Annotated in this window: 49 protein-coding genes (1 of these 49 cut by a window edge); 45 read left to right on the top strand and 4 right to left on the bottom strand. The window is 60.8% G+C overall.

Translation table 11 applies throughout. The annotated features are described in order from the left end of the window. Positions 1 to 131: 131 nt before the first annotated feature. Positions 132 to 455: a ferredoxin FdxA gene (fdxA, locus tag CAF63_RS03030; protein ID WP_007908827.1), complete on the bottom strand. Its 324-nt coding sequence runs from the start codon at positions 453 to 455 to the stop codon at positions 132 to 134. Between the two features lie 163 nt (positions 456 to 618). After that, positions 619 to 3201, bottom strand: coding sequence for a DNA mismatch repair protein MutS (mutS, locus tag CAF63_RS03025; RefSeq protein WP_085605231.1), 2583 nt, complete (start codon positions 3199 to 3201; stop codon positions 619 to 621). 210 nt (positions 3202 to 3411) lie between these two features. On the opposite strand from mutS, the gene CAF63_RS03020 reads away from it, so the two are divergent. The 42 genes from CAF63_RS03020 (at position 3412) to recX (ending at position 37745) form a co-directional block, all read left to right on the top strand. Beyond that, complete coding sequence (locus CAF63_RS03020; protein WP_085683345.1) at positions 3412 to 4146, top strand: XRE family transcriptional regulator; 735 nt, start codon at positions 3412 to 3414, stop codon at positions 4144 to 4146. A gap of 522 nt (positions 4147 to 4668) precedes the next feature. After that, complete coding sequence (locus CAF63_RS03015; protein ID WP_085683344.1) at positions 4669 to 5007, top strand: phage holin family protein; 339 nt, start codon at positions 4669 to 4671, stop codon at positions 5005 to 5007. A 72-nt stretch (positions 5008 to 5079) separates the two neighbouring features. Then, positions 5080 to 5601, top strand: coding sequence for a hypothetical protein (locus CAF63_RS03010; RefSeq protein WP_085683343.1), 522 nt, complete (start codon positions 5080 to 5082; stop codon positions 5599 to 5601). A gap of 3 nt (positions 5602 to 5604) precedes the next feature. Beyond that, complete coding sequence (locus CAF63_RS03005; RefSeq protein ID WP_085683342.1) at positions 5605 to 6213, top strand: phage baseplate assembly protein V; 609 nt, start codon at positions 5605 to 5607, stop codon at positions 6211 to 6213. Between the two features lie 14 nt (positions 6214 to 6227). Continuing rightward, a complete protein-coding gene (locus tag CAF63_RS03000; RefSeq protein WP_085683341.1) occupies positions 6228 to 6560 on the top strand; it encodes a phage baseplate protein in 333 nt (110 codons plus the stop codon). Beyond that, positions 6557 to 7552 carry a baseplate J/gp47 family protein gene (locus CAF63_RS02995; RefSeq protein ID WP_085683340.1) on the top strand — a complete coding sequence of 332 codons (996 nt, stop codon included), beginning with the start codon at positions 6557 to 6559 and terminating at the stop codon, positions 7550 to 7552. Before CAF63_RS03000 ends, CAF63_RS02995 begins: the two co-directional genes overlap by 4 nt. After that, positions 7549 to 8184 carry a phage tail protein I gene (locus CAF63_RS02990; RefSeq protein ID WP_085683339.1) on the top strand — a complete coding sequence of 212 codons (636 nt, stop codon included), beginning with the start codon at positions 7549 to 7551 and terminating at the stop codon, positions 8182 to 8184. Before CAF63_RS02995 ends, CAF63_RS02990 begins: the two co-directional genes overlap by 4 nt. Further along, positions 8185 to 10896, top strand: coding sequence for a phage tail protein (locus tag CAF63_RS02985; RefSeq protein ID WP_256574480.1), 2712 nt, complete (start codon positions 8185 to 8187; stop codon positions 10894 to 10896). It abuts the gene before it with no gap. After that, positions 10896 to 11432: a DUF4376 domain-containing protein gene (locus CAF63_RS02980; protein ID WP_085683338.1), complete on the top strand. Its 537-nt coding sequence runs from the start codon at positions 10896 to 10898 to the stop codon at positions 11430 to 11432. The genes CAF63_RS02985 and CAF63_RS02980 overlap by 1 nt, the downstream gene beginning before the upstream one ends. A 101-nt stretch (positions 11433 to 11533) precedes the next feature. Continuing rightward, positions 11534 to 11719, top strand: a complete 186-nt coding sequence (locus CAF63_RS02975; RefSeq protein WP_039771239.1) for a hypothetical protein — start codon at positions 11534 to 11536, stop codon at positions 11717 to 11719. Between the two features lie 2 nt (positions 11720 to 11721). After that, positions 11722 to 12888, top strand: coding sequence for a phage tail protein (locus CAF63_RS02970; protein ID WP_085683337.1), 1167 nt, complete (start codon positions 11722 to 11724; stop codon positions 12886 to 12888). Next, complete coding sequence (locus CAF63_RS02965) at positions 12888 to 13394, top strand: phage major tail tube protein (RefSeq protein WP_085683336.1); 507 nt, start codon at positions 12888 to 12890, stop codon at positions 13392 to 13394. Before CAF63_RS02970 ends, CAF63_RS02965 begins: the two co-directional genes overlap by 1 nt. Positions 13395 to 13547: 153 nt before the next feature. Continuing rightward, positions 13548 to 14129 carry a phage tail assembly protein gene (locus tag CAF63_RS02960; RefSeq protein WP_085683335.1) on the top strand — a complete coding sequence of 194 codons (582 nt, stop codon included), beginning with the start codon at positions 13548 to 13550 and terminating at the stop codon, positions 14127 to 14129. 128 nt (positions 14130 to 14257) lie between these two features. Beyond that, the gene (locus CAF63_RS02955; protein WP_085683334.1) at positions 14258 to 16456 is read left to right on the top strand and encodes a phage tail tape measure protein; all 2199 of its coding nucleotides are present in this window, start codon (positions 14258 to 14260) and stop codon (positions 16454 to 16456) included. After that, positions 16453 to 16836 (top strand): phage tail protein, encoded by a 384-nt coding sequence (locus CAF63_RS02950; RefSeq protein ID WP_085683333.1) that lies wholly within the window; start codon positions 16453 to 16455, stop codon positions 16834 to 16836. Before CAF63_RS02955 ends, CAF63_RS02950 begins: the two co-directional genes overlap by 4 nt. Then, positions 16829 to 17041 (top strand): tail protein X, encoded by a 213-nt coding sequence (locus tag CAF63_RS02945; RefSeq protein ID WP_085683332.1) that lies wholly within the window; start codon positions 16829 to 16831, stop codon positions 17039 to 17041. The genes CAF63_RS02950 and CAF63_RS02945 overlap by 8 nt, the downstream gene beginning before the upstream one ends. A 9-nt stretch (positions 17042 to 17050) precedes the next feature. After that, entirely contained in the window at positions 17051 to 18079 is a 1029-nt protein-coding gene (locus CAF63_RS02940; RefSeq protein WP_085683331.1) for a phage tail protein, read from the top strand. A gap of 62 nt (positions 18080 to 18141) precedes the next feature. Beyond that, complete coding sequence (locus CAF63_RS02935) at positions 18142 to 18726, top strand: hypothetical protein (RefSeq protein ID WP_085683330.1); 585 nt, start codon at positions 18142 to 18144, stop codon at positions 18724 to 18726. Continuing rightward, a complete protein-coding gene (locus CAF63_RS02930) occupies positions 18723 to 18902 on the top strand; it encodes a DUF2635 domain-containing protein (RefSeq protein WP_007954893.1) in 180 nt (59 codons plus the stop codon). The genes CAF63_RS02935 and CAF63_RS02930 overlap by 4 nt, the downstream gene beginning before the upstream one ends. Beyond that, positions 18902 to 20398, top strand: a complete 1497-nt coding sequence (locus CAF63_RS02925; protein WP_085683329.1) for a phage tail sheath subtilisin-like domain-containing protein — start codon at positions 18902 to 18904, stop codon at positions 20396 to 20398. The genes CAF63_RS02930 and CAF63_RS02925 overlap by 1 nt, the downstream gene beginning before the upstream one ends. A 66-nt stretch (positions 20399 to 20464) precedes the next feature. Beyond that, positions 20465 to 20812: a phage tail tube protein gene (locus tag CAF63_RS02920; protein WP_007908779.1), complete on the top strand. Its 348-nt coding sequence runs from the start codon at positions 20465 to 20467 to the stop codon at positions 20810 to 20812. Further along, a complete protein-coding gene (locus tag CAF63_RS02915) occupies positions 20809 to 21105 on the top strand; it encodes a phage tail assembly protein (protein WP_003222226.1) in 297 nt (98 codons plus the stop codon). The genes CAF63_RS02920 and CAF63_RS02915 overlap by 4 nt, the downstream gene beginning before the upstream one ends. Positions 21106 to 21235: 130 nt before the next feature. Further along, positions 21236 to 23134, top strand: a complete 1899-nt coding sequence (locus CAF63_RS02910) for a phage tail protein (protein ID WP_143492420.1) — start codon at positions 21236 to 21238, stop codon at positions 23132 to 23134. Beyond that, positions 23121 to 24356, top strand: a complete 1236-nt coding sequence (locus CAF63_RS02905; protein WP_085683328.1) for a DNA circularization protein — start codon at positions 23121 to 23123, stop codon at positions 24354 to 24356. Before CAF63_RS02910 ends, CAF63_RS02905 begins: the two co-directional genes overlap by 14 nt. A 3-nt stretch (positions 24357 to 24359) precedes the next feature. Then, on the top strand, positions 24360 to 25403 hold the full coding sequence (locus CAF63_RS02900) for a phage baseplate assembly protein (RefSeq protein WP_085683327.1): 1044 nt from the start codon (positions 24360 to 24362) through the stop codon (positions 25401 to 25403). A gap of 172 nt (positions 25404 to 25575) precedes the next feature. Next, the gene (locus tag CAF63_RS02895) at positions 25576 to 26085 is read left to right on the top strand and encodes a phage baseplate assembly protein V (RefSeq protein WP_085683326.1); all 510 of its coding nucleotides are present in this window, start codon (positions 25576 to 25578) and stop codon (positions 26083 to 26085) included. Continuing rightward, positions 26085 to 26483 (top strand): phage GP46 family protein, encoded by a 399-nt coding sequence (locus tag CAF63_RS02890; protein WP_007954906.1) that lies wholly within the window; start codon positions 26085 to 26087, stop codon positions 26481 to 26483. Before CAF63_RS02895 ends, CAF63_RS02890 begins: the two co-directional genes overlap by 1 nt. Next, complete coding sequence (locus tag CAF63_RS02885) at positions 26473 to 27516, top strand: baseplate J/gp47 family protein (RefSeq protein WP_085683325.1); 1044 nt, start codon at positions 26473 to 26475, stop codon at positions 27514 to 27516. Before CAF63_RS02890 ends, CAF63_RS02885 begins: the two co-directional genes overlap by 11 nt. Then, the gene (locus tag CAF63_RS02880; protein WP_039771270.1) at positions 27504 to 28103 is read left to right on the top strand and encodes a YmfQ family protein; all 600 of its coding nucleotides are present in this window, start codon (positions 27504 to 27506) and stop codon (positions 28101 to 28103) included. Before CAF63_RS02885 ends, CAF63_RS02880 begins: the two co-directional genes overlap by 13 nt. Positions 28104 to 28114: 11 nt before the next feature. Beyond that, positions 28115 to 29266, top strand: coding sequence for a phage tail protein (locus CAF63_RS02875; protein ID WP_085683324.1), 1152 nt, complete (start codon positions 28115 to 28117; stop codon positions 29264 to 29266). Beyond that, the gene (locus CAF63_RS02870) at positions 29263 to 29778 is read left to right on the top strand and encodes a phage tail protein (protein WP_085683323.1); all 516 of its coding nucleotides are present in this window, start codon (positions 29263 to 29265) and stop codon (positions 29776 to 29778) included. Before CAF63_RS02875 ends, CAF63_RS02870 begins: the two co-directional genes overlap by 4 nt. 127 nt (positions 29779 to 29905) lie before the next feature. Beyond that, complete coding sequence (locus CAF63_RS02865; RefSeq protein ID WP_085683322.1) at positions 29906 to 30985, top strand: phage tail protein; 1080 nt, start codon at positions 29906 to 29908, stop codon at positions 30983 to 30985. Further along, positions 30927 to 31559, top strand: coding sequence for a tail fiber assembly protein (locus CAF63_RS02860; protein WP_371807386.1), 633 nt, complete (start codon positions 30927 to 30929; stop codon positions 31557 to 31559). Before CAF63_RS02865 ends, CAF63_RS02860 begins: the two co-directional genes overlap by 59 nt. Before the next feature lie 14 nt (positions 31560 to 31573). After that, a complete protein-coding gene (locus CAF63_RS02855) occupies positions 31574 to 32494 on the top strand; it encodes a phage tail protein (protein WP_085683320.1) in 921 nt (306 codons plus the stop codon). Positions 32495 to 32496: 2 nt separating this feature from the next. Continuing rightward, positions 32497 to 32937 (top strand): phage tail assembly chaperone, encoded by a 441-nt coding sequence (locus tag CAF63_RS02850; protein ID WP_085683319.1) that lies wholly within the window; start codon positions 32497 to 32499, stop codon positions 32935 to 32937. Positions 32938 to 32966: 29 nt separating this feature from the next. Then, on the top strand, positions 32967 to 34169 hold the full coding sequence (locus CAF63_RS02845) for a carbohydrate binding domain-containing protein (protein ID WP_085683318.1): 1203 nt from the start codon (positions 32967 to 32969) through the stop codon (positions 34167 to 34169). 11 nt (positions 34170 to 34180) lie between these two features. Continuing rightward, on the top strand, positions 34181 to 34423 hold the full coding sequence (locus tag CAF63_RS02840) for a hypothetical protein (RefSeq protein WP_085683317.1): 243 nt from the start codon (positions 34181 to 34183) through the stop codon (positions 34421 to 34423). Positions 34424 to 34479: 56 nt separating this feature from the next. Next, the gene (locus tag CAF63_RS02835) at positions 34480 to 35043 is read left to right on the top strand and encodes a glycoside hydrolase family 19 protein (protein WP_011332739.1); all 564 of its coding nucleotides are present in this window, start codon (positions 34480 to 34482) and stop codon (positions 35041 to 35043) included. Further along, complete coding sequence (locus CAF63_RS02830) at positions 35025 to 35555, top strand: lysis system i-spanin subunit Rz (RefSeq protein ID WP_085683316.1); 531 nt, start codon at positions 35025 to 35027, stop codon at positions 35553 to 35555. Before CAF63_RS02835 ends, CAF63_RS02830 begins: the two co-directional genes overlap by 19 nt. 68 nt (positions 35556 to 35623) lie before the next feature. Further along, complete coding sequence (locus CAF63_RS02825; protein ID WP_085683315.1) at positions 35624 to 36124, top strand: CinA family protein; 501 nt, start codon at positions 35624 to 35626, stop codon at positions 36122 to 36124. Positions 36125 to 36207: 83 nt separating this feature from the next. Further along, positions 36208 to 37266, top strand: a complete 1059-nt coding sequence (gene recA, locus CAF63_RS02820; RefSeq protein ID WP_085683314.1) for a recombinase RecA — start codon at positions 36208 to 36210, stop codon at positions 37264 to 37266. Positions 37267 to 37274: 8 nt separating this feature from the next. Continuing rightward, the gene (recX, locus tag CAF63_RS02815; protein ID WP_039771298.1) at positions 37275 to 37745 is read left to right on the top strand and encodes a recombination regulator RecX; all 471 of its coding nucleotides are present in this window, start codon (positions 37275 to 37277) and stop codon (positions 37743 to 37745) included. Positions 37746 to 37812: 67 nt separating this feature from the next. Here the strand turns inward: recX and CAF63_RS02810 are convergent, their stop codons facing one another. Next, entirely contained in the window at positions 37813 to 38931 is a 1119-nt protein-coding gene (locus CAF63_RS02810) for a TIGR00730 family Rossman fold protein (protein ID WP_085683313.1), read from the bottom strand. A 353-nt stretch (positions 38932 to 39284) separates the two neighbouring features. Here CAF63_RS02810 and CAF63_RS02805 point away from each other — a divergent pair, with 353 nt between their 5' ends. Next, the gene (locus tag CAF63_RS02805) at positions 39285 to 39479 is read left to right on the top strand and encodes a hypothetical protein (RefSeq protein WP_007954932.1); all 195 of its coding nucleotides are present in this window, start codon (positions 39285 to 39287) and stop codon (positions 39477 to 39479) included. On the opposite strand, the gene CAF63_RS02800 is transcribed toward CAF63_RS02805, so the two are convergent. Next, positions 39480 to 39905, bottom strand: a complete 426-nt coding sequence (locus tag CAF63_RS02800) for a PA3611 family quorum-sensing-regulated virulence factor (protein ID WP_064593873.1) — start codon at positions 39903 to 39905, stop codon at positions 39480 to 39482. 189 nt (positions 39906 to 40094) lie between these two features. Here CAF63_RS02800 and CAF63_RS02795 point away from each other — a divergent pair, with 189 nt between their 5' ends. Further along, a complete protein-coding gene (locus CAF63_RS02795; RefSeq protein ID WP_039771302.1) occupies positions 40095 to 40838 on the top strand; it encodes a tRNA-uridine aminocarboxypropyltransferase in 744 nt (247 codons plus the stop codon). 224 nt (positions 40839 to 41062) lie between these two features. Next, on the top strand, positions 41063 to 41113 hold the 5' portion of the coding sequence (erdR, locus tag CAF63_RS02790; RefSeq protein WP_085647827.1) for a response regulator transcription factor ErdR. Its footprint extends 600 nt past the window's final position; 51 of the gene's 651 nt are visible here — the first part of the coding sequence; its start codon is at positions 41063 to 41065; the stop codon falls past the right edge of the window.

Raw genomic sequence — 41113 nt, 5'->3', positions numbered from 1 at the left:
ACTGATGGGCTGAAGAGCCTTTTTCAGCACAAAAACAAACGCCCCGAATAAGTCGGGGCGTTTGGTCTAAGGCCTGTCAGTGTGTTTTCACACAGTCTGGCGAGGGGCCTTTTCTTCAAACGCGGGACAGATCAGCGTTCGAGGTCTTTGATCTTGCCTTTGACGCCATCCCACTCTTCGGCATCCGGCAGCGATTCTTTCTTCTCGGTGATGTTCGGCCAGATCTCGGCCAGCTCGACGTTCAGCTGAATGAACTCCTGCATCTCTTCCGGAACTTCGTCCTCGGAGAAAATGGCTACGGCCGGGCATTCCGGTTCGCACAGGGCACAGTCAATGCACTCGTCCGGGTGAATGACCAGGAAGTTCGGGCCTTCGTAGAAGCAGTCCACCGGACAGACTTCTACGCAGTCGGTGTACTTGCACTTGATGCAGTTGTCGGTGACGACGAAGGTCATTTCTAATTTTCTCCTCAGGCGGCGGCAGCGTTGCCCCTTCACGGTTGGGGTCGCCAGATTCGGGAGCGATGTCTGCCAGCCAGGCTATTAGCCAGCAGCATCCCGAACCGCGCGAGATTCTAACAGCTTGAAGGCGTTTGCGTTATATCCGGTTCGTCGGTGCTTAGATCCGGTTCTTCAGTGCATATAACATTTCGAGTGCGCGGCGTGGCGTGACGTCATCGAGATCCAGTTTCGCCAACTCATCCAGCACCGGATGCGGCAGGCTGGCAAACATATCGCTCTGCTGCGGCGTCGCCGGTTTGCCCTTGGCGGCCGGCTTCGGCGCTTCATGCGGCAGTGCGGTGTCTTCCAGTCGGCTCAAGTGCTCACGAGCACGCACGATCACCTCGCTCGGCACACCGGCCAGTTGTGCAACCGCGAGACCATAACTTTGGCTCGCCGGCCCCGGCAACACATGGTGCAGGAACACGATGCGTTCGTTGTGCTCGGTGGCGTTGAGGTGCACGTTGGCCACCAGCGGTTCGGCTTCCGGCAACACGGTCAGTTCGAAATAGTGCGTCGCAAACAGAGTATAGGCACGCAGTTGCGCCAGTCGCTCAGCCGCCGCCCATGCCAGCGACAAACCGTCGAAAGTGCTGGTGCCGCGACCGACTTCGTCCATCAGCACCAGGCTGCGCTCGGTTGCGTTGTGCAGGATGTTCGCGGTTTCGCTCATTTCCACCATGAAGGTCGAGCGACCACCGGCGAGGTCATCGCTGGAACCGATCCGGGTGAAGATCCGGTCCACCAGTGACAGTTCGCAACTGGCCGCCGGCACGAAGCTGCCGATGTGTGCCAGCAGCACGATCAGTGCAGTCTGGCGCATATAGGTGGATTTACCGCCCATGTTCGGACCGGTGATCACCAGCATGCGGGTGTTGTCGTCCAGGCTCAGGTCGTTGGCCACGAACGGTGTGGTCAGTACTTGCTCGACTACCGGGTGACGGCCCTGGGAGATGCGCATGCACGGTTCGCTGACGAATGTCGGGCAATTCAGGTCGAGATTCAGCGCACGTTCGGCGAGGTTGCTCAGTACGTCCAGTTCGGCCAGCGCGCCAGCGGTATCTTGCAGCGGCGGCAACTGGCTGATCAGGTCTTCCAGCAACGCCTCGTAGAGCATTTTCTCGCGAGCCAGGGCGCGGCTCTTGGCCGACAGCGCCTTGTCCTCGAACTCTTTCAGTTCTGGCGTGATGAAGCGCTCTGCACCCTTGAGGGTCTGGCGGCGGATGTAGTCTGCCGGCGCCGACTCGGCCTGCTTGCTCGGCAACTCGATGAAGTAGCCGTGGATGCGGTTGTAGCCGACTTTCAGGTTGGCGAGGCCGGTACGGGCCTTTTCCCGGGCTTCCAGGTCGATCAGGAACTGGCCGGCGTTCTCGCTCAGCGATTGCAGCTCGTCGAGTTCGCTGTCGTAACCGGTTTTCAGCACGCCGCCGTCGCGGATCACCGCCGGCGGGTTGTCGATGATGGCTTTTTCCAGCAGCGCCGCCAGTTCCGGGTAAGTGCTGGTGGTGGTCGCCAAGCGTTGCAGATGCGGCGCCTCCAGATCGGTCATCGCCACTTGCAGTTCAGGCAGCGCACCCAGGGCATCGCGCAGGCGGGCGAGGTCGCGAGGGCGGGCGTTGCGCAGGCCGATCCGCGCCAGAATCCGTTCGATGTCTCCGATTTCCTTGAGCTGCGGTTGCAGGTTTTCAAAGCGATAGCGGTCGAGCAGGCAAGTGATCGAGGTCTGGCGAGCCAGCAGCACGGTCAAATCGCGCAGCGGGCGGTTGAGCCAACGGGTCAGCAAGCGGCTGCCCATGGCGGTCTGGCAACGGTCGACCACCGATTGCAGAGTGTTGTCGCGGCCACCGGCCAGGTTGGTGTCGAGTTCGAGGTTACGACGGCTGGCGCCGTCCAGCACCACGGTGTCGTCCAGCCGCTCATGGCGCAGGCTGCGCAGATGGGGCAGGGCGGTGCGTTGGGTTTCCTTGGCATACGCCAGCAGGCAACCAGCGGCACCGATCGCCAGGGTCAGGGTTTCGCAACCGAAGCCTTTCAGATCCTGGGTGGAAAATTGCTGGCAGAGACTTTTCAGCGCCGAGTCGCGCTCGAAATCCCACGGCGCACGGCGACGAACCCCACGGCGTTTTTCCGCCGGCAGATCCTTCGGCCAGTCATCCGGGATCAACAGCTCGACCGGGTTGACTCGCTCCAGCTCCGCCAGCAGATTTTCCCAGCCCTTGATCTCCAGCACCGTGAAGTTACCGCTGGTGATGTCCAGCACGGCCAGGCCGAACAGGCGCTCGTCGCCCAGCACCGCCGCGATCAAGTTGTCGCGACGCTCATCCAGCAACGCCTCGTCGCTGACCGTGCCTGGGGTGATGATACGCACCACCTGACGTTCTACCGGGCCTTTACTGGTAGCCGGGTCGCCAACCTGTTCGCAGATCACCACCGACTCGCCGAGCTTGACCAGCTTCGCCAGGTAGCCTTCCGCCGCGTGATAGGGAATCCCGCACATCGGAATCGCCTGACCCGCCGACTGCCCGCGCGCGGTCAGGGTGATGTCGAGCAACTTGGCCGCCTTCTTCGCGTCTTCGTAGAAGATCTCGTAGAAGTCGCCCATGCGGTAGAACATCAGCTGGTCCGGGTGCTGATTCTTCAGGCGCCAGTACTGCTGCATCATCGGGGTGTGGGAGGACAGGTCGGAGACGGCTTTATTCATCGGATTGTCAGGCAACTCGTTCAAAGGTGTGGGGCAAAAGCGCGGCAGTGGCCGGGCTTTTCCGCGATGGGCGCAAGGTTACCATGGGCTGTCTGTCGGACGCAGGCATCGCGGCCGGGTGACACGCATCGGGTGAAAAAAGGTCGACTATGCACGATTTATGCAAATCAGCATTTGTCTTCCCGAAAAACTTCAAGCACTATGCGCGTTATGCAAAAACGCAACGTATCTACCGTCTTAAGAGCACTGCTCGACCAGCACGGGATCTCCCCCACGGAGCTTCACCGTCGCACCGGCGTGCCCCAATCCACGCTCTCGCGGATTCTCAGCGGGAAGATCGTCGATCCTTCGGATAAGCACATCTCGAAGATCGCCGAGTACTTTGCCGTGAGCACCGATCAGTTGCGCGGGCGCGCGGATGTTGCGCCCGCCGGCAACGGCGGACGCGACGAGTTGCATTCCGAACTCAAGGACATAAGCCTGTGGGACGACGACACGCCAGTCGATGACGACGAGGTGTCAGTGCCCTTTCTTCGCGAGGTTGAATTGGCTGCTGGATCAGGAAGATTCGTCATCGAAGAGAGCGAACGCTCCAGCCTGCGCTTCGGCAAGCGCAGTCTGCGCCATAACGGTGTGCAGTTCGACCAGGCCAAATGCGTGACGGTACGGGGCAACAGCATGTTGCCGGTATTGCGCGACGGCGCCACGGTCGGGGTCAACGCGGGCAAATGCGGTATTGGCGACATCATTGATGGCGACCTTTATGCGATCAACCACAATGGCCAATTGCGAGTGAAGCAACTCTATCGCCTGCCTACCGGTATCCGTCTGCGCAGCTTCAATCGCGATGAACACCCGGACGAGGACTACAGCTTCCAGGACATGCAGGAAGAGCAGATCGTCATCCTCGGTCACGTTTTCTGGTGGGGCATGTACGCCCGGTAAACTGATTCCCTTCTGACAAAACCCGTCTCGGCGGGTTTTTTTTCGCCTGTAGAAAACCGGCCAACCCTTGAACGGCGGGGCTTTCATGCATTAACGCATTTCCTGCGCATAAATAAATGCATTTACGCATTGACTGTATATGCATCCATGCATATTCTTGCCACCAAGCCGCTCGACAAAGCGGCTGGCAACAACAGCTCTTTAGTTCCACAAGAACAGGCAGCGATGAACCGGCCTCAACGGTTCAGAGGGTTGGCAACTGACCCGGGTGTGCAGCGTAAAGCACCAGAAGCAGTTATCCGGCGGGCAGGGACCGCGGTCGGAAAAACAATTTGAATGGACTCGTACCGCGCCAGTAGCGCCGAAAAGTCAGCTTCCTTCACGTACACAGGATGGAAGGAAGGCAAAGGAGTGCATTACTGAAAAGCCCGGCGAAATGCCGGGCTTTTTGGAATGCCTGCCTCAAGAGAAAACGATTGAACCCAACACACAACACTCATCCATCACACCAGGAGGCGTGACATGACAAACGAGCAACAAGCGTTGGCGGACATGCCAATCTGGCTGGTCATCCTCCTTGCCGTCGTGGGCGGGGTGTCCGGCGAAATGTGGCGCGCCGACAAGGAAGGTGCTCGCGGCTGGCCGCTGATTCGCCGGCTGGCCCTGCGTTCCGGCGCCTGCATGATCTGCGGGGTGTCGGCGATCATGCTGCTGTACGCCGCCGGTATGTCGATCTGGGCTGCCGGGGCATTTGGTTGCCTCACCGCAATGGCCGGTGCCGACGTGGCCATCGGTCTGTATGAACGCTGGGCCGCCAAGCGCATCGGCGTCTGCGAAGTACCCCCGCGCGATCCGCAATAACCCTTCACTTTCCTGTCTCGCTGCACGCCGTGCGGCGGGACTTCGCGTGGACATCAGAAAAGGAGGTCAAGCATGCCCACACCGATCCAGCAGCCTTCGCAGCTGTTCACGGCAATCGCCACAGCCTTGCGCAACAGCGCCGAGCTGAACGTGCAGGTCGGCAATCACGATGACTTCACAGCCCCCGGCGACAAGGCATGGGTGCTGATCGACATTGAGCGAAATGCACCGGGAGAACGCGCCGCCAACGGTCGCATCGCCCATGTACTGACGCTGTCGCTGCAGGTCATCCCGGCGTTGTCCGCCACGGCGTTTGCCGCCTGTGACCTGATCGCCGCCCTGAAAAACCTGGTCACCGACAACCGCTGGGGCTTGCCCGGCGATCAATGCGATCTGCCGATGAACATCGATGGAATGCCGTCATTGCTCATCCGCGCCGATCAGCCGAACAAAGCCTGGACCCTGTCGTTCAACCAGACCCTCTACCTGGGCCCGACCCTGCTGGACGACCCGCTCGGTACACCGAAATTCGCCCGCACCTGGGAAGTCAGCGACATCGACGATCCCGACCAATACACCTCGCTGGAGGCCTGACCGATGTTCGACGCGTTACTGCGAATGCAGCTGGGCCCGATCATCGAGCGCCTGGCGGAAATGGAAGCCGAGATCGAAGACCTGCACCGGCGCGCCGAGAGTTATTGCCGCATCGGCATCTGTCAGGAAGTCGATGCCGCGAGCAACACCTGCCGGGTCAGCCACGGTGGTTTGCTGACACCCGCCATCAAGTTCTTCAACCCCAGCGCCGGCGCACAGAGCGAATCGCGGATCCCGACGGTGGGTGAGCAGTGTCTGCTGTTCAACTACGGCAGCGGTGAAAGCGGCGCGCAGAGCGTGGCGCTGTTCGGCCTGAACAGCGACCGCTTTCCGCCGACCTCGACGGTGCCGACGTTGACTCGTCGTGTTCATCAGGACGGCAGCGAAAGTGGCTACGACGACGCCACGCACACGCTGCATTGGCAAAACGGTCCGGCCGCCTTCAACGGCTCCCGCGAATCGCTTGAGCTGAGCATCGGGCCGGCACGGCTGGCGATGACCCCGCAAGCGATCTCCCTGCAACTGGGCGCGGTCGGCCTGACCATCGACGCCTCGGGCGTGCATTTCAGCGGCCCGCTGGTGGATCACCAAGGCCGCGTCATCAGCCCCTGAATCAAGAGCTTCCCATGATCGGAATCGATAGAGACAGCGGGGCCACGGTCGACGACTGGCTGCAGTTTGTGCAGCGCGCGACCCGGGCCCTGACCACGCCGCTGGGCACCCGGCAAAAAAGGCCCCTTTATGGTTCGTTGATCCCCACGTTGCTGGGGCAAAACCTGGGCGACGACATCCTGTTGCTCGCCCAGAGCCACGCAGCCCAGGCGTTCTACAACCCGCAAAACGGCATCAGCGATTTCCAGCCCGGTGTGATCGTCGCCACCCGACAGGGCGCTGGTTTGCTGCTGCGGTTTGCCGGTACCTGGAAAAACCGCCAACAGACTTTCGAGGTCGTGACATGAGCATGTTGATCCCCGGCCAGAATCAATTGGCCGAACCCTCCTTGATCAAGGTCGATGCCTTCGAGGATCTGCTCGCCGAGTTCAAGACATTCGTCATCGAGTACGTCGGCGCACGTTCGCCGCAGAGCGCGGAAAAACTCAAGACCAGCCTGGAAAACGAAAGCGAACTGCTGACCCTGGCGCTTGAAGCTTTCTGCGTTCGCCTGCAAACCCACGAACGCAAATACAACGCCCGGATCAAGCAGATGCTGGCTTGGTGGGCTACCGGCAGCAACCTCGACGCACGACTGGCGGACATGGGCCTGGAGCGACAGTTGCTCGATCCGGGTGATCCGGCGGCATTCCCGCCAGTGCCGGCGATCTACGAGAGCGACGACGACGCCCGGCTGCGCTATTACCTTGCACCCCATGCACCGGCGGCGGGGTCGCGGATGCAGTATCGCCGCGAGGTGTTCACCCTCGGCGAGCGGCCGGCGGTGAAAGTCGAATCCACCGATGCGGGCGTGGTAAACGTCACTTATACCTTCGACCCGGATGGCCTCGCCGCGCAGGTCAAGGACGGTAATGGCCGTCGTACCGCGCCGGGTGAAGTGCGAGTCACCGTGCTTGCCCGCGAAGGCGACGGTACGCCATCCGCGACGTTGCTCGAAGGTGTACGCCAACACTTTGCCCGGCCCGATGTTTGTCCGGAAACCGACAAGGTCACGGTCAAAGGTGCCGAGATTCAGCGCTACACAATCCGCGTCGTGGCAAAGATCAATTCCGGCCCGGATTCCGGCCTGACCAAGGTCGCCGCCGAGCAGCATCTGCAAGCCTACGCCGACAGTTGCCATCGCCTGGAAGGCCGGGTCGATCCGAGCTGGATCGACTACACGCTGCACAGCGCCGGCGCCGTGCAATTGCAGATCCTTGAACCGCTGGCGCCCATTGTGTGCTCGGCGTTTCAAGCGCCGTACTGCACGGCAGTCGAAGTCGAGGTGCAGACGCTATGACGGACCAGACACCGCGTCCGACTCTGCTGCCGGCCAACAGCTCGGCGCTGGAACGGGCGCTCGATATCGGCTTCGGCGCTTTGCTCGACCGCATCGCGCCGCCGTTTCCCGAACTGATGAATCCGGCCTCTACGCCCGTCGCGTTTCTGCCGTATCTCGCCGCAGATCGTGGAGTGGCCGAATGGAGCACTGACGCACCGGAAGCGGAAAAACGCCTGACCGTCGAACTGGCCTGGCCCACCGCGCGCCAGGCCGGCACTCGCAAGGCGCTGGAAAACGCCGCCAAGGGTTTGCAACTGAGGCCGGAAGTCCGCGCCTGGTACGAGCAGACACCGCCGGGCGCGCCTTACAGCTTCTCCGTGCGAGCCTTCACCGAACAACCCTACAGCGAAGCAATCGACGCCCGTCTCGACCGACGCCTGGCTGATGCCAAGAGCGAACGGGACGTGCTGTCGGTATCGGTCGGCCTCAGCGCCTTCGGCAATCACGTCATCGGCGCCGCGACCTTTTGCGGTGAGCTGACCACTGTTTATCCGGTGTTCCTCGAAGGACTCGAGACATCCGGCGAGGCCTTCATGGCGGCCGCTCTGTACACCGTCGAAACATCCACTATTTATCCTCAGGGGGCCTGAATGGCTGACTATTACACCCTGCTCACCAACGCAGGGATTGCCTACGAAACCGCCTGCAAGGCAGCGGGCGTACCGATCAAGTTGACGCAGATTTCCGTCGGCGATGGCGGCGGCGCGGTCTACAACCCGGCCGCGACGGCCACCGCGCTGAAACGCGAAGTCTGGCGCGGACCGCTCAACGCCCTGTTCCAGGACGAGAAGAATCCGAGCTGGCTGCTCGCCGAAGTCACCATTCCGCCGGACGTCGGTGGCTGGTATGTGCGTGAAGCCGGGCTTTGGACCGACACCGGCATTCTCTATGCCATCGTCAAATATCCGGAATCGTTCAAACCGGTATTGGCCACATCCGGCTCGGGCAAAGAGTTCTACATCCGCTCGATTTTCGAGACCAGCAATGCCTCGCTGGTGACGCTGCTGATCGACGACACGGTGGTCAAGGCCACCCGCGCCTGGGTCATGAGCTACCTCGCCGAAGAACTCGGCAAACTCGACGGCAAACAATCGGTACGTGTCGCCGCCACCGCCAACGTGGTGTTGAACGGTGCGCAGCAAATCGACGGTGTTGCAGTGATCGCCGGTGATCGCGTGCTGCTGCCGAATCAGACCCTGGCCAAGGACAACGGGCTGTGGATCGTCGCCAACGGCGATTGGGTTCGGGCCAACGATGCCAACGTCAGCGCCAAGGTCACGCCAGGCCTGACGGTGATGGTGGAAGAGGGCACGCTCAACGGCGATTCGCTGTGGCACCTGACTACCAACGCGCCGATCACCCTCGGCACCACCGCGCTGACATTCAAGATGCTGGCAGGGCGCACGGGCATTACCGCTGGGACTTACAAGAGTCTGAGCGTCGACGAATACGGCCGCGCGACGGCCGGCTCGAATCCGGACACGCTGGCCGGTTTTGGTATCAAGGATTCGTACACCAAGGCTGAAGTCGAGGCGCTGATTGCCAAGGCATCGGCGTTGCCGGTGGGCTCGATTGTTGCCTTCCCCGTTGATACACCGCCACCGGGTTTTCTGGAGCTGGACAACAGCGTCAAGAGCAGCGCGACCTACCCTGACTTGAGCGCCTATCTGGGCGGCAAGTTCAACAAGGGTGATGAGGGTGTCGGGAATTTCCGGTTGCCTGAGGCACGTGGGGAATTCTTGCGCGGTTGGGATCATGGGCGGGGTGTGGATGCCGGGCGTGCATCTGGCAGTACTCAGTCAGACAGTCTCAAGGCTCACTACCATTTTCTTCCGACAGGCTCGGGAGGTGGACAGGCCGTTGACCCGAATGGAGAGATTCCGACAGTAGTGTTGAAGGATACTGCGGCCGACTGGGTATTGCGTACGGAAGGTGACAATGCGGAGCTGAGTATCGGTCGTGTAAGAACCTATAACTTCGGTGCTGCTACAGAAACCCGCCCCCGCAACATCGCCGTCATGTGGTGCATCAAGGCCTGGAACGCTCCGGTCAATCAGGGAAACATCGACGTCGCCGCCCTGACCGCCGAGCTGGAAAAAATGAAATCGGCGGTACCGGTGGGCGCCTTGATGCCGTTCCCCGCTGGTGTAGTGCCTCCTGGCTATCTGGAAGCGAACGGCAGTCTGTTTCAGGACGCGCTCTATCCGCATCTTGCGACGTACCTGAACAAGAAATTCAACATCGTCGGTGACGACGCGAGCTATACGCGGCTACCGGATACGCGTGGTGAGTTCCTGCGTGGTTGGGATCATGGGCGTGGCGTAGATGCGGGGCGGGCGGTTGGAAGTGTTCAGCTGGACGCCTTGCAGAATATTACCGGTGGGTTTGATGGGAACTTGGATGTCAAGACGGCAACGGGTGCCTTCGTCGCCCTTAACTCCGCCTTGGTAACTGCTAATACCAATGCCGTTACAGGCTTTCATGGTGCCAATTTTGATGCCTCCCGCGTAGCACGTACCTCGACCGAAACCCGCCCGCGCAACTTGGCGGTGATGTGGTGCATCAAGGCCTGGAACACACCGGTTAATCAGGGAACGATTGATATCGCCGCGCTTGAGCAGCGGGTGATTAAAAACGAGTTTGGGCGCCTTCTAAATATTCAGAAATTCACGGACAACGGCACCTACATTCCGACGCCGGGGATGAAGAAGGTGTGGATTCGAATTGTGGGCGCTGGTGCAGGATCTGGCGGTGCGTCTGCTACGGCAGCAGGCCAAGTCGCAGCGTCTGGTGGTGGCGCGGCTGGTGGCTATGCGGAGGCGTTACTGACGGCAGCGGATATCGGCGCGAGTCAGTCGGTAATCGTAGGGCTCGGGGGGATCGCAGGAACCGCTTCAGGCACAACAGGAACCGGTGGTGGTACAGGCGGTGCCTCATCGGTGGGGGCTCTGTTATCTACCCCCGGTGGGCTGGGATCAATCTTTGCCATTGCTGTTTCGACATCAGGTTATGCCTTGTACGTAGGTGGTTATCCGGGGGCGCCAGCCTCGGGGGGCAACTTGCTCAACATGCCCGGGGCACCTGGACATCCAGGTGTATCCGTCAATGGTTCGACGCTGGCTGGCCATGGTGGTAGCGGGCCGCTTGGGGCAGGTGGAAGTGGCTACGGTATCGGCGCATCGATTCAGACCGGTACGGGATACGGGGGCGGTGCTGGTGGTGTGGCCAACGGCCAGTCCAGTGCTGCTCGTAATGGCGCGCCGGGAGCTGGCGGTGTTGTTATTTTCGAGGAATACGCCTGATGAAGAAGTACGCACTCCTGTACATGGGCAAGGCTGCCCAATTGTTCGAAACCGACGGCGACATCAAGACAATGTTTCACCCGGACATGATCTGGATCGAATGCCCCGGCGAGGTCGAGGAAGGCTGGCTGTACGACGGCAAGCAGTTTGCACCGCCGGGAGTTCCGGTCGTGTCGCTGGATGAACTCAAGGCGTCCGTGGCGGCTGAGCGATTCGTGCGTGAGGGGGTTGGCATTGTCGTCGACGGTCTGCAAATCGAGACAACACGCGACAGCCAGGCGCTGATCGCCAGTACCGGCCTATCGGCTGTCCTCGATCCGGAATACCGCTGCAATTTCAAAACATTGAAGGGTTTCGTCGAGATCGGCGCTGCGCAGATCATCGATATTGCAAAGGCAGTACGGGCGCACGTACAGGCCTGTTTTGACCGCGAACTGACGTTGTTACGCGCAATCGAGGCAGGCGAGTACTACGACGAAATGCTGGCCGAGGGCTGGCCGGATTCATCGTCGACCGATACCGCAGATCTCGACTAAACGCCCCGTACATTGGGGCTTTTTCTTGTCCCCAAACAAACATTCAACACCCATCAAGCCCCTCCCAACGAGGGGCTTTCCCGTTTATGGAGAAACGAAAAATGGCAACCCGCCAAACCTACACCGTGCTCGTTCCATTCCCCACCGGCGGTGGGCACTGGTCGAGTGTCGGCCAGGAACTCGATCTGCTCGATGTCGAGGCCAGTGCCCTGCACAGCGCCGGTCGACTGGAGCTGAAAACACCTACCACCAAGGCCGTTAAGGCCGCTGCCAAGAAGGCTGACTGACTATGGCTGAGGTTCTGAACTTCGAGCACAACGGCATTACCGTCAATGCCACCGAATCCCCCGAGGCCATGGGTGGCCTGGGCGACAACGTCATCGGTCTGGTCGGCACCGCGCCGAAAGCCGATCTGCTGATTCCGCGTAACGCACCGTTTCGCATCAACAGCTTCACCACCCACGCACTGCTCGATCCGACCGGCTCGGAAGAGGGCACCCTGTACCACGCGGTTTACCAGATCCTCAAAGTGGTCAAGGTGCCGGTCTACGTGGTGATCGTCGAGGCGGGCGCGACCCCGGCCGATACCGTCAACGCGGTAATCGGCGGTGTTGAGCCAGCCACCGGCCGCAAGCTCGGTCTGGCGGCACTGGGCAGCGTCCCGGAAGACCTGACCATCATCGGCGCACCGGGCTTCACTGGCACTAAAGCGGTGGCCAGCGAGTTCGCCTCGTTCGGCAAGCGCATCAAGGCCCGTGTGGTGCTGGACGGCAAGGACGTCTCGGTCGCCGATCAGGTGCTGTACAGCCAGGAACTGGGCGGCGCAGACCTCGGTTTCGACCGTTGCCTGGTGGTGCACAACATGCCCGCCGTGTACTCGAAAGCGGCGAAGAAAAACGTGTTCCTCGCGCCATCGAGCCTGGCAATTGCCGCGCTGGCCAAGGTCAAGCAATGGGAAAGCCCGGGCAACCAGGTGACCTACGCCGAAGACGTGTCGCGGGTCGTTGAGTACAACATCCTCGACACCTCCACCGAAGGCGATCTGCTCAACCGCTACGGCGTCAGCTACTACGCCCGTACCATCCTTGGCGGCTTCTCGCTGCTGGGCAACCGCTCGATCACTGGCAAGTTCATCAGCTACGTCGGTCTGGAAGACGCCATCAGCCGCAAGCTTGTGAAGGCCGGCCAGAAAGCCATGGCGAAGAACCTGACCAAGTCGTTCATGGATCAGGAAGTCAAGCGCATCAACGACTGGCTGCAGACCCTGGTCGCCGACGAAACCATTCCCGGCGGCAGCGTGTATCTGCACCCGGAACTCAACAGCGTCGAGAAGTACAAGAACGGCACCTGGTACGTGGTCATCGACTACGGCCGCTACGCGCCGAACGAACACATGGTTTATCAACTCAACGCCCGCGATGAAATCATCGAGCAGTTCCTGGAGGACGTTCTCTAATGTTTACCAACCGCGTAAGACAGGCCATCGCGGCCACCCTGCAAGGTCTGCCGTTGTCGGCGACCGTTGAGGAATTCACTCCGCCGAAGATCGAATTCGATGTGGAAGAGATGCGTGGCGGCCGTTACATCGTCGAAGAAATGGCCAAGGGTGGCAAAGCGCTCAATGCCAAGTTGACCCTGCAAGGCATGGGCACCGAAGTCATGCTCGCACTGGGTGTGAAGCTGGGCGACGACATCCTGCTGAACGTGCGTGAAGGCGGTCAGGATCAGGACGGCAACACCTGGTTCACCTACCACACCGTCGGCGGCAAGCTGAAATCCCTGGAGGAAACCGCGGTGAAGATGGGTGAAAAACCCAAGACCAACCTGGAACTCTCCTGCCGTACCTACAACCGCCTGGAAAACGGCGTGCCGGTGATCGACATCGACGTGCGCACCCAGAAGTTCGTCCTCAACGGCGTCGACATCCTCGGTGATGCCCGTCGCGCGGTGCTGATGCCGTAAGCCTCGACTAAAGGCAATCACCAAACTCCTGTGGGAGCGAGCTCGCTCGCGAAAGCGATCTAATGTTCAACATTGATGTTGACGGACCCGACGCCTTCGCGAGCAAGCTCGCTCCCACAGAGGATCTAAACGAATCACCAAGGAATTCCTTTCATGTCGTGGATGCCACCCAAGCATGACCTGTTGTCGCCGATCACCGGTGACGACGGCTCGCAGATCGAATCGATCCAGCTCAAGCCACTGTTCTACGCCGCCCAGAAAGAAGCGCTGGAACGCGCCGGCGACGATGAGGACGACCAGTTCTTCGAACTGGCGCTGCTGGCCACCGGCTTGTCGGTCAAGGAACTCGACCAGCTCAAGCGTCCGGACTACGTGACCATCGCGCAATACGTGCACGAGTTCTCGACCCGTCCGGCGTCGTACTTTCTCGACCAGATCGAAGACGCGGAAAAATCCGACGATCCCGATCAGGTGCAACTGCTGTTGCCGCTCGCCGTCACCGGCCGCACCGTGACTTCGCTGAGCCTGGAAATGCCGGCGCTGCGGGCCACCAAAGTGATGAAGAAACTGAAAACGGCCAAGGAACGCGCCGAGTTCATCACCGCTCATTGCACCGGCCTGATGATCCCCGATCTTGCACTTATGAGCGTCCCTGACTGGACGCAATTGCAGGTGCGCATCGACGATTTTTTAAACCAGCCGGCGGCCTTCTTTCAGAACGCGACATCGAAGTAATCCTCGATATCGTGCCGCTCATTTACCCGGTAAGTGAGGCGGAGATTCTGGAGTGGGACGCCGAAAAGGCGTTGCGCCGCTACGACATAGCGATCACTCGCCTTGGCGTGAAACAGGAGTAGAGCGGCATGGCAGAGAGCAAGTTTGTGCTCATGAATGTCGGTGAAAGCGCCGGCGCAGGATTTGGCAGTGTCTCCCTGAGCACTGCCGCGCTGAACGCAGGTGTCGGGCAACTTGCGGTGGAGCAGACCAACAGCTTGCGCCAGGTCCTGCTGACAGTCAGTGGAAAAATCGTGCTGCTGACGACGGCAATCGATGCATTGAGCGTGACCCTGACCGCCTTGCGTGCGTTGCCGCAGGCAGCCAGTGCCGGAGCGAAGAGTGAGTCTGGCGGAGGGCAGAAAACGCCGGAAAAATCCTCCGCGGGGGCTGAGCCTCCCGAGACGCGTAAGGCCGCGATGGCCATGGATTCGGCGGCGGCCACGCTTGCGAATGTGGCGCAGCTCTCCCGCGATGACGGGAAAGACATGGCCCTCACTAGCCTGAAAATGGCCAGTGCCACCCTGGTGGCTGCCGGAGGCACTACCGGGGTCGAGCTGGTCAGGATTGAAACGCTGGCGGCCAAGGCGGGAATCGGCAGCGAAGCGGTAAACGCCGAGGGCAAGAAACGCGAATTGCTCACTTTTGCCAGCGATGCGGCCATTACTGCATCGGCATTCAAAGTTACCGGGCTGGAAGCCGGTGAAATGTTGAAGGTCTGGCGCACTTCGATGAAGCTCTCGCGCAATCAAGCCCTTGATCTGGCGGATGCGGCCAATCATCTCGGCAAAATGCCCGGAGATGTCCAGGCGGCTGATATTGGTTCTGTTCTGCAGCAATCGGGCGAGGCGGCAATCAGCGCAGGCTTGCAGCCTGAGCAGGCCGCGGCATTGACGGCAGCGCTGCTGAACAGCGGCGCGAAAAAAGACGATGCCGGCAATGCGTTGAAGAACATTTCCGATGCACTGGGCAAGGGCGATCAAGCCTCCATGGCCGAGAAAGGTGCCTGGAAGCAACTGGGCCTGGATCCCAAGACATTGGCTGAAGCCACGCGTGATCCTGACAAACAGAATGCCCAAGGCGCTGTTCTGTCGGTGCTTGCGGCCTTGAATACCAGACCGGTGGAGCAGCGCTCGACATTGGCCCGGACATTGTTCGCGGACAGTGGAGACACCGCGTTGTCGCTGTCTCAGGACCTCGGCAAGGTGAACGAAGCCTTTTACCTGGTCAGCGACAAAAGCCGATACGCGACATCGAAGCTGGGTGATAAAAGCTCGGTGAGGCAGTCCGCACTGGCACTTGCCGAAACTCAGCAGGGGCAGTGGAACATCAAGAATGCTCGTGAGGAACGTTTGTCGGTCGCCAAAGGTAATGCACTGGCGCCGGATATCGAAAAAACCGGTGAGAGCCATTCGTTAGACACGCTGAGCGATCTGGCCGAAACCTACCCGAAAACCACGGGTGCCGTTCTGACGGCGACGGCCTGGATCAAACCGGTGTTCGACGCCGTGACCGATGCGGTGGTCGGTGAGCTGAAAGACCGGGGAGGCAAATGGATCGTTGATAAAGCTGCCAGTTACCTTCCCGGTCGTTCAAAGCTCGGCTTATCTGCAGCAACCTCTGCGACGGCCGTGGCTGAAACTCAGGGCCTGGCTCTGGCCAGTCGTAGTGCCAGCGCTGGCAACGGTCTGAAAATACTCGAACAGACTGCAAGGGTTGCTGTTCCGCGGCTGGAGCCTGCACTCGCATCGGTGCAGCCGGCCTCGCGCTGGATGCCTTGGCAGGCGAAGGCGGCGATGGGTGCTTCGGCTGTCGCCGCAGGTATTGCCAGCGGTGACAAACAGCAGATCAGCAAGGGGCTCGGTGAAGCCGGTGGTGCCTGGGCCGGCGCAGTCGCCGGTAGCTCGATCGGCGCCTCCATTGGAAGTGTGGGGTTGGCGCCAGGTATTGCACTTGGCGGTCTGATCGGTGGACTGGTCGGGGGATGGCTGGGCGCTGAAGGAGGAGGCTTTTTAGGTGAGAGGCTCATGTCCACCGCGCCGGACAAACTCGCCCCTCCTGCCGAAGTCGCCAAAGACCTCTCTGGTGCACAGACGCAGAACCAGCAGGTTTCCTTCGCTCCGACCATCCAGGTCTCTTGTCCTGCACCCGACACTGCCCAACAGATTCAATCGATTATCGAGCAACAGCTGTCCGGCCAGTTCCACGGCCAATTCATACCGCTGCTGACGGGTAACCCACTCGGGACGCGCCGCGACGCCGCCCTGACTGACGGAGCCGGTACATGAAACAACAAATGGCACTGGGCAGTTTCATCTTCGGACTGTCCCGGGATTTTGCGTACAGCACGCTGTCGCGAAAATCCGAGGGTGGCTGGACTGATCTGCAGATCCTCAACAGCAAACCCAGATCCCACCAGACAGGGCAGAAGCCTGAAACCCTGACCATCTCCGGCACCTCGATGTACGCCGTGGCGATGGAGCGGCTCGATGAGCTGCGTGCGCTGCAAGCGTTGAGAGTGCCGCTGCCGTTGATTGACGGCATTGGCCGCAACTGGGGTTTGTGGCGGATCAACAGCATCGACGAAAACCAGAGCGAGGTCATCGATGACGGCACCGCGATGGTGATCAAGTGGGTCATCGGATTGTCGGAGTTCAACAATGCGTAAGGTACGAAGCGTGGCCGGTGATTCGGTAAATCTTTTGCTGTATCGCGAAACTGGTCGCAGCGATGACAGCGCCGAAGAAGCCCTGTGGACGCTCAACCCGAGCCTGGCCGAGCTCGGCCCGATCCTGCCGGCGGGTGTCTGGGTGACGTTGCCCGAGCTCGACTCGAAACCGGCCGCAATCAAACCGGTTCTGGCCTGGGATTAAGGAGGCTGCATGGCACAGGGATTTACGCCGGCGATCGAAATCTACGGCGCCAACAAGGACCTGCTGAACCAGCGACTGATCAGTTGGGAACACATCGATGCCGCCGGGATGGAGTCCGATCAACTGACATTGGTGCTCGACCTGGAAGGCCTTGAAGGCTTACCAACCCTGGGCGGAACCATCGGTCTGCGGGTGGGCTATCTGGAATCCGGGCTGGTCGAAAAGGGCCAGTTCAAGGTCACTCGACTGACACCGACGCTGTTTCCGCTGCGCCTGACGCTGGTCGCGACCGCCGCGCCTTTCAGCGGCAAGGACGAAACCGGATTCAAGGAACGGCGCACGGCCAGTCATGGCCCCACGACGCTTGGCGGATTGTTTCGCGAACTGGTCTCGAGACACGGATTTTCGCCGCGCGTGGATCCCGAGCTGGCGCTGATCAGGATCGCTCATGTCGACCAGTCGAACGAAACCGACATGGGTTTCATCACGCGACTGGCGAAAAAGTACGACGCGGTGGCCAAACCGTTCAACGACCTCTATGTACTGGCGAAACCGGCGCAGCTCAAAAATCTGTCGGGCCAGGTGATACCGGACGTCAGGCTGTCGGTGACCCACAACAACCGGCCGGGCGATCACGCCTTCATCAGCGCCACGCTGGAAGAGACCGCCCGCACCCAGAATCAGGGTTGCAAAACCTCCTTTTGGGACAGTGCTCTCGGCAAGCTGCGGGAGGTGATCACCGGTTCCGAACCCTACAAGGTCATACGCCAGAAACTGGCCAGCGAAGAAGAAGCCAAAGCCATCGGCGAGGCCGAAGTGCGCAAGATGCTGCGCGAGAAATACAAGCTGAAGGTCACCTGCCCGGGCGATCCCCTGCTGGCAGCCGAAGGTCTGCTGGTACTCGACGATACCTGGCCGGACTTCATGCGCGGTCGCTGGTCGATCGAGAAAGTCACTGCCAGCGGCAAGCGCGAGGAAAGCTATCGCTGCCTGATCGAAGCGACCGGCCGGGATCCCGAGGCAAAAGCCAAGGACTGATCCCCCCGGTCTCACCGCCACACCCATTCCTGTGGCCACTCACACATCCTGGAACGCTCCCCATGAAGATCTCCCCGATCCTCACGCAGCTGCGTGCGCAATGCCCAAGCCTTGCCGGCCATATCGCGACAGGTGTCGACCTGGCGCTGTTGCAAGGCGACCCGAATCTGCCAATGCCCTCGGCCCATGTTTTACCGCTGTCGGACGTAGCCAGCGCCAGCTCTTCACAGAACTCCCTCAGCCAACCGATCCGCGACCGCTTCGAAATCATCCTGGCACTCGATGCCACGGACGCCACAAAAGCGCTGGATCTGTTGCACGACCTGCGCGCCGAACTGTGGCGTGCGCTGGTGGGTTTCAAACCCGATTCCAACTACAGCGCCATCGTTTATGACGGCGGCGAAACGGTCTCGATCAACACCAGCCGCGCGTTCTACCGGCTGCGCTTTTTTGCCGAGTTCCAGCTGGGCCGCAATCTGCCAAGTCAGCCTGCGGAGAGCTGGCACGAACGTGAACTGGACGGTTTGTCGTCCTTTACCGGGGCCACCGTTCGGGTCGATGCGATCGATCCGGCCGATCCCAACCTGAAACGCCCGGGCCCTGACGGGCGCGTGGAAATGACTTTCTCTGGAGACGTAACCCCATGAGCAACCGCATCACCGTAGTGCCGGCCGCCGGCCGTGCCGTGCCGGACCCGGAAGCCGGCGACCTGCTGCCACTGGAAGGCCGTGAAGTGCTGGACAGCGCCTGGTGGCGCCGGCGTCTGGCCGACGGCGATATCACCCTCAAAACCGCAACAGCCAAACAAAAGGGAGCCAAATAATGGCGATCGGATTCAGCAACATCCCTGCGGACATTCGTGTACCGCTGTTCTATGCCGAAATGGACAACTCGGCCGCCAATAGCGCGTCCTCGTCCATGCGCCGCCTGATCGTGGCGCAGGTCAACGACAACATCGCCCCGAGCGAAGTCGGCAAACTGGTGCTGGTCTCCAGCGTGGCGCTGGCCAAGAGCATTGGCGGCCAGGGCTCGATGCTCGCCTCGATGTACGAGACCTTCCGCAAGGCCGACCCGATCGGTGAGATCTGGTGCCTGCCGCTGCACAACGCCACCGGCGCCATCGCCAAAGGCGTGCTGACCCTGACCGGCACTGCGACTCAGGCTGGCGTGCTCAACCTGTATGTCGGCGGCGTCCGCGTCCAGGCCACCGTGGTCAACGGTGCTACCGCTGCTCAGGCGGCTACCGCCCTGGCACAGAAAATCAACGCCACCGCCGATCTGCCGGTGAGCGCTGCGGCCGCTGAAGGCGTCGTCACTCTGAACGCCAAATGGACCGGCGAGAGCGGCAACGACATCAGCCTGCAATTCAATCGCCTGGGCAAGAGCAACGGCGAAGAAACCCCGGCCGGTCTGACCACCGCGATCACCGCCATGACCGGCGGCGTCGGTGTGCCTGACCAGGTTGAAGCGGTTGCCGCACTGGGCGACGAGCCGTTCGAATTCATCGCGCTGCCATGGTCCGACCTGGCCACCCTCAACACCTGGCAAGCGGTGATGGACGACAGCACCGGTCGCTGGTCGTGGGCCAAGCAACTGTTCGGTCACGTCTACAGCGCCAAGCGCGGCACCGTCGGCACTCTGGTGGCAGCCGGTCAGGCACGCAACGACCAGCACATGACCATTCAGGCGCTGGAACCGGGCGTTCCACAACCGGTGTGGGTACAAGCCGCTGCACTGGCTGCCCGCACTTCGGTGTTTATCTCCGCCGACGCCAGCCGTCCGACCCAGAGCGGCAGCCTGCCAGGCGTCGATCCGGCCCCGGCGAGCGAGCGCTTCACCCTGACCGAGCGTCAGTCGCTGCTCAACTACGGCATCGCCACCGCGTACTACGAAGGCGGCTACGTGCGCATCCAGCGCTCGATCACCACCTACCAGAAGAACGCTTACGGCCAGGCTGACAACTCGTACCTGGACAGCGAAACCATGCACCAGTCGGCGTTCATCGTGCGTCGTCTGCAAAGCGTGATCACCAGCAAATACGGTCGCCACAAGCTGGCTTCCGACGGCACCCGTTTCGGCGCCGGCCAGCCGATCGTCACCCCGGCGACCATTCGCGGTGAACTGATCGCCCAGTACGCCAAGCTCGAACTCGAAGGCCACGTGGAAAACGCCGAGCTGTTCGCCGAGCACCTGATCGTCGAGCGCGACGTGCAGGACCCGAGCCGCGTGAACGTGCTGTTCCCGCCGGATTACATCAACGGTCTGCGCGTGTTCGCACTGCTCAACCAGTTCCGTCTGCAGTACGACGACGTCGCCTGATCGGCCCGTTTGACACTGTGATTCGGCCCACCTCGCGTGGGCTTTTTATTTGAAGGGAGTAACACCATGGGTCAACTGATTGCAGGTACCTGCTACGTCAAGGTCGACGGCGCACAACTGACCATCAATGGCGGCTGCGAAGCCCCGCTGATGGCCGTCAAACGCGAAACCGTCGTGCCGGGTTTCTACAAGGAAACCGACATCGCGCCGTCGTTCAAAGTGACCGCGCTGCACACCGCCGACTTCCCGCTGAAGAAGCTGATCGAAGGCACCGACATCACCGTCACCTGCGAATTCAGCAACGGCAAAGTCTACGTACTGGCCGGTGCCTACCTGGTCGAAGAACCAGTTTCCAAAGGCGATGACGCCACCATCGAACTGAAATTCGAAGGCATCAAGGGGACCTGGCAATGAGCGGCGCCGTGAAGCTTCAGGTTGCGATCGAAGCTCACGGCGAGCCCCTGACCGAACTCGTCCTGCGCCGTCCGACGGTGCAGGAGGTGCGAGCGATCAAGGCGCTGCCGTACAAGATCGACAAAAGCGAAGAGGTCAGCCTCGACATGGACGTGGCGGCCAAGTACATCGCCGTGTGCGCCGGCATACCGCCGTCGTCGGTCAACCAGCTGGATCTGGCTGACCTCAACGCGCTGAGCTGGGCCGTTGCGAGTTTTTTCATGAGTGCGGCGTCGGAGCCATCACCGACCTGATTTCGGTCGCCTATGACCTGGCCTGGTTCTGGAAGGTTGACCCCGAACAGATGATGGCCAGGCCACTGGATGTGCTTCGCGAATCGCTGGAGCACGCGCAACGGATCAATGCGATGCAGCAGGTGCAGTGATGGCAGACGAAGAAAAGAAAGAGAAAACCCCGGTGCTGCTGACGGGCATCGATGAACTGTCGCCCAAACTCGGCGCCCTGCGAGTAAAGGTCGAGAGCTTCAAGAAAAACCTCGAACAGACCGGCCTCGGCAAACTGGACATCAGCGGTCTGTTCAAGGGGGGCAGCGTGATTACGCCGTTCGCGGACGGCATTAAATCGGCTGCAGCCTTTCAGGGAAAATTGACCGAGGTCAGCGAGACCGCGAAAACCGTCGACCTGCCGGACACGCCGAAAACTGCCGCACAGAACATGAACGTATTCAGTGCGTCCATGGAGAAAGTTTCCGTTGCGGTGGACGCCGCACTGGTGCCAGCGGTGGGCGCATTGGTGGTCGGGCTGGAGCCGGTGCTGACCCAGGTCGGCAGCCTGCTGGCCGACAACCCGAAACTGGTCGAAGGCCTGGCGGCGGGGGCGATTGCATTTTCCGCCATGCAGACCGCCGTCACTGGTACGACTCAGGTGATGGACGTGATGAGCATGGTGCTCAAGACCAATCCGATCATGCTGATCGCCATGGGCATTGCGGTGGCGGCCGGTCTGATCGTGGCCAACTGGACACCGATTTCCGCGTTCTTCACTGGATTGTGGGAGGGCGTGAAAAATGCCGGGGCCAGTGCAATGGCGATGTTGCGCTCGGTGCTCGACTGGCGGCCGCTGGAGGCACTGGCGGCGTTGTGGGAACCGGTCACCGGTTTCTTCTCGGGAATCTGGGACAAGGTCAAGGCCGTGACCGCGCCGGTGATCGACTTCTTCAAGTCGGTTTTCTCGTGGTCGCCTGCAGGCCTGATCCTGGAAAACTGGGGGCCGTTGACCGGTCTGTTTTCGGCAATCTGGGAATTGCTCAAGGCCTTGAGTGTGCCGGTGATGGCGTTCCTCAGAAACCTGTTCGACTTCTCGCCGATGCAGATGATCGACAGTGCATGGGGCGGTGTTGTCCGGTTCTTCGAACCGATGTTCAGCGGCCTGCGAAAAGCCGCGCAAACGGCGAAAGTGTTCCTGGTGTCGTTGTTCGACTTCTCACCGATGCAGATGATCAACAGTGCGTGGGGCGGTGTTGTTGCGTACTTTCAGCCGGTGTGGACGACGCTGCAATCGGCCGTGCAAATCACCCGGGATATGCTGCGGGCACTGTTCGATTTTTTCCCGATGGAAATGATCACCAGCGCCTGGGGTGGTGTCGTCGGATTCTTCGAACCGATCTGGACGGCACTGCAAACGTCAGTGCAACAGGTCAAAGGCTTTTTCACCGGTCTGTTCGAGTGGTCGCCGCTGGAGCAGATTGCGCAGTACTGGCAGCCTATCGGTGAGGTTTTCTCGGCGCTGTGGGGTGTTGTGCTGGCGCTGTCCGCGCCGGTCGTGGATTTTTTGCACGGCCTGTTTGAATGGAACCCCCTGGATCAGATCATTGAGAGCTGGGGGCCGATTGTCGGGTGGTTCGGCGAGCTGTGGCAAAAGCTGCAAACCGTCATTGCACCGATCAAGGAACTGTTCGACGGTGGTTTCGCCGGACTGATCGCCAAGGTCACCGGCAAGGTCGAAACCCTGGCCGAAGCGCAACGCCAGACCAATGCCGAAGGCAAGGGCGAACTGGCCCCGGCATTCTTCGGTGCCAGCCCGAAAGCCGAGGGTGGCAGTGCGTTGCAGGGCGGTTCGTTGCCGCAATCCTCCAGCGCCCTGATCCAGCAAAGCGCCGCCAACAACCGCACGCAACTCGAAGGCGGCCTGACGGTGCGCTTCGAAAATGCGCCGGCGGGGCTGCGCACCGATCAACCGCAAACCAATCAACCGGGGCTGGCGCTCAGTTCGCGCATCGGCTATCGCTCGCTTTCCATGGGAGGTTCCAATGAACTGGCGTGACCGTTTGTTGCCGGCATCCTTTCGCGGTGTCGGTTTCTGGATCGACCAGGCGAAAACCCCGGTCGGTCGCAAGGGGCAGTTGCATGAATACCCGCAACGCGACCTGCCGTTTTTCGAGGACCTCGGCCAGCAGGCCAAGACCCACGACCTGACGGCGTTCATCATCGGTGCCGATTGCCTGGAGCAGCGCGACAAGCTGCTCCAGGCCCTGGAACAGGGCAGCGGGGAACTGGTGCATCCGTGGCTGGGGCGCTTGCAGGTCAAGGTCGGCGAGTGCGACATGACCCACACCCGCCAGGACGGCGGGATGGTGACGTTCAGCCTGAAGTTCTACCCCGACCGATCGCTGCCGTTTCCGACGGCGACCGTCAGCACGCAGAAAGTGTTGCTGGCCAAGGCTGACGGCTTGCTCGGTTCGGCGGTGGCGCGCTTCGAACAGGCGATGACCCTGATCAAGGCGGCGCGGATCGGCATCGCCAATCTGCGCAACAGCCTCACCGGCGTGTACGACGTGATCAAGGAGCAGCTCAAGCCGCTGATCGCGCAGTACAAGCAGATCACCGAACTGGTCAGGGCCGTCAAGGAACTGCCCAAGGACGTGGCGGCGGAGTTCAAGGGATTACTCGGCGATATCAAGGAGCTCAAGGAGTTCGCGAAGGAAGGCTACCGTGGCGTGATTGCCGACGTGTCCCAACAGATCGAAGCCATCCGCAAGGCCGATGCGCCGAAAATCACCACCGGCAAGGACACCAACGCCGCCGCGCAAGCGATGGCCAATCTGGTGCAGGACACCCTGATCGTCAAAGTGGCGCAATGGGTGGCGTCGATGCCGGTGGCGTCGACGCCGGTGAAGCTCAGCTCGACGCCCTCGCTGGATCAGCAATCGAAGCAGCCGATCAGCCGTCAGGAAGTCCCGGTCACCGACGATCTGCAAGCCCTGCAAAAAGAGTTGAGCGAAGCGCTGCAAAAGGCCCAGGACAAGGCCGACCCCTCGCACTATCAAGCCATCGCCGATGTGAAGGAGGCGCTGATCGCGCACCTCAAGGCCGTGGCTTCGTCCGGTGTGCGACTGGTCAGCAAAACCTTCCAGGAAACCTTTCCGGCATTGGTCGTCGCCTACCAGCAGTTCGGCGATGCCACCCGTGTGACCGAGGTCATTCAGCGCAACGGTCTGTCTCATCCGGGGTACTCACCCAACGAAGTCAAGGTTTCCAGGGAGTGAGCCATGAACGAGACTGACAACCGCGTCACGCTGACCGTCAACAACATGGAGTACGGAGGCTGGAAAAGCGTGCAGATCACCGCGGACCTGGAGCGTCAGTTCCGCACCTTCAAACTCGACATCACCTGGCAATGGCCGGGGCAGACCGTGGATCAGCGGATCAAGGCCGGCGACCCGTGCGAAGTGCGGATCGGCCAGGATCTGGTGCTCACCGGTTATGTGTTCAAGGCCCCGATCAGCTATGACGGGCGGCAGATCAGCCTGAGCATCGAAGGCAGCTCCAAGACCCAGGATCTGGTCGATTGTGCGGCGCGAAACATCCCGGGCCAATGGCAGGAGCAGCCGCTGTTGAACATCGTCCAGGCCCTGGCCGGGGAGTACACGCAGTTTGTGGTCAACGAGATTCCCGAGACCGCACGCCTGAGCAAACACACCATCGTTCCGGGTGAAACGGTGTTTCAGTCGATCGACCGTTTGCTCTCGCTGTACCGGGTGTTTTCCACCGATGACGCCGAGGGTCGGCTGGTGCTGGCCAAACCGGGCAGCGGCGGCCGTGCCAGCGATGCGCTGGAGCTGGGCAAGAATATTCTCTCGGCCAATGCGCCGATGGATCACAGCCAGGTGTTCTCCGAATACCGGGTGATCGGCCAGCAAAAGGGCAACGACAAGAAGAGCGGGGCGGCGGTCAGCGAGGTTGAATCCAGCGCCACCGACCTGAGCTTCAAGCGTCGGCGCACCACGATCATCAACGAAGGCTCGCAACTGACGTTCGAACTGGCCCAGCAGCGGGCCCAGTGGGAAAGCGCCACGCGCATGGGCCGGGCGCTGACCACCACGTATCAGGTGCAGGGCTGGCGCCAGTCCAACGGCGATCTGTGGCGCCACAACACGCTGGTGAAGGTCAAGGATCCGGTGCTCGGTTTCGATGGCGACATGCTGATCTCCAAGGTGACGTATTCGCTGTCGGCGCAAGGCTCGGTGACCACGTTGCAAGTGGCGCCGCCGCATACCTTCGACGCCAATCCGACCCCCCCGAAAAAGACCTGAGCCCAAGTTCTGCAAACACCACCGGACACTGTGGGAGCGGGCTTGCCCGCGAAAGCTGTGGTGGCTGCAACACATCTTTGCCTGAACGACCGCCATCGCGGGCAAGTCGACCCGTCGCACCGCCGCCCCCACAGGGTTTGTCTGTGGCTGGCCGACTTCTAGAGGAAAACCTATGAGCCTACTGACACGCCTGCTGGCGCGCGGCACTGTCGTGCTCGCCAATTCGGCATCCAAGCTGCAATCGCTGCAAATGCGCCTCACCGCCGGTGAAGTGAACGACGACATGGAGCACTTCGAACCCTACGGTTTCACCAGCCATCCGTTGGCCGGTGCCGAAGGCGTCGTCACGTTTCTCGGCGGTGACCGTTCTCACGCCATCGCCCTGGTGGTCGCCGATCGCCGTTACCGCCTGCAATCGCTGGCGGCCGGCGAGGTGGCGATCTACACCGACGAGGGCGACAAAATTCACTTCAAGCGCGGGCGGATCATCGACATCGAAACCGCCACGCTCAACATCCGCGCCAGCACCGCCGTGAACTTCGAGACGCCGGTGATCAACCAGACCGGCAAGATCGTTTCCAAAGACGATCAGGTAGCCGGCGGCATCAGCCAGATCAAGCACGTACACGTTGGCGTGCAGGCGGGCAGTGGCCAGACCGGCGCGCCGGCGGGAGGTCAATGATGCTTTTCAGTCAGAACCTCCACGCCGCGCTGACCCGTGCGGTGCTGATCAGCCTGTTCACCTGGCGCCGCGCTGCCGACGACGATGCCCTCGACGACGAGGAGCGTTTCGGCTGGTGGGGCGACACCTTTCCCACCGTGGCCGACGATCGTATCGGCTCGCGGCTGTGGCTGTTGCGTCGGGTAAAGCTGACCCGCCAGACCCAGATGGACGCCGAGTTCTACGCCCGCGAAGCCTTGCAGTGGCTGATCGACGACGGCCATTGCAGCGCCATCGACATCATCAGCGAACGCCTCGACGCCCAGCGCCTGAACCTGCGCACGGTCCTGACCCTGGCCGACGGCGAACGCCTGGACATCAACCCCGATAACAGTTGGCAGGTGATCTATGCCGTTTGAAACCCCTTCGCTGCCGGTGCTGATCAAGCGCACCCAAAGCGACCTGGCCGGCGATTCGCTGCGCCAGTCCGATGCGCAAGTCCTGGCCCGCACACTCGGCGGCGCCGCTTATGGTCTGTACGGCTACCTCGACTGGATTGCCGAGCAAATCCTGCCCGACACCGCCGATGAATCGACCCTGGAACGCATCGCCGCGTTGCGCCTGAACCAGCCGCGCAAACCGGCGCAGGTCGCCACCGGCACGGTCAGCTTCAACGCGACGGCGGGTGCGGTGCTGGACGCCGATACGTTGCTGCAGGCGAGTGACGGCCGCACCTTCAAAGTCACCGTCGCGCGCACCACCGTCAATGGCGTCAACAGCACCAGCATCGCCGCGCTGGATGCCGGCAGCCTGGGCAACGCCGAGGCCGGGCTGGCGTTGACTCCGGTGCAACCGATCGCCGGTGTGGTCGGCAACAGTTTTGTGGTGCTGGCACCGGGACTCAATGGCGGCGTGGCTCGGGAAAGCCTTGAGTCGTTGCGCTCGCGGGTGATCCGCTCCTATCGCGTCATCCCCCACGGCGGCTCGGACAGCGACTATGAAACCTGGGCGCTGGAAGTGCCGGGCGTGACTCGCGCGTGGTGCCGTGGCGGGTTCCTCGGGCCGGGCACCGTCGGCGTATACATCATGCGCGACGACGATCCGCAACCGGTGCCGAATGACGATCAACTGGCTGAAGTGCAGGCCTACATCGAACCGCTGCGCCCTGTGACCGCCGAAGTGCATGTACGTGCGCCAGTGCAGAAACCGGTGACCTATCAGTTGAAGCTGACCCCCGACACCAGCGCCGTGCGCGCCGCCGTCGAAACCCAATTGCGCGACCTGCATAACCGCGAAGCCGACTTGGGTGAGGATCTGTTGATCAGCCATATCCGCGAAGCAATCAGCAGCGCGGCGGGTGAAACCGATCACGTGCTGTCGGCGCCGGTGACGAACGTGGCCGCGGGTGACAGCGAACTGCTGACCTTCGGGGGTTGCGTATGGCTGCCATAAGAACCGCCGCGCAATACCAGGCGCAACTGCGCGCCTTGCTGCCGAGCGGCCCTGCGTGGGATCCGGAGCGCGTGCCGGAACTGGAAGAAGTGCTGGAAGGCGTCGCCGTCGAACTGGCGCGCCTCGACGCCCGTGCCGCCGACCTGCTCAACGAAATGGACCCGGCCGGCGTCAGCGAACTGGTGCCGGACTGGGAACAGGTGATGAACCTGCCCGACCCGTGCCTCGGCGCCACGCCGCTGTTCGATGACCGTCGCCTCGCCGTGCGCCGCCGCTTGCTGGCGGTCGGCAGCCAGGCGGTCGGCTATTACCTGGAAATCGCCAAAAGCCAGGGTTACCCCAACGCCACCATCACCGAGCTTGAAGCCCCGCGCATGGGCCGTTCGCGTTTCGGCGCAGCGCACTGGGGCACCTGGGAAGCGCAGTTCATGTGGACGCTCAACACCGGCGGCCGGCTGTTGCTCGGTCGGCGTTATGGCGCGAGCTACTGGGGTGAGCGTTTTGGCGTGAATCCGGGATCGGCGTTGGAATGTCTGATCCATCGGGCGGCACCGGCGCATACCAAGGTGCATATCAACTATGACTAGGGAATAACGCAATGGATTATCCGAAGAGTGTCCCCAGCGCCGGTCTGGTGAACGGGAAATTTATCGATGAAAACCCGCTGACCGGAACACCGGGCTCGCTGATCCCCGCTGACTGGGGCAACGGTGTGACGCAAGAAATCATCAATGTGATCAAGGCCGGGGATCTGACTCCGGACGAGAAGAAATACGATCAGTTGCTCCAGGCGATTCAGAGCGTTTCGGCCAAGGGCTGGAATCAGGATCTGGCGTTGCCTTTGGCAGCGTTGCCGTTGCCGACCGTGGCCACGGCGGATGCCCGGATGCCGATCACACCGGCCGCCGTATCGACCAGTGGCGGACGGGTATCGGTGCCGGCGGGTGTTTACGTCAGCATCGGTCAGGAAGTGCTGGCGGGGCAGTTGGGACGTTCGCGTACGTTCACCACTCAAGCCTGGAGCAGCGCCGATCTGCTGCCGAGCTCGGGTTACTTTCTGCGGGCGCAGGTGGTGGGTGGGGCGCTGACGTTTTACATGCAGCGCGGGACGATTTACGACGCTGCTCCGGAGGGCTTGAAAGGAACCTTGAACGGAGCGGCAGGTGGCGGCTTTCAGTCCACTCCGTTGGACATCTGTCTGGCGTGGGTGGTGACAGCAGGTCCTGGATCGGTGCCGATTGTCAGGCCGATCTACAACCGCAACCGGTTGAGCTGGACGCAGGTCGTCAATGGCAATGGTGTTGTCTATCTGCCGCTCGATCCTCACGCGCGGGCGGCGCGTCTGGTGGTCGGCAACCCGACTCCGCACCCGACAGGCATAACCAGCGTGTCGTTTGCACCGGGAGGCTGGTTGGGGGGCAACTACTGCTACCTGAACCCGACCGTCGCAACCTCAAACAACTGGGACGGTTGGTCTACGGCAGGCGCGGCGGCGCTGATCTTCTCCAGTAACGTGGTCAGCGATACCACTGTTTCGACATTGACCGCCAGTTTTGACCACGCCGAATTGCGCTCGCTGTGGCAGGTCTACCAGGCTGAACACACGCTGGGCGCGGGCACTGCGGCCAGTGACGAACTGTTGTTCAGTATGGGGCTCAAGAGTTTCGCTCAGACCGACTACTCCAATGGTATTGCGATCAACTTTACCGCTGCTGTGAATGTCAATTTAGCCTGGGAGTTGATCCGATGATCATCATTCAAGAACTGCATCAGTTCGAGGACGGTTTGCGTCTTGCACAGCCTTCCGCTGCTCATGATTGGGACGGCGAGCAGTGGGTCGTCAATGCCGAGAAGGTCGTGCTGCTGGACCAGCAGGAAACCGAACGCCTTTGCGCCAATGTCGATGCCGCCGCCGACAGCACGCGCACCGCACTGGCCGGTGATCCGCTCAAAGCGCTGGAATACGCCCAGGCCGCCATTGACGCTCAGGCTTTCCAGGACGCCGGTTACCCGAAAAAGGAAGTGCCGCTGTCCGTCGCCGCTTGGGTAGCCAAGGGCCGTTCGGCGAGACAGTCCGCCGAGCAGATTCTCGACAAGGCTGCCCAGCTCAGTGAGAACCTGCTGACGCTGCGAACCCTTCGCCTGAAAGCCAAGAGCCAGATCCGCGCGTACGCGAGCAAGAGTCAGATGGATCAGGCTCGCGCTGCCTCCGATGAGGCGCTGCAAGCCATTCGGGAACTGACCGCCAACCCGGCCTCGTAGCCGCAATCGCGTCACCCAAGCCCACTTGATTGTGGGCTTTTTATTTTCAGGAACAGAAACGTCTGCGTCGCAGCGAAAGCTTGCGCGCGGCCACGTTTCATTTGTCATTACAGAGGAACGAACACCCATGGACTACCCAAAAAGCGTCCCCAGCGTCGGCCTGGTCGATGGCCGCTTCGTCGATGAAAACCCGGTGGCGGGAACGCCCGGGTCGTTGATACCGGCGGTGTGGGGCAACAGCGTTACGCAGGAAATTCTCAACGTGATTACCGGCGCCGGGCTGGTAGCCGCCGAGACCGATACCGGTCAGTTGCTTAAAGCCATTCAATTGATCATTGGTGCTACCAGCCCAATGCGCTCGGTGGTGACGCGGCTTGCCGCTTCGAAGGCACTGAGCGATCAAGAGCTCGGTCTGGTATTGATCGATGGCAGCCCCGGTGCCACGACGATCACCTTGCCCGACGCCAATGTCGGACTGGGTGTGCGCGACGTGATTGTTCGTCGTGTCGACAACAGCGGCAATCGAATGATGGTGCAGACATCCGGAACCGACCGGATCCGTTTTCACACGCATTTGTCTGCGAGCGGTTATCCGTTTCTGGTGCTGATGGGCAGCGGTGACTGGTGGCATTTGCGCAGCGACGGTGCTGGCAGTTGGTGGCCGGTCGGACGTTTGGACGGTTCGTCACTGGGCCACATTGCCTTTGAGACTACTCTTTCGGTCTTACCGGGTGGCTATGCCGCTTTGAATGGCTCGTTACTCAGCCGCTCGGACTGGCCGTGGCTTTGGGACCACGCGCAACAGTCCGGCATGTTGCGTTCCGAAGCTGATCGTGCCGGTGCATGGTCCTTGGGGGATGGAGCTACAAACTTCCGATTACCAGAAGCCCGTGGCGAGTTTCTACGGGTGCTAGCTGAGGGTGGCCTGATTGATCCGGGACGTATGCCGGGCTCTTGGCAAAAAGGCTCGTTGGTCCAGGGCGACAATGGCATTGGCGACAATATTTTGTTTGCTACGCACATCAGTACCCAAAAGGCCCAGTTGGGTTTCGATATGGGGAATTACACCGATTACTCGGGCTCCACCGTCAAATACATCACCCCTTCTGAGACTGTTTCGCCGATTTCGGACGCAGACCTGTTGAATCATGGCGGCATCACGCGTCCTCGAAACATCGCCTATCCGGGTCGGATCAAACTTATCTGAGGTGCTCATGTTTAATTACTTGTTTGATCACGTGGGCTGTCTGTCTGGTCCCGTTGAGTTTGTCGAAACTCCTGGTCTCGGCGTCCAGTTGCCCAGTAATTCGGTGCAACTGCCTTTTGAATTGCCATCGGCTGGAAGTGGTCGTGTCTGGGCTCTGGTGAACAACATTCCTCGTGAGGTAAGCGATCACCGAGGAGTGGTTTACAGAACGGACAGTGGGGCGAAACAGATGTGGGGTGAACCAGGTGAATTACCGGATTACCTCACTGTCGAGCTCTGGCCTGGGGAGGGGTATGTCTGGAACGGTCAGGCATGGAAGCTCGATGAAGCGGCACACTTGTCCGCGATCAAGTCTGTCCTTGTCGACAAGCGTGACACGCTGCTGCGCGAAGCCGTCCTGCGCATCACTCCCCTGCAATACGCCGAGGACATCGGCGACGCCAGCCACGAAGAGCAACTGCAATTGCTCGAGTGGAAGCTCTACAGCGTGGAGCTGAGCCGTATCGAAAAACAGGCCGGTTTCCCGGAGCAAATCACCTGGCCTTCAGTGCCTGGCACCCGTACAGCAGATTGATAAGGAGATGAATCTTGGACTATCCCAAAAGCGTACCCAGCGTTGGGCTGGTGAACGGGCAATTTGTCGATGAGGATCCTGTCGCCGGAAAACCCGGCTCGCTGATTCCTGCCACATGGGGCAATGGCGTCACGCAGGAAATTCTCAGCGTCGTGCAGGCCGCCGGCATGACCCCGAACGAGGGGAACACTCATCAACTGCTCGACGCACTGCGCGGTCCGGCGTTGTTCACGACGGCTGCACAATTTGATGTCAGTCGCTCTGCCGCGACTGCCGAGTTTGTCCAGCGGGCGCTTGGCAACTACGCCAGCGCGCGCGGCATCTCCGGCTCGACCCAACTGACCCTGGCGGATATCGGCTGTTCGGTCGGGATGGGCGGAAATGCTGCGTACACCGTGACCTTGCCGGACGCCACTGCGGTGCCCAGCGGTGCAACGATCAGCCTGCATTGCCGAAACAGCGCAGCGGTCACGGTTGCCAGTAAAACCGGTACGCAGATTAGCCCCCAGGGGGGCTATCTTGGGTCGATCACGATGAACGGCGGTGAGAGTGCGACCTTCGTCCGGGAGTCGGGTGTCTGGGTCGTTTACGGCACCGCTGCGTTGAAGTATTCGGCGCTCTATGCGTCGCAGTTCGCCACGGCCGGATATCAGAAACTTCCCAGCGGCTTGATTGTGCAGTGGGTAACCGGGGGCTCCGATGCGAATGGAATCATGACGGTGTCGTTACCGATGATGTTTCCCAATGCTGTCCTCGGCGGGATCGCCAATGAAGGCTATCCGGCAGGCTGGGGCAGTTCCAACGTCACTGTCTGGGCATTCGACGGGGCCAACTCCACGACATCGACGGTTGTTGCCAGGGTTCGCAATGTCCTGGCGTCGAGTGTGAAGGCTGAGCCTGGAATCTCGGGGCGCATATTGGTTTGGGGACGATAACCATGGCTATTTATTTTCATGCACAGACACGCGGCTTTGAACTGGTCGACAGCCCCTATCCGGAACCGCCTGAAGGCGCTGTGGAAATCACCCGCGCCCAATACGCCGAACTGTTTGCCGGACAGGCAAGCGGCAAGGTCATCAGCGCCAGTGCCAGCGGTCAGCCCGTATTGATCGACCCGGTCATCTCCCCGCAGGCACTGGCTTCCCGGGAGCGCGCGTGGCGCGACAACGTCCTGCAAGACACTCAATGGCTGGTATGGCGCGACGCTGAAGAACTGGAAGTCGGCGAGGGCACGACGCTGCGAACCGAAGAATTCAAACAGCTTCTTGCCTATCGGCAGGCCCTGCGCGACTGGCCCACTGATCCGGAATTTCCGGATGTCCAGGCTCGCCCGGTAGAGCCAGACTGGCTTGAAGGCTTGCTGCGGTCGAACGGCTGAGCCGTTGACTCATTCAATGAGGAATCAATATGGATTACCCGAAAAGCATTCCCGGCTCAGGCCTGGAGAATGGCCGGTTCGTCGATGAGGACCCCATCGCTGGAAAACCGGGATCGTTGATCCCGGCCAGTTGGGGCAACAGTGTGACCCGGGAAATTCTCAACGCGATCACGGCCGCCGGTCTGACGCCGGATGAGGAACAGACCGATCAACTGGCCCAGGCCATTCGGCAACTGGCGAAACCGGATCCGCTGCAGCAGTTTCCTGTGCAGGTGTATCGCAAGAATCTGTTGATCAATGGTGGGTTCAACATCTGGCAGCGCGGCACGACGAATCAGGGGCCGAACATCGGTGGCTATGTGGCGGATCGTTTTCGATGCGACTGGAACGGCAACGCAGGTGTCAGCATTTCGCGCCAGGATTTTCCCCTCGGTCAGACCGAAGTCACGGGGGAGCCCGCTTATTTCCTGCGCTGGCAGCAGGCAACTGCAGGCACCGGGGCAACAGTACATGGAGTCTCCCAGAGCATCGAATCGGTCAGGACTCTGGCCGGACGAACGGCGACGGTCAGCTTCTGGGCGCGATCCGATGCGACGCGTCCGTTGCGAGTCACGATTACCCAGCAGTTCGGGACGGGGGGCTCGCAAGGTGTGGTGAAGGTTGTCGATGTCTTTCAACTGAGTACTTCGTGGAAGAAATACAGCGCAACGTTTCAGGTGCCGACCATCGCCGGGAAAATGCTGGGCGCGAATGATTGCCTGACCTTGTCGTTCGATCTGCCGCTCAACGTGTTGCAGACCGTCGATCTGGCACAGATGCAACTGGAGGAGGGGCCGGTTGCGACACCGTTTGAATATCGTCCTGTGTCCGAAGAGCTGACTCTCTGTCAGCGCTATTTCGAAAAATCTTTTGTAAACCGTCTGCCGATCCGTTCGAACAACGGTCCAGGAACCTGTATCGCGACCTTTTCCCAAGTGGCGGCAGCCAACTCCGGCCAGTATGGAATGAACATCGATATGCAGGTGCCCAAGCGAGTACAGCCTACGGTCGTGACGTATTGTCCGGGTGAGGCGAGTAATCAAGTCTGGCATTCATCGCTTGCGAAGGCCTGTACAGGAACCATTCTGCAAAGTGTGAGCGAGCGAGGTTTTGCGCTCGCCACCGTGACGCCCGTAGGCAGCGTTCCCGGGCAGGCCTTGCAGGTTGACTGGACCGCAGACGCGGAAATCTAGGAGTCAAGTCCATGAGTTATCAGCTCACGTCGTTTGGCGTTCTGCGCCTGAGTGATTCAGCGTTTATTCCACAGGAACCGAGCAACCGTGACTGGGTGGAGTACCAGGAGTGGCTGGTCTCCGGGGGACAGGTATTGCCACTGGACCTGCCGCCCGAGAGTACGACGGCCAATCAAGGCATGCTGGGTTTGTTCAAGCGAATGATCCAGGTTGCCCCGGACAGCACTCTGAAAACTGAGGTAAACAATGGCTGATCAGCTTTGTTCGCCAACCGTGATTCAATCGGAGCATCCAGGGAGGATCGAGCATCATGCAAATTACTGAAGACAACCTACTCAACATCATGCCCAACGCCCGCCGTCAAGCGGGCGTTTTTGTTTCACCGCTCAACGATGCCATGGCCCGCCATCGCATCGACACACCCAAACGCATCGCCGCGTTTCTCGCCCAGATCGGACACGAATCGGGGCAGTTGCAGTACGTGCGTGAACTGGGCAACAACCAATACCTGAGCAAATACGACACCGGTACGCTGGCCTTGCGCCTGGGCAACACGCCTGAGGCCGATGGCGACGGGCAGAAGTATCGCGGGCGCGGGCTGATCCAGATTACCGGCCGCGCCAACTATCGCCAGTGCAGCCTTGGGCTGTTCGGCGATGAACGTCTGCTGGCGCTGCCGGAACTGCTGGAACAACCGCAATGGGCGGCCGAGTCCGCCGCATGGTTCTGGGCGCAGAACGGCCTGAACGCGCTGGCGGATCAGGATCAGTTCAACAGCATTACCCGGCGGATCAACGGCGGGTTGAACGGCTTGCAGGATCGTCTGGAGCTTTGGGGGCGGGCGAGGGCGGTGTTATGCCTGCCTTCGGTCTGAGCGTCTGGCGGCTGATCGGCCTGGTGCTGCTGGCCGCAGGTTCGGCGGCACTGGCCTGGCAATTTCAGGACTGGCGCTACGGTCGACAACTGGCCGAACAGGCGCGGCTTCACGTCGAAACCCTTAATCAACTGACCTTGGCCGCCGCCACTGCGCAACAGGCCGAGCAGGACAAGCGTCTGGCCCTGGAGCAACGGCTCGCGGCCAGCGAACAAACCCATTACCGAGCACTGAACGATGCCCGACGTGATCAGGATCGCCTGCGCGATCGCCTTGCCACTGCTGATCTGCGCCTGTCAGTCCTCATCGACGCAGGCGACGCTGCCCAAGGCTGCGGTGTGTCAGCCACCTCCGGCGCCGGCGGCGTGGATCATGCAGCCGTACGCGCCCGACTTGACCCGGCGCATGCTCGACGAATTGTCGCCATCACCGGCGACGGCGATCGCGGACTGATCGCCTTGCAGGCCTGTCAGGCCTATATCAGAGCGCTGGCACCCGAACATTTTGAATAAGCTTGTGTATTGAAAGCGCAACCGGCTCGTGTACGGTGGTACCCATTCCATCCGATCCGGAGCGCGCCGTGAAAGAAATCACCCAACTGGCGGCCGAACTTGGCCGACGTCTGCAATTGCTCAATGCCCACGTCACTACGGCCGAGTCGTGCACCGGTGGCGGGATTGCCGAAGCCATCACCCGCATTCCGGGGAGTTCGGCATGGTTCGAGGCGGGTTACGTGACCTATTCCAACCGCCAGAAAACCCAGCAGCTGAATGTACCGACGGAGCTGTTCGGCACCGTGGGCGCGGTCAGTCGCGAAGTGGTCGAGGCCATGGTGCGCGGCGCCCAGGAAAAAAGCCTGGCGCGGTTTGCCGTGGCGGTCAGCGGCGTGGCCGGGCCGGACGGTGGTTCGCCGAACAAACCGGTGGGCACCGTCTGGCTGGCGTGGGGTGTGGGCGACCGGGTTTCCAGCGAGGTCCAGCACTTCCCCGGCAACCGCGACGAAGTCCGCCGACAAACGGTGAAGGCCGCGCTAGAGGGGCTCCTGCGACTAGCGGCACGAGAAATCGAAAATCAGGGGTAGGCGATCCGTGAACGCTGTGGAATAATACTGGCTACTTATACAGGTGTTGGCCGTCAGGCCTTATTGATTACGTGAGGACTTTAATGGACGACAACAAGAAGAAAGCCTTGGCTGCGGCCCTGGGTCAGATCGAACGTCAATTCGGCAAGGGTGCCGTAATGCGTATGGGCGATCAGGACCGTCAGGCGATCCCATCCATCTCCACCGGCTCTCTGGGTCTGGACATCGCACTCGGCATTGGCGGCCTGCCAAAAGGTCGTATCGTTGAAATCTACGGTCCTGAATCTTCCGGTAAAACCACACTGACGCTGTCCGTGATCGCCCAGGCTCAAAAAGCCGGCGCGACCTGCGCCTTCGTCGACGCCGAACACGCCCTCGACCCTGAGTACGCCGGCAAGCTGGGCGTCAACGTCGACGACCTGCTGGTTTCCCAGCCGGACACCGGTGAACAGGCCCTGGAAATCACCGACATGCTGGTGCGCTCCAACGCCGTTGACGTGATCATCGTCGACTCCGTGGCCGCACTGGTGCCGAAGGCTGAAATCGAAGGCGAAATGGGTGACATGCACGTGGGCCTGCAAGCCCGTCTGATGTCCCAGGCGCTGCGTAAAATCACCGGTAACATCAAGAACGCCAACTGCCTGGTGATCTTCATCAACCAGATCCGCATGAAGATCGGCGTGATGTTCGGCAGCCCGGAAACCACCACCGGTGGTAACGCGCTGAAGTTTTACGCCTCGGTTCGTCTCGACATCCGCCGTACCGGCGCGGTGAAGGAAGGCGACGAAGTGGTTGGTAGCGAAACCCGCGTCAAGGTTGTGAAGAACAAGGTCGCTTCGCCGTTCCGTCAGGCCGAGTTCCAGATTCTCTACGGCAAGGGCATCTACCTGAACGGCGAGATGATCGACCTGGGCGTACTGCACGGTTTCGTCGAGAAGTCCGGCGCCTGGTATGCCTACGAAGGCACCAAGATCGGTCAGGGCAAGGCCAACTCGGCCAAATTCCTGGCGGACAACCCGGAAGTCGCGGCCAAGCTCGAGAAGCAACTGCGTGACAAACTGCTGTCGCCAGCCGTGATCGCCGACTCCAAGGCTTCTGCGGTCAAAGAGACCGAAGACGACCTGGCTGACGCTGATATCTGATTGCACCGATGACAACCGCCGTACTCGATACCCTCGTCGCGGTGCGGCGAACCGCCATGGACCTGCTCGCACGTCGCGAGCATGGTCGAGTCGAGCTGACGCGCAAACTGCGTCAGCGTGGCGCTCCCCCCGAGATGATCGAAACAGCCCTCGACCGTTTGACGGAAGAAGGGCTGCTTTCCGAAGCCCGTTATCTTGAAAGCTTTGTCTCCTATCGCGCCCGCTCCGGTTACGGCCCGTTGCGGATTCGCGAAGAACTGAGCCAGCGCGGTTTGCAACGCGCCGATATCGAACTCGCCTTGCGTGAGAGCGGTATCAATTGGCAAGAACAGCTAACGGACACGTGGCAACGGAAATTCTCCGGACAGCTTCCCGGCGATGCCAAGGAACGCGCCAGACAAGGTCGATTCCTGGCGTACCGGGGATTCTCGATGGAGATGATCAACCGCTTGTTCAGTGGCAGAGGGATGGACGATTAAATCGCTCCAGCTTCATCTAAAAAATAAAACGGCCCGCTATTTCGATAGCGGGCCGTTTTTTTTGCCTTCACGTTACCTTCGACGGTTCGCGTGTGCGGTGCGCGGTCTGGGGTTTTGACTGGGCCCAGTTTTCCGGCAGGTTGATGTAGTCCACCAGCTCCCGCAGACGCCCGTGATCCCGGGCGTTGAAGGCGAATGCCAGGCGCGTCAGGTGGCTGAATTGAGCTTCGTCGTGCTCTTCGCCGGCGTAGGCGTGTTGATGGAACTGATCGCTCAGGCACAGATCGGCAAACGCTTCCTGCATATGGTCGAGGGCCTGATCGCTCAGCTTGTGGTTCATGCGAATGACAAATTGGCGCTTGAGCCAGCGGCTGGAGTGGAAGTTGCCGTAGAACTGGTTGATCTGCTCCACCGCTTCTTCAACGTTGTAGACCAGGCGTACAAGCTTCAGGTCGGTCGGCAGGATGTAGCGGTTTTCCTCCAGTTGCTGACGGATGAAGTCCAGCGCGCCTTGCCAGAACGTCCCGCCCGGTGCGTCCAGCAGCACCACTGGCACCAGGGGGCTTTTGCCGGTCTGGATCAGTGTGAGTACTTCCAGTGCTTCGTCCAGGGTGCCGAACCCGCCGGGGCACAACACCAGCGCATCGGCTTCCTTGACGAAGAACAGTTTGCGGGTGAAGAAAAAATGGAACGGCAGCAGGTTATTGGTGCCGTCCACGGTGGGGTTGGCATGTTGTTCGAAGGGCAGGGTGATGTTGAACCCCAGGCTGTGGTCGCGGCCGGCGCCTTCATGGGCGGCGGCCATGATTCCGCCGCCGGCACCGGTGATGACCATCATGTTCGAGCGGGCCAGCGAGGCCCCGAGTTCCCGAGCCATGGCGTAAAGGGGATGCTCGACCGGTGTGCGAGCCGAACCGAACACCGTGACCTTGCGTCGCCCCTTGAACTGTTCAAGCGTGCGAAAGGCCTGCTCCAGTTCGCGCAGGGCTTGCAGGGTGATCTTGGCGTTCCAGCGGTTGTGGTCTTCCTGGGCCATGCGCAGCACGGTCAGGATCATGTCGCGGTAGATGGGGGAATTCGGGCTGTTGGGTGATACCAGGTTGAGTTGTTCTTCGACCTTGCTGATGAGGTCGTGGCCGCTTTCCTGAAAATGACGGCTGAGCAGGTCATTAGGTTGGTAAGGCATGCAACTTCTCCTTCTGCACAGAGCTTTCGGCCCTGACGTGCGGCGTCAGTGCCGCGCTGCAAGAAAACAAACAGCCGGCAGCTCCTTTCCTGCCGTTAATAAAATGATCGGGAATACGTTGAATCTAGACCCTCAATGCATTTTTCGCTCATTGAGCATTACGCCGCAAAGTCTTTCCTGGCAACTGCTTATTGCCGTTTTGCGAAGTGTTTTCACCGCTCGTCCGATGCTGTGTCGATGGCTGAATGCTCTGATTTACTAAGTTAAAGGCGCCGTACGACAACTTTGCGTCAACGACCGTACGCAAGGTGCACGCTATTCAAGGATTTGCGGGTGGCATGGAGGCAGGACACATGACCAGAGTCATTCTGGAGATCGATACGCAGCTGTATCGGTTGTTGAAAGCATCGGCCGAGACCAATCATGTGAGTCTCGAAGAGGAGTGCTGCCGGCGCCTGGCGGGAGGGGATCGCCGCTCGCGTTACTTGCAGGCCTTGCTGGCCGAACTGCGCGCCGAGGATGAACAGCGGCGCGCTACGTCGCGATGATTACTTTTTCTTCGCTGGAGCCGCTTTCGGGCAATCCGATTCCTGGTAGCTGGCGGAGCCGATTGCCTTGTTGCTTTTTACTTCGGTGAAGTCGTAACGCATGATCGCGCCCTTGGCCATCAGCTTGCGGTACGACGGGTTGTTGCAGACCGAAGCGCCCAGCTGGAAATACACGGCTTTGGGATCGGCGCGCATTTTGTCGGCGTGGCTCTTTTGTACGCTCAGGTGATTGACCAGCGTGGTGCCTTCGACGGTGTAGCCCTGATCAAGAATGTCTTCGTTGATCGCCCGTGGCGTGCCGACGCTGCTTTGTGCGGCGACATTGCGCAGCTCTCGGTTCAGATTCTGCTCACTCAGGGATGCAGCCTGAGCGCTGAAGGACGAGGCCAGCAGAATGGCAGCGGTGGGAACGATAAGGCGCAGCATGAAACTCTCCTGGTTCAGTGACTGGTGGTTCGACCAGCCACGTGACTGTGCGTTCAGTGGCGGCGAATTATAGGGGAGCCGGTCGGGAGGGTACAGGCTTGTGCCCGTCGCTCTGGTAAACTGCCGGCCTTTATTGCCCTGCCGAGTGTCGTTCGTGTCGAGTTTTCCTGTCTGCCGGTGCCGCCTGCGATGAATCATGCCCCCAACGCCGTGGCCCGCCTGCGCGACCAGCGCGAGGACGAAGGCATCAAGCCGATCCAGGCCCGTGGTTTTCGCTCCCCGCGTTGCCGCGATTGCCGGGTGATCATCAGCCATTGCCTGTGCGCCTGGCGGCCCACCGTCGATGCGCGCTCGGGCGTTTGCCTGATCATGACCGGCAAGGAAGTGTTCAAACCCAGCAATACCGGCTGGTTGATCGCCGACATCGTGCGCGACAACCACGCCTTCATCTGGTCGCGGACCGAGCCCGACGAGCAACTGTTGGCGCTGCTGAACGACCCGCAATGGCAGCCATATCTGGTGTTCCCTGGCGAATACGTCGAGCCTTCGCGGGTGACCAACACCGTGGATCTTGATAGCAGCAAGCGTCCGCTGTTCATCCTGCTGGACGCGACCTGGACCGAAGCCCGGAAGATTTTCCGCAAGAGCCCGTATTTCGATCGTTTGCCGATACTCAGCCTGTTGCCCGACAAACTCTCGCGCTATCGCCTGCGCCGCTCGACCCGCAGCGAGCACCTGTGCACCGCCGAAGTGGCGGCGCTGTGCCTGGAACTGGCCGGCGATTCGGACGCGGCGTCGGCGCTGGATGCCTATTTCGATGTGTTCAGCCAGCATTACCTGGGGGCCAAGCAGCAACTGGACGTCAATGTGTCGACGCCGGCCCACGCCGAATTGCTGCCCTATATCCGAAACGCGGCGCCAGTACCGGCTTGATCCTGGCCCATACTGCTAAAGCAGTGGCCGTGCGGCTTGACCACCCCGGCTTCGCTGGTCATGCTTGGCGCCGATTGGGGTGCGGCCAAGGTTTGAAACGCCGTTTTTGTTCGTGATTGGCGTTGAACGTGCCCCTGTGGATGCCGCTGCCGGGCGGTATCTGGATTTGCTTTGGCAAGGCCCGAATGCGCGGGCCTGCCATCAAAAACAGGATCATTTGAAAAATGGCCACATACGACATCCTGATTGCCGATGATCACCCTCTCTTTCGTAGC

The organism is Pseudomonas sp. B20(2017) (assembly GCF_002113125.1).
Lineage (GTDB): Bacteria > Pseudomonadota > Gammaproteobacteria > Pseudomonadales > Pseudomonadaceae > Aquipseudomonas.
The sequence above is the reverse complement of the archived record's forward strand: the minus strand, read 5'-3'. Positions and strand labels throughout refer to the sequence as shown.

What these genes read in the sequence shown, in the direction of transcription:
- fdxA (WP_007908827.1), bottom strand. Translation starts at nt 455, where the DNA reads ATGACCTTCGTCGTCACCGACAACTGCATCAAGTGCAAGTACACCGAC.
- mutS (WP_085605231.1), bottom strand. Translation starts at nt 3,201, where the DNA reads ATGAATAAAGCCGTCTCCGACCTGTCCTCCCACACCCCGATGATGCAG.
- CAF63_RS03020 (WP_085683345.1), top strand. Translation starts at nt 3,412, where the DNA reads ATGCAAAAACGCAACGTATCTACCGTCTTAAGAGCACTGCTCGACCAG.
- CAF63_RS03015 (WP_085683344.1), top strand. Translation starts at nt 4,669, where the DNA reads ATGACAAACGAGCAACAAGCGTTGGCGGACATGCCAATCTGGCTGGTC.
- CAF63_RS03010 (WP_085683343.1), top strand. Translation starts at nt 5,080, where the DNA reads ATGCCCACACCGATCCAGCAGCCTTCGCAGCTGTTCACGGCAATCGCC.
- CAF63_RS03005 (WP_085683342.1), top strand. Translation starts at nt 5,605, where the DNA reads ATGTTCGACGCGTTACTGCGAATGCAGCTGGGCCCGATCATCGAGCGC.
- CAF63_RS03000 (WP_085683341.1), top strand. Translation starts at nt 6,228, where the DNA reads ATGATCGGAATCGATAGAGACAGCGGGGCCACGGTCGACGACTGGCTG.
- CAF63_RS02995 (WP_085683340.1), top strand. Translation starts at nt 6,557, where the DNA reads ATGAGCATGTTGATCCCCGGCCAGAATCAATTGGCCGAACCCTCCTTG.
- CAF63_RS02990 (WP_085683339.1), top strand. Translation starts at nt 7,549, where the DNA reads ATGACGGACCAGACACCGCGTCCGACTCTGCTGCCGGCCAACAGCTCG.
- CAF63_RS02985 (WP_256574480.1), top strand. Translation starts at nt 8,185, where the DNA reads ATGGCTGACTATTACACCCTGCTCACCAACGCAGGGATTGCCTACGAA.
- CAF63_RS02980 (WP_085683338.1), top strand. Translation starts at nt 10,896, where the DNA reads ATGAAGAAGTACGCACTCCTGTACATGGGCAAGGCTGCCCAATTGTTC.
- CAF63_RS02975 (WP_039771239.1), top strand. Translation starts at nt 11,534, where the DNA reads ATGGCAACCCGCCAAACCTACACCGTGCTCGTTCCATTCCCCACCGGC.
- CAF63_RS02970 (WP_085683337.1), top strand. Translation starts at nt 11,722, where the DNA reads ATGGCTGAGGTTCTGAACTTCGAGCACAACGGCATTACCGTCAATGCC.
- CAF63_RS02965 (WP_085683336.1), top strand. Translation starts at nt 12,888, where the DNA reads ATGTTTACCAACCGCGTAAGACAGGCCATCGCGGCCACCCTGCAAGGT.
- CAF63_RS02960 (WP_085683335.1), top strand. Translation starts at nt 13,548, where the DNA reads ATGTCGTGGATGCCACCCAAGCATGACCTGTTGTCGCCGATCACCGGT.
- CAF63_RS02955 (WP_085683334.1), top strand. Translation starts at nt 14,258, where the DNA reads ATGGCAGAGAGCAAGTTTGTGCTCATGAATGTCGGTGAAAGCGCCGGC.
- CAF63_RS02950 (WP_085683333.1), top strand. Translation starts at nt 16,453, where the DNA reads ATGAAACAACAAATGGCACTGGGCAGTTTCATCTTCGGACTGTCCCGG.
- CAF63_RS02945 (WP_085683332.1), top strand. Translation starts at nt 16,829, where the DNA reads ATGCGTAAGGTACGAAGCGTGGCCGGTGATTCGGTAAATCTTTTGCTG.
- CAF63_RS02940 (WP_085683331.1), top strand. Translation starts at nt 17,051, where the DNA reads ATGGCACAGGGATTTACGCCGGCGATCGAAATCTACGGCGCCAACAAG.
- CAF63_RS02935 (WP_085683330.1), top strand. Translation starts at nt 18,142, where the DNA reads ATGAAGATCTCCCCGATCCTCACGCAGCTGCGTGCGCAATGCCCAAGC.
- CAF63_RS02930 (WP_007954893.1), top strand. Translation starts at nt 18,723, where the DNA reads ATGAGCAACCGCATCACCGTAGTGCCGGCCGCCGGCCGTGCCGTGCCG.
- CAF63_RS02925 (WP_085683329.1), top strand. Translation starts at nt 18,902, where the DNA reads ATGGCGATCGGATTCAGCAACATCCCTGCGGACATTCGTGTACCGCTG.
- CAF63_RS02920 (WP_007908779.1), top strand. Translation starts at nt 20,465, where the DNA reads ATGGGTCAACTGATTGCAGGTACCTGCTACGTCAAGGTCGACGGCGCA.
- CAF63_RS02915 (WP_003222226.1), top strand. Translation starts at nt 20,809, where the DNA reads ATGAGCGGCGCCGTGAAGCTTCAGGTTGCGATCGAAGCTCACGGCGAG.
- CAF63_RS02910 (WP_143492420.1), top strand. Translation starts at nt 21,236, where the DNA reads ATGGCAGACGAAGAAAAGAAAGAGAAAACCCCGGTGCTGCTGACGGGC.
- CAF63_RS02905 (WP_085683328.1), top strand. Translation starts at nt 23,121, where the DNA reads ATGAACTGGCGTGACCGTTTGTTGCCGGCATCCTTTCGCGGTGTCGGT.
- CAF63_RS02900 (WP_085683327.1), top strand. Translation starts at nt 24,360, where the DNA reads ATGAACGAGACTGACAACCGCGTCACGCTGACCGTCAACAACATGGAG.
- CAF63_RS02895 (WP_085683326.1), top strand. Translation starts at nt 25,576, where the DNA reads ATGAGCCTACTGACACGCCTGCTGGCGCGCGGCACTGTCGTGCTCGCC.
- CAF63_RS02890 (WP_007954906.1), top strand. Translation starts at nt 26,085, where the DNA reads ATGCTTTTCAGTCAGAACCTCCACGCCGCGCTGACCCGTGCGGTGCTG.
- CAF63_RS02885 (WP_085683325.1), top strand. Translation starts at nt 26,473, where the DNA reads ATGCCGTTTGAAACCCCTTCGCTGCCGGTGCTGATCAAGCGCACCCAA.
- CAF63_RS02880 (WP_039771270.1), top strand. Translation starts at nt 27,504, where the DNA reads ATGGCTGCCATAAGAACCGCCGCGCAATACCAGGCGCAACTGCGCGCC.
- CAF63_RS02875 (WP_085683324.1), top strand. Translation starts at nt 28,115, where the DNA reads ATGGATTATCCGAAGAGTGTCCCCAGCGCCGGTCTGGTGAACGGGAAA.
- CAF63_RS02870 (WP_085683323.1), top strand. Translation starts at nt 29,263, where the DNA reads ATGATCATCATTCAAGAACTGCATCAGTTCGAGGACGGTTTGCGTCTT.
- CAF63_RS02865 (WP_085683322.1), top strand. Translation starts at nt 29,906, where the DNA reads ATGGACTACCCAAAAAGCGTCCCCAGCGTCGGCCTGGTCGATGGCCGC.
- CAF63_RS02860 (WP_371807386.1), top strand. Translation starts at nt 30,927, where the DNA reads ATGGCGGCATCACGCGTCCTCGAAACATCGCCTATCCGGGTCGGATCA.
- CAF63_RS02850 (WP_085683319.1), top strand. Translation starts at nt 32,497, where the DNA reads ATGGCTATTTATTTTCATGCACAGACACGCGGCTTTGAACTGGTCGAC.
- CAF63_RS02845 (WP_085683318.1), top strand. Translation starts at nt 32,967, where the DNA reads ATGGATTACCCGAAAAGCATTCCCGGCTCAGGCCTGGAGAATGGCCGG.
- CAF63_RS02840 (WP_085683317.1), top strand. Translation starts at nt 34,181, where the DNA reads ATGAGTTATCAGCTCACGTCGTTTGGCGTTCTGCGCCTGAGTGATTCA.
- CAF63_RS02835 (WP_011332739.1), top strand. Translation starts at nt 34,480, where the DNA reads ATGCAAATTACTGAAGACAACCTACTCAACATCATGCCCAACGCCCGC.
- CAF63_RS02830 (WP_085683316.1), top strand. Translation starts at nt 35,025, where the DNA reads ATGCCTGCCTTCGGTCTGAGCGTCTGGCGGCTGATCGGCCTGGTGCTG.
- recA (WP_085683314.1), top strand. Translation starts at nt 36,208, where the DNA reads ATGGACGACAACAAGAAGAAAGCCTTGGCTGCGGCCCTGGGTCAGATC.
- recX (WP_039771298.1), top strand. Translation starts at nt 37,275, where the DNA reads ATGACAACCGCCGTACTCGATACCCTCGTCGCGGTGCGGCGAACCGCC.
- CAF63_RS02810 (WP_085683313.1), bottom strand. Translation starts at nt 38,931, where the DNA reads ATGCCTTACCAACCTAATGACCTGCTCAGCCGTCATTTTCAGGAAAGC.
- CAF63_RS02805 (WP_007954932.1), top strand. Translation starts at nt 39,285, where the DNA reads ATGACCAGAGTCATTCTGGAGATCGATACGCAGCTGTATCGGTTGTTG.
- CAF63_RS02800 (WP_064593873.1), bottom strand. Translation starts at nt 39,905, where the DNA reads ATGCTGCGCCTTATCGTTCCCACCGCTGCCATTCTGCTGGCCTCGTCC.
- CAF63_RS02795 (WP_039771302.1), top strand. Translation starts at nt 40,095, where the DNA reads ATGAATCATGCCCCCAACGCCGTGGCCCGCCTGCGCGACCAGCGCGAG.